Source organism: Mixta hanseatica (assembly GCF_023517775.1).
Taxonomy (GTDB): domain Bacteria; phylum Pseudomonadota; class Gammaproteobacteria; order Enterobacterales; family Enterobacteriaceae; genus Mixta; species Mixta hanseatica.
The window spans coordinates 1,993,764-2,050,780 of the sequence record NZ_CP082904.1; the positions used below are offsets into that span (position 1 = coordinate 1,993,764).

The window sequence follows — 57,017 nt, forward strand, 5'->3', positions numbered from 1 at the left end:
TTTTTACTGTAGCTTTCCAGTCCCAGCAGACCGTAGCAAAGCTGATGCTCATCGGCGATGGTTTTGAGCGTTTCCTGTGCCGCGCGGCGGCTGGAGTAAAGCCCGAACAGGTTAGGCGAGGCGGAGAAATCGAGATCGCGCGCATAAACGATATTGGGCTGCGTCACGCCGTCCCACTGTAGCGAGCAGAGCTGCCGATTTCGCCGCAACCGTTTATTGAACAACGGCTGCTGATTTTTAATCATCTGCGCTTCCAGCAGCAGCGCGCCCAGCTCGCCGGCGGTGGTAATCCAGCTGAGACGCCGCGTCAGACGCAGCATTTTTGCCTCATCCGGCGTGCGGAAGTGCGACATTACCCGCGTACGCAGGTTAATGCTTTTGCCAATATAGAGCGGCATAACGTCGCTGTCGCCGTGAAACGTATACACGCCCGGCAGCTTGGGGATCTCGTTAAGAAATGAACGCAAATGATCGGGATATTCATAAATGGCCGCCGCTTCAAACTCAAGGCGGTGGCTGGCAGCACGTCTTACCACAGGTGACTCCGTTTACTGGTTGCATATCCAGTCTATCAGCCGCAACGGAACTTGAACAGGGCAAAAAAACGGCACGTTGTCGGTTTTATCATCGTCCTGAGAAAGCGGCCAGAAAGGGTTATCTGTGCATCATGCGAAAAACAGTGATTTTTAACGGCGGGGTGCGGTTGAGAAAAAGCTGAGGCGGGAGGGCGGGCGCAAGCTGAAAGCAGGGGGAAGTAAGCAGGCCGCATGCGGCGGCCCGCTTATTAAGCGGTTACTTTTTCCAGTAATCGTCAAAAACGGTAACCGGCAGGCGACGTTTGTGCTCAGTTTTTTGATACCAGCCTTCAATGGTTTTCGCTGCAGACTCGTCAATCTGCTGGCCTTCAAGATAGGCATCAATCTGACCGTAGCTGACGCCCAGCGCCACTTCATCCTGCAGGCCCGGACGATCGTCTTCCAGATCCGCCGTCGGGTGTTTCAGATAGAGGTGCTGTGGGCAGCCCAGCGCTTTCAGCAGCATTTTTCCCTGGCCTTTGGTCAGGCGGTGCAGCGGGTTAATATCGGTGCCGCCGTCGCCATATTTGGTGAAGAAGCCAGTCACCGCCTCAGCGGCATGATCGGTACCCACTACCAGGCCTTTGGTCATCCCGGCGATACTGTACTGCGCCTTCATGCGTTCGCGCGCTTTTTCATTGCCGCGTACAAAGTCGCTCAGCTCGATGCCCGCTTCTCTCAGCGCGCGCTCGCTGGCCTGCACCGCTTCTTTGATGTTAACCACCAACGTGCGATCGGGCTGAATAAAATCGAGCGCATCCTGACAATCTTTTTCATCCGCCTGCACGCCATACGGCAAACGTACGGCAATAAACTGATAGTCGCTGTTGCCGGTTTCTTCGCGTAGTTCGCTTATCGCCAGCTGGCTTAATTTACCGCAGAGGGTAGAATCCTGACCGCCGCTGATGCCCAGCACCAGGGTTTTTAAAAAGGGATGGGCTTTCAGATAGGATTTCAGAAACTCAACGCTGGTACGGATTTCCTGTTTGGCATCGATCGTCGGCTTGACGTCCAGCGCCTTAATTATTTCCTGCTGCAGTGACATAAACCACTCCTTAAATCAGTAGCCTGATGGCTCGTTGCGAATGCGTATCTGTTAAAGCTAACGTGCATCAGGCAAAACGACAAGCGCGTTTGCGCCTGAGAAAGCCTCAGGCGCGGTTAATTCAGACAGTTTGCGGTTTTTTCGCCAGCAGGATAAAGGTCGCGATCGCCAACAGGTAACAGCCAAAGATGGTGAAGGTCATGGTTAACACGGAAGTACCGCCCAGGCCGGTCACCGGCACGCTGATCGCGCCGAGGGTAAACATGGTTACGCCGATCACCGCCGAGGCGCTGCCCGCCCGTTTGCCCTGGCTCTGCATCGCCAGCGACGCGGCGGTAACCGAGATCACCCCGTTGCTGGCCACGGTAAAGAACAGCGCTACCAGCACCAGCGGCAGCGCCGCGCCTGAGAGGCCGGTTAACACCAGACTGCCGGAGGCGATAAACGCCAGCGTCAGACCGCCTTTCAACACGCGATATTCTCCCCACAGCGGACAGAGGCGGGCGCTGGTTTGCGAAGCGATGATCAGCCCCAGTCCGTTAAGAGCAAAGCAGAAGCTGAACGCCTGCGGCGACAGACCATACAGCTGCTGCAGGACAAAAGGCGACGCGCCGATATAGGCGAACATCCCGGACATCATAAATCCCTGTGTCAGGCAGAAGCCCATAAAGGGACGGTGGGTGACTACTTTACCCAGCGCCCCCCAGGCGGAGAGCAGGGAACCCTGGCTGCGATTTTCAGGCGGCAGCGATTCATGCAGTTTCACGCGTGCCATCATCAGCAGCAGCAGGGCAATCAGCGCCAACACCATAAACAGCCCGCGCCAGTCGAGGAAAGCCATCAGCGCGCCGCCCATCACCGGCGCGGCAATCGGCGCCAGGCCGTTAACCAGCATCAACATGGCGAAAAAACGGGTTAAATCGTGGCCGCTATACATATCGCGGGCAATGGCGCGTGACAGTACCGCGCCGCCCGCGCCCGCCAGCCCTTCCAACAGGCGCGCCAGCAGTAACTGATCGATATTTTGTGCCAGCGCGCAGCCCACCGAAGCGATAATCAACAGGATCAGCGACAGAGATAGCGGTCGCAGACGGCCCATTTTATCGCTGAGCGGGCCAAACAGCAGCTGGCCAAAACCCAACCCAAGCAGACCGGCGGTCAGGCTGAGCTGCGCGGTGGCCGTGGGCGTGTTGAGATCCTGCGCCAGGTCGGGCAGGGCCGGTAGATATAGATCGATGCAAAGCGGCCCCAGAGCCGCCAGTAAGCCAAGGCTTATCGCATAGCCGATAGGGTTGCGATGGGCTGATGTCATGTTTTTGGTCTCTCCCTGTCAGGAATCATTGTGGCCCGTTGGGCATTCATTGCGCAGCCTCTGTGGGCTGCATCATTGCTACAGAGTGCAGGCGGCGCGATTATACGAGTTTGCGCCCGCTTTCCCCACGGTTTCGCTTAGCGACAGTTACCCCAGGCAATGACCATTGCATAGCCTGACCGGGGCGTCGGCTGAAAAGCGACAAATCTGCGCCATAAATTTGATAAATCAGTAGTTATGTTCCAGGATTACTTCACATGGACAATCAATGAGGAACATAAAGATGAAAAAACTCACAGGATTTATCGGTGCTGCAGTGGCTTTGGCGGTGTTGTCTGGCTGTACCGCTTACGATCGTGCTGAAAGTTTCGTTACTCAGCCGGTGGTGAAGGATGTGAAAAAAGGAATGACGCGTGACCAGGTTCGTCAGGTTGCTGGCCCGGCGTCCACCGAAATCACCATGGTTCACGCACGCGGCACCTGCCAGACCTATGTGCTGGGCGAGCGTGACGGCAAACCGCAGACCTATTTCGTTAGCTATAACGATACCGGTCGCGTGATGAACTACGGCTTCCAGAGCTGTAAAGAGTACGATACCGATCCGCAGGCCAATCAGTAAGGTCTGAGCAAAATTAACGGAGGCGGCTGTTATCGGCCGCCTCCGCTGTTTCTCTACGCCGTCCATGCCGATTTTTCCCTGCCGCACTCATTGCACGTCACGCTGTTCCGCTTTTCACCCACCGATCCTATAGCCCCGGCGGCCGCGGCACCTCAAGATATTCCCCGTTGATATTGCGCTCGTAGTAGTGCTCGTCCTGTACATAATAGCGTTGCCCGTTGTAATCGAGCGCGTGCATGCGGCTGTCCAGCGTAACGCGCTCTGCTGGTGGTTCTACTACCACGTAAGTGTCTCCCTGATGTTGATAATAGTTGCCGTTCAGCAAGTAGTAGGTGAGGCCGCCAATCAGTACGGCGGTAGCCGCCTCCGGCAGGAAGCGAAAGGGAGCTGGACCTCCCCAGCCGGGACCGCCGCCGTGATGCCAGCCTGGACCCGGCCCGCCACCGGGATGGGCCACCGCGATAACCGGCGCGGTTAGCGTCAGGACGAGTAGCGATGCGATAACCTTTTTCATGGTAATTCTCCTGCATTAACTCACAGCAGGATTGACCTGGACGCGGGAAAAAACAAGCGGGAAAAGGGCGATTTAGCGCATGGTTACCAGGCTTAATGCTTTCTTAACACGGCGGGAAAATAATGGAGTAAAAAGACAGGCAAAGTGGCCCTTTTACAGACTTACAGACGATACAGAAATCAAGGCGAAGAGAGCCCAGGCAGAAGAGTAAAGCGTCCCGCGCCACGGACGGCGCGGGCAGAGCTGTCAGGGATGACGCTTTTTGCGTCTTTGGGTTCCCTGAGCAGGTACTTAAGTAGCAGAGTGATGTGGCGGGCTAAACAACCCGCAGCGTTATCAGGCCGGTACGCTTAGCGCTTTTTGGCTACGAGACCAGATGCGATGCGCGCCGAGGAAGGCGATAAACTCGCTCATCAGCACGCCTTCCGCTTTCACATCCTCAACCAGACCCTCTTCAGGCTCTTCGTCGCCAAGGCCGAACTGCGCTTTAAAACGCCGCGCATCGCCGCTCAGGCCGATCACCTTCAGATGCTTATAGGCTTCCAGTAGATAATAACGCGCATCGCCGCTTAGCAGCAGCGCATCGATATTACCGTCCGGCACGATAACCGCATCTACCGTCACCGAAGGCAGGCCGCTAAAGGTGCCGTCAATTGGCAGGGTAGAGCCATCGTCGGCGCGAACCTGTCCCATATGCGACGCCAGCAGTTTAGCATGCACGCCATGGGCTTTTAGCTCCTGTAAAATTGCCAACACGTCGGCGGCTTTCACACCGTCGCTCAGCAACAGGGCAACCTGGCGGCCTTTAATATTGCCGTTCGGGATGGCGTACAGACTCAGGCTGGCATCTTTTCTCAGGCCGTTTACATCTTTCGGCGGCGCGGTATGCAGTTTCTCATCCGACAGCGCAATGCCCAGATTCTGCGCCACGCCGTGCGCCAGCGAGACATCAATATGCAGCAGATGATCAACCACGCGTTCGCGGATATAGGCGCGCGCCACCTTGCCCAATTCAAAAGAGAAGGCTTCGATAATATGCTGCTGCTCAATCGGCGTCTGGCTCAGCCAGAACAGACGCGGCTGAGAGTAATATTCGCCGAACGACGGGCTACGCTCGCGCACCTTATGTCCTTCAATGCGCTCCTGATAACTTTCAAAACCGCCGCGACGCGGCTGCGGCGGCGTTTCACGCGGCCAGTTATCGTTAATGGAGTTGGGCTCATAGTTCGCTGGATTGGTATCAATATCCATGCGATGCATACCCTGGCGCTGGAAGTTATGGTAAGGACAGACCGGACGGTTGATAGGAATTTCATGGAAGTTGGGCCCGCCCAGGCGGCTGATTTGCGTATCGGTATAGGAGAACAGACGGCCCTGCAGCAGCGGATCGTTAGTAAAATCCAGTCCCGGCACGATATGGCCCGGATGAAAGGCGACCTGCTCGGTTTCAGCAAAGAAGTTATCCGGGTTGCGGTTCAGCACCATCTTACCGATTAGCTCTACCGGTACCAGCTCTTCAGGGATCAGCTTGGTAGCATCCAGCAGATCGAAATCAAACTTAAACTCATCCGCTTCCGGGATCAGCTGCACCCCCAGCTCATATTCCGGGTAATCGCCTGCCTCAATCGCTTCCCACAGATCGCGGCGATGGAAATCGGGATCGCGCCCGGTCAGCTTCTGCGCCTCGTCCCACAGCAGCGACGCCTTGCCCGCGACCGGTTTCCAGTGGAAGCGGACAAAAGTCGCTTTCCCTTCAGCATTAATCATACGGAAGGTATGAATACCAAAGCCTTCCATGGTGCGATAGCTGCGCGGGATGCCGCGATCGGACATCGCCCACATCACGTTATGCAGCGTTTCCGGCTGCAGCGATACATAATCCCAGAAGGTATCATGCGCGCTTTGTCCCTGCGGGATTTCATTGTGAGGTTCGGGTTTCACCGCATGGACAAAGTCAGGAAATTTATGCGCGTCCTGAATAAAGAAAACCGGCGTATTGTTGCCGACCAGATCGAAAACCCCTTCCTGGGTATAAAATTTGGTGGCGAAGCCGCGGATATCACGCACGGTATCGGCGGAACCGGCGCTGCCCTGAACCGTAGAGAAGCGTACGAAGACCGGCGTAACCTGATCGGGATCGCGCAGGAAATCCGCTTTGGTGACGTCGCTCATGGCGCGATAGGGCTGGAAATAGCCGTGCGCCGCCGAGCCGCGCGCATGCACGATACGTTCAGGAATGCGCTCATGGTCAAAATGCGTGATTTTTTCACGCATGATGAAATCTTCCAGCAGCGTTGGACCGCGCGTACCCGCCTTCAGTGAGTTTTGATCGTTGGCGATACGCGTGCCCTGATTGGTAGTCAGCGGGAAGTTTTCACCGCCCTTACGGTGCGCGTCCAGCTGATCGAGTTTGGCGTTACGCGTGGCAGGCGACTTCAGACTGCCCGGCGCGGTGGGCTGTTTACCCGGCGGCGTGGGTTCGGGTGAAGGCTGGTGCGATCCATCTGCGGGGGCTAAAGAGTCCAGACCTGGCTTGGCGGATTCGGGACCTGTAGCCGGTGCGCTGTGGCTCAGTTCCTTATTATCGGTTTCTTTCGACATTAGCATTGCTCCTGTTGATGTCGTTTAAGGCTCCATTAACTATAGAACAGCACGTTAGGTACGCCTGGATTTTCCCGGGTTTTGTGTTATAGCGCGTTGAAAAAGTTGAACAGAAAGAGGCATTAAGCCTGGCGGGACGGGAAAAGATAAAGGCCGGATTATCCGGCCTTTATGCTGTTGAACGGTCTGTAGCGCTGCTGGCACAGACCGATGATCAGAACTCAACGCGGTTAGCGATGCGCCAGTTCGCTATGCTCGTCGCTGTTCAACAGCGCTTTGTCGGTCTGCTTCAGCCAGTGGCTGGTCAGGGAGCCGGCGGTCATCGCGCCATTCACGTTAAGCGCGGTACGGCCCATATCAATCAGCGGCTCGATAGAGATCAGCAGGGCGACCAGCGTTACCGGCAGGCCCATCGCCGGCAGCACCATCAGCGCGGCAAAGGTCGCGCCGCCACCTACGCCCGCCACACCGGCGGAGCTGAGGGTAACGATGCCCACCAGCGTGGCTATCCATACCGGATCCAGTGGGTTAATGCCCATCGTCGGCGCAACCATTACCGCCAGCATAGTCGGATAAAGACCGGCGCAGCCGTTCTGGCCGATAGTGGCACCAAACGAAGCGGAGAAGCTGGCGATAGACTCCGGTACACCAAGGCGCTGAGTCTGTGCTTCCACATTCAGCGGAATGCTGGCGGCGCTGGAGCGGCTGGTAAAAGCAAAGGTAATGACCGGCCATACCTTACGGAAAAAGCGCAGCGGATTAATCCCGTTAACCGACAGCAGCAGGGCATGGACGCCAAACATAATCGCCAGGCCCAGATAAGAAGCCACCACAAAGCCGCCGAGCTTGATAATATCCTGCAGGTTAGAGCCGGCGACCACTTTGGTCATCAGCGCCAGCACGCCATACGGTGTCAGCTTCATAATCAGGCGCACCAGCTTCATTACCCACAGCTGTAGAACCTCGATTGCTTTCAGTACGCGCTCGCCTTTTTCCTGGTCATCCTTCAACAGCTGCAGGGCGGCCACGCCAAGGAAAGCGGCAAAAATTACCACGCTGATAATGGAGGTGGGGTTAGCACCGGCCAGATCGGCAAACGGATTTTTCGGGATAAAAGAGAGCAGCATCTGCGGCGCGCTAAGGTCGGCCACTTTGCCCGCATAGTTAGACTGAATCGCCGACAGACGGGCCGTTTCCTGCACGCCCTGCACCAGCCCTTCGGCGGTCAGGCCAAACAGGGTAGTGACAAACACCCCGACCAGCGCGGCGATAGCGGTGGTAAACAGCAAAACGCCAATGGTCAGCAAGCTGATTTTCCCCAGCGAGGAGGCATTATGCAGGCGCGCCACGGCGCTAAGAATAGAAACGAATACCAGCGGCATAACAATCATTTGCAGCAGCTGAACGTAACCATTGCCCACTACGTTAAACCAGCTTATTGACTCTTTCAGCACCGCGGCGTTTTCGCCATAGATTAACTGCAGCGCCAGACCAAACAGAACGCCAATCACCAGGCCTACCAGGACCTTTTTAGACAGGCTCCAGCCCTGGCGGCCAAGCCGGGATAACACCACCAGCAGGACGATAAACGTCAAAATATTCAAAATAAGGGGAACGTTCATTTTTTTTCTCCATGAGATTACCCCACCGCCGCGTAATCATGCAGCCTGTGGGGCAGGAAGAAGTGTTTTTATCGGCGCAGCGTGTTGCGCAATAGGCGGAATGGTATCAGGTCATAACCGGACGTTATTAGAACCGAATGGAATGGGTTATAACTTTTTGCCCGAATTTGTATGCAAAATCAGCGGGAAATCAGTTAAGCAGACGATCAATGCCCATCTGTACATTATTCATAATGCGCGCCGGCCAGCCGTCAGCGCCAAAATGGGGCATGCCGGGCGGGAACCAGAGCGCCCCAGCGACCAGCGCCAGACAGAACAACCGCTCCAGCTGATTGCCCGATTTGGTATTTAATATCGGCAGTCGAAAACGCCAGCGGCACGGCCACAACAGCGGCACCCCGGCCGGCGTGAGCATATCCGCTGCAATATGGCTGAGATAGCCTAATACCATGCCGTGCATGGCATCGCTGGGTAATGGGGAGCCGTGCGGCAGATTAAACTGCAGCAGCGTTACGCCGCCCAGCACCGCCAGCAAACTGTGGGTAAAGCCGCGATGGCCGAATGCCCGAGCGATAGGCTGCGAAATCCAGCGAAAGCGCTGGCCAAGCGTAGAGCGCGGATGATCGATATCGGGCAGCAGGCAGGTCAACAGCACCGCCGGAATAATGTGCCACCAGTCGCCGTTTGCCAGCTCTGGCGTTAGCTCAGCGCGCTTGGCAAAAATAGCGCTGGCAATGGCGAAAATAACGTGGCCTTCGGCCGTCATGGAGATAACCTGGATACATAACTGTCAATGTATCCAGTATAGGGGATTTATACAGTGGAATGGAAGTTGTGACGCTGTAACCAAAAGTGAATAACGGACGGAGCCAGACTCCATCCGTTATGGTTAGCGCGCCAGCCAGCCGCCGTCAACGGCCAGGGTGTAGCCATTAACGTAGTCAGATGCGGCTGAGGCTAAAAACACCACCGGACCCATCATATCGTCGGGCTTGCCCCAGCGTCCGGCCGGAATACGGCCAAGGATTTCCTGGCTGCGATCTTCATCGTTACGCAGCTGCTCGGTATTGTTGGTCGCCATATAGCCTGGAGCGATAGCGTTAACATTAATGTTATGCGCCGCCCATTCGTTGGCCATCAGGCGCGTCAGGCCCATCACCGCGCTTTTGGAGGCGGTATAGGAAGGCACGCGAATGCCGCCCTGGAAAGAGAGCATCGAGGCGATATTAATGATTTTGCCGCCGTTGCCCTGACTGATAAACTGGCGCGCCACCGCCTGCGACAGAAAGAATACCGTTTTGCTGTTGATATTCATTACGTCGTCCCAGTTCTGCTCGCTGAACTCAATCGCATCCTGACGGCGAATAATACCGGCGTTGTTTACCAGGATATCGATGCGTCCATAGGCGGCAACTGCCTGTTCCATCACCTGCGGAATGCAGCTGCTGTCCATCAGATCGGCATTAATATTGGTAAAGCGGCGGCCGGTCGCTTCGACCAGCACGGGAGTATCATCGGCGCCGGCGTGGTTAACGCCAACGATATCGCAGCCTGCCTGCGCCAGGCCGACCGCCATTCCCTGACCCAGCCCGGTATTACAGCCGGTGATCAGCGCCACTTTTCCTTCAAGGTTAAATGCATTCAGTATCATTTTTTGCTTCCTGTAATCGTCGTTAACGCAGTTCACTGACTTTGACGTGATCCATATCGTCAAAGACCTGATTTTCACCCACCATGCCCCAGATAAAGGTATAGCGTTTGGTGCCGACGCCGGCATGAATCGACCAGCTTGGCGAAATCACCGCCTGTTCGTTATGCACCAGCAGATGACGGGTCTCCTGCGGCTGGCCCATCATATGAAACACGGCGGTTTCCTCATCCATATCGAAGTAAAAATAGACTTCCATACGGCGTTCATGAGTATGGCAGGGCATGGTATTCCACAGGCTGCCTTCTTCCAGTTTGGTCAGGCCCATCGTCAGCTGACAGGTGGGCAGTACATCCGGCACGATAAATTTATTAATGGTGCGGCGGTTGCTGGTGGACGGATCGCCCAACGTGGTGGGCGAGGCTTCTTCAAGGGTAATTTTTTTATCGGGGTAACGCGTATGGGCCGGGGCGCTGTTGTAATAAAATTTAGCGGGCCGGCTGGCGTCCACGCTTTTAAACACCACCGACTGCGCGCCCATGCCGACATACAGCGCCTGCTCGTTGCCGATTTCCCAGGCTTTGCCATCAACTTCGATCAGGCCCGGACCGCCAATATTGATAACGCCTAGTTCGCGGCGCTCAAGGAAATAACTGACGCCCAGCTGTTTCCCCACTTCGCTGCCGATAGTGACGCTTTCGCGCACCGGCATCACGCCACCGACAATGATGCGGTCGATATGGCTGTAGGTCATGGTGTAGTTGTCAGCTGTGAAAATGTTCTCAATGAGAAATTCACGCCGTAAGCCAGCGGTATCAAGCTGACGGGCGTGGTCGCTGTGGATGCTTTGACGGACTTGCATGTCGATGCCTCTCTGAGGTTGAAACCCATAAAACCAGGTATACGCGTGTCGTTATCAGAATCATAGGCAGGTCGGCATGCGAATTCAATAAAAATGAAATGCTGTTTTATTTATTTTGCACGCCGGATCATGTTTGCGGAAAAAACATCACCGGCGACAGGAAAGGATGGCTGCCTTATAAAGAAGTAAAGCACAGAGAGAAAAGAGGCGTGGCGCCCTTAGACCAAAGCACAGGAGGGAAGCGCATTGGCTGACCAGGGAGCGCTAACGCGCGGGTAAAAAGGCGGGGCGAGAGGCGACCCTGCCTGCAACGCGCAGGCAGGGGGTAACGTTAGTAGCCCTTTAGCTGCTGCGCGGTGAGCTGTAACAGCGAATCGAGTTTAACGTCCGCCATCGACCAGCGGGCATCGGCGCGATATTCCGCGGCGGGAACCACCACCGAACGCATCCGCGCCGCTTTGGTGGCGATCATGCCGTTAAAGGAGTCTTCCAGCGTAATGCAGTTTAAAGGATCGATACCCAGGCGAGCTGCCGCATCCAGATAAACCTGCGGATGCGGTTTGCTATAGGGCAGCGCCTCGGCGGAAACCAGCACCTCGAAATAGTCGCGCAGGTTAAACAGCGCCAGCACTTTCTCCAGCATATGCAGCGGCGAGGCGGAGGCCAGACCGATTTTTAGCCCCTGCGCCTGGCAGAGCTGCAGCGCCTGCTCAACGCCCGGCAGCAGCGGTTTCTTCTCTTCTACCAGATTAATTGCGCGAGTAATAATGCGCTCGGTAACCTCCTGTTGGCTGGGACCATTCCACGGCAGCGTTTCGTACCACATGCGCACTACCTGGTCGATACGCAGGCCCAGCGTATCCGGCAGTTCGCTACGGCGCGACAGATCGACATCGAGCGTGGCAAAAACGTCCAGTTCAGCCTGATCCCATAAGGGTTCAGAATCTATCAGCAGACCGTCCATATCAAATATCGCGGCCAGTACAGGTCGGGTATAGCTCATACAAGGCTCCGTTTTTACATTTTGCTTTACCATAGCATGAAGCTTTGCAGCAGGCATGGTCGCACTAACAGGATAAAATAGTTGGCAGCGCTTTTTTCCAGGCGCTTTTCTCTGACAGCAGGTAGACTTACTGCCAGACAACAGGTGCAAGGAGAAACCATGACTTATCAACAGGCTGGCCGTGTTGCCATTATCAAACGCGTGGCTGGCTGGATTATTTTTATACCCGCGCTGATTTCCACCCTGGTATCGCTGTTGAATTTTATGTTCAAACACAGCGAAAAGCGGCCCGGCATTGATGCGGTCCTGCTCGATTTTATTCACGTGATGATCGATATGATCCGGTTTAATACCCCGTTTCTCGGTTATTTCTGGCGTAATTCGCCGGTACCTGATTTTAACGCGGGCGGCAACATCGGTTTCTGGCTGATCTATATCCTGATTTTTGTCGGCCTGGCGCTGCAGGCATCCGGCGCGCGCATGTGGCGTCAGTCACGTCATATAAAAGAAGGGATCGAGGATATGCTGATCCTTGAGCAGGCCAGGGGCGAAGAAGGGCGCAGCCGCCAACAGCTGGAAGATAAAATTGTGGTGCCGCGCCATACTATCTTTCTGCAGATTTTCCCGCTCTATATTTTGCCAATCGTGATCGCCGTAGCGGGCTATTTTGTCCTGTCGTTAACCGGTTTTATCTGATCCGCTTATCGGTCCTGAAAAGCAACGCCATCAGGCCCGCGTTTTTTCCTGCTCATCCCGCTCCAGCAGCAAACCCACGGCGCGTTGTGCCTCACTCAGCCAGCTGCCGCCAAATACATTGGCGCGATTAAGCAAATAATAAAGCTGATACACCGGCTGACGCTGTACGAAATCTTGCGGCAGCGGCCACACCGACTGGTAACCGGCTAAAATTTTCTCCGGGAAAGCGGGGTAGTGCCTGAGCATCGCCAGATCGCACTCACGATCGCCCCAGTAGCAGGCGGGATCATAGATCCACGGCCCGCTCTCGCTGCCCGCACAGTTGGTAGGCCAGAGATCGCCGTGCAGCAGAGAAGGCTGTGGATGATGTGCGGCCAGCGCGCGCTGTACGCAGTCGATAATCAGATCGGTATTGCCGTACAGAATGCCTTTTTCCTCTGCCAGCTGCAGCTGCCAGCCGATACGTTGTTCGGAAAAGAAGCGTGACCAGCGCCGTATCCAGCCGTTGGGCTGCGGCATAGCGGTAAGGTTGTTATCGAAATCGAGACCGAAATGGGGCTGTTCGCTCCACTGATGCAGCCGGGCCAGCTGCTGCCCCAGCTGAAAGGCGCTGGCCTCATTCAGCGGATGCGGCTGAATATATTCCAGCAGTAAAAAGCTGTAATCACGATCGCTGCCGATGCCATACACTTTCGGCACCCGTACCGTCTGGCTGTGCGCCAGCAATGCCAGCTGATCCGCCTCTGCGGTAAAAATGCCCAGCATCTCCTGGGTATTGCACTTCATAAACACCTGATGCTCGCCATAGCGTATTTGCCAGGCGGCATGCACTTCGCCGACGGGCAGCTCGGTGCGCTGGGTAATTTCCGCATTTCCTAACTGTTCACTCAACAGACGACTTATGGCTGACCACATGGGGCTATCCTCATTTTCGCTGTGTAATGATAGAGCGTAAAAATTAGCGCAAGCGCACAGGCCGGACATTATCCCTCAGGCCGATTTTGTTGGATAAAATCCGCAAAGGTTTGCACATCAACCTGTGGTTCACTCTCCAGTGCTACCGCGCCGATGCTGGCGGCCTGCTGATGAACCTCTTCAGCGCTCTTCGCGCTGACAATGCCGTAACTGTTGCTACCCAGCTCATGCGTATGGCCGTCATCGTCCTGCAGGGTAGTGGTGAAGCCGCTATGGGTCATCGCGCTGTTCAGTTCCAGACCGGCAGCCAGCCCCTTATCCTGGTAACGAAAGGTAACAACATAACGGGTTATGCCTGATGGACTCATAGTCACCTCATTGTTCCCGAAAGAATTTTCAGCTTAGACCATCACCGCCAAAGCAGCGAATCGGTAACAAAACAGGTTTGATAATGCAATTAATTATCATTACTATTATGGCGCTAACCCTATGAATAATAATTGAACAGGCGCTGTCTGTAACAAGGAGAATGATGTGCACTGCGCGATAAAATTTTCTGCCGCGGTTTTGATGCTGGCTGCGTCCGCCTCGGCCGTAGCAACCACTTATCCGGTAACCCTGAGCGATTTCGATGGGCAGAAAATCACCCTGAATAAAGAGCCGCAGCGGATCGTGGTCCAGGATGGACGCGATATCCTGGCGCTGGCGCTGCTCGATCGCGCCAATCCTTTTCAGCGCGTGGTGGCCTGGAATAACCTGTTAAAGAAAAGCGACGGACAAACCTGGCGGCTGATGCTGGGCAAATGGCCACAGGCCGGACAGATTACCGATATGGGCTTCAGCGATAAGGGGGAAGTGAACCTGGAAAGCGTGATTGCCCAGCGCCCCGATTTGATGATCGCCCAGTTGCGCTCCAAACCTTCGCTAACCCAGACCGGCGTACTGGCTAAACTTGCCCAGCTCGGCATTCCGGTGATGTTTATCGATACTTTTAACGATCCGGTGAAGGATGCGCCGGCCAGCGTGACGCTGCTGGGCGAGGCGCTTAACCGCGAAGCGGAAGCGCAGCAGTACACGCGTTTCTATCAGCAGCACTATCAGGCGATTCAGGATCAGGTGCGGACGGTTTCACCTAAACCGCGCGTGTTTATTGAAGCCAAGGCCGGTCTGTCCGGTCTGGAATCTTGCTGTTTTACCCACGGCCACGTGGGTTGGGGCTCGATGGTGGAAGCGGTCGGCGCGACCAATATCGGTTCTGAACTGCTGCCAGGCGCCACTGGCGATGTATCACTGGAAAAGGTTATCGCCACGAAGCCGGATGCCTATATCGTGTCGGGTTCTCAGTGGGCGAGCAAAAATAATGCAGCCGTGCCGTTCGGCTATGGCGTAACCCAGCAGCAGGTAGACACGGCGTTTAATAACATGAAACAGCGTCCGGGCTTTGCCCAGCTGCAGCCGGTAAAAGCAGGGCGCTTTTATGGCATTTACCACAACTTTTATAATCATCCGTGGAATATCGTGGGGATTGAATATCTGGCGAAGTTTATTTATCCGCAGCAGTTTAGCCAGCTTGATCCCGCCAACAGCTGGCATGAAATCGTCACGCGCTTTACCACTATCCCGGAAGGCAAAGGGGTACTGGGTTCGGCGGCGCCCCGCGGTTAATTAAAATTTTAAGCACGTCGCCTGGCGTGCTTTTTCTTTGATTTTAAAGCGAAATAAATATTTATTTCGCCGTGCTGCGTTTCGCTTAAATACCCTTTATAATGCGCGCCGTTAATAAGAAAAATCCAATTCGTAGCATCTTTTCCTCTGAATGCTTAGGTATTCTTGCTGTTTAATGCCTGTTTACAAAATTTATGGTAAATGGCGTTGATCGCAGCGTAAAACCCTTCAGACTCTCTCTTTTTTAAACTGTCGTACGGATCACAATAAATGAATTTGCTTAATAAGTTTTCTGCTGCGCTATTACTTTCTGCCGGCGCGTTTTGTCATCAGGCCATGGCTGATAACACCGTATTTACCGTTATGGACGATCCTTCTACCGCGAAAAAAACCTTTGAAGGCAACGCGGCCGCAGGTTACCTGGCGCAAACCGGAAATACCAAAAGTTCTTCCTTAACGGCTCAAACCAATATGACCTGGTATCAGCCGAATACCGCGTACAGCCTGTGGGGCAACGCGGCGAATACCTCATCTAACGATGAGCGCTCCTCCGAGACCTATCAGGTAGGCGGACGTACCCGCTATAACATGACCGATCACGACTATCTGTTCGGTCAGGCCAGTTGGCTGAGCGATCGTTTTAATGGTTATGACTCTCGTGACGTGCTGGCAGCCGGTTATGGTCGTCAGATCCTGAACGGGCCGGTGCATTCGCTGCGCGTGGAATTTGGTCCGGGCGTACGTTATGACGATTTCCACGATGGCGGTCATGAGACGCAGGGCCTGGGCTACGGCGCGCTGAGCTATCAGTGGCAGATGACCGATACCACCAAATTTATTCAGGGCGCCTCAGTGCTGAGCAGCTTTAACGACAACACCACGGTTAACTCTGAGACCGGCCTGCAGGTGGCGATTAACGCACACTTTGCCCTGAAGCTGACCTATAACGTGACCTGGAATAATAACCCGCCAGAGTCCGCGCCGGATCATACCGATACCAAAACGCAAATTCTGCTCTCCTACGCGATGTAACAATCAGGGCTGCCACAGGGCAGCCCTTAGCTTTTCTACATCCATTAACGCGCAGCCGTTCAGGCGTGACTGTTAACGCACCCTGGCGCGAAACACCCAGAATGCCCAGCTGTTATAGGCCAGCGTCAGTGGCAAGATTAATCCATAGCCGCTTAATAAAAACAGCTGTGTGGCGGGGGCGGCAGCGGCCTGCTGGATGGTGAGTTTGCCAGGCAGCAGCCACGGATAAAGGCCGACAATCAGTAACGCCCAGCACAGCGTAATCAACGTCAATACCAGCGACAGCGATATCACTGGCCGTTCCCGGTAGAGCGCCAACAGCAGCGCAACCAGCGTCAGCGCCAGCAGCAGCAGGATAATTTTACCCGGCAACCGCTGCCATGCCTGTAACAGCGCGCTGCTCTCCAGCAGGTTAATCGCGACCATCAGCGCCAGGCTCAGGACTAAAAACAGCCAGGCCAGCTGGTGGGCCAGTCCAGGCTCCGGTCCGGCGATGCGCCACTGTATCCAGCAACAGCCGCACAGCAGATAAGCGGCAATCAGGCCGAGGCCGCACAGCACTGGATATAGCGTCAGCCAGCTGAACGGCCCTGCCTGGGTCTGACCGGCAATCACTACGCCCACCAGCGCGCCCTGAATAAAACTGGCGATCAGCGAGCTGATTATATGGGCTACATCGAGATAGCGGTGCCAGCGGCGGTTAACGTGGCCGCGATACTCCAGCGCCACCGCCCGACCAACCAGCGCCAGCAGCATAATAAAGAGCGGCAGATAGATGGCGCTGAATAGCGTGCTGTAAAGCAGCGGGAACAGCGCCAGCATGCCGCCCGCCAGCAGCACCAGCCAGGTTTCGTTGGCGTCCCAGATGGGCAGGATGCTCATCGACAGCTTGCGGCGCGATTCGTCGTCGCGAAAGAAAAACAGCAGCATTCCCACGCCGAGGTCGGTGCCATCCAGCAGCAGATACATCAACAAGGAAACCGCGAGCGTGGCGGCGGAAATATCATCCAGCGTCAGCGGGATCATCACTCTCCTCCGTGGTCAGGACGCATCTCCTGCGCCGGCCCTGGCTCATCTGCCTGCGGCGCCTTACGGGCGTAGCGCAGCAGGTAGCGCAGGCCGATAGTGAATACCAGACCGTAAACCAACAAAATAGCGCAGCCGGAAGCGATCGCCAGATGCGACGAGATCGGGGAAACGCTGTCCGCGGTGCGCACCAGACCGTAAACGGTCCACGGCTGTCGCCCCATCTCGGTCACTATCCAGCCTGAGAGCATGGCGATAAAGCCCGCCGGCCCCATAAATACCAGCAGTTTTAGTAGCCGGCGAGAGCGCCACAGACGGCCGCGCAACCGTTGGATCAGCGCGGTCAGGCTTACCGTCAGCATCATAATTCCCAGGCCGACCATCAGGCGAAAAGCGAAAAAGACCGGCGCGACCGGGGGAATATCCTCCGGCGGGAATTCGCGCAGGCTTTTAATCTGGCCGCTCAGGTTGTGGCGCAGATAAAGCGACCCTATCTGCGGGATCGCTACCTCCCAGTGATTGCGCTGCTGCTGTTGGTCGGGCAGGGCAAACAGCCGCAGCGGCTCGCCTTCGCCCGGCGGCGGACGCTGCCAGTCGCCTTCCATCGCCGCCATCTTCGCCGGCTGGTGCGCCAGAGTATTTTCACCGTGCAGATCGCCGACCACCGCCTGGGTGACTGTCAGCAACGGCAGCAGCCACAGGCTGATCGTCAGCATCAGGCGCGCCCGCTCATTGTCGCTGTGATGTAGCAATTGCCATGCGCCGGTGGCGGCCACCATAAATGCGGTGCCGATCAGCATCGCCAACAGCATATGGGTGGCGCGCCAGGGGAAAGAAGGGCTAAAGATAATGGCCAGCCAGTTTTGCGGCTGAAAACGCTGTTGCTCATCAAGAAAAAAGCCGGTGGGCGTTTGCATCCATGAATTAGCTGCCAGGATCCAGAACACACTGATTAAGGCGCCAACGGCCACCAGCACCGTCACCATAAAATGCAGGCGTGGGCCGATACGCTCCATGCCAAACATCATCACGCCCACCATGCCCGCCTCCAGGAAGAAGGCCACCAGCACTTCGTAAAACATCAGCGGGCCAATCAGGCCGCCAACGCGCTCAATAAAGGGCGCCCAGTTGGTGCCGAACTGAAACTCCATCACCACGCCGGAGACCACGCCGACCGCCACGTTCAGGGCAAAAATCTTTAGCCAGAAATTATAGAGATCCAGATAGCGCTGCTGCCTGCGCCACAGCCATGCGCCCTCCAGCGCCACCAGCCATAGCGACAGGCCAAAGCTGAATCCGGCAAGGATAATATGCAGGCCGATGGTCACCGCAAACTGGGCGCGGGAGAGCAGCAGCGTCAGTTCCGCATCAGGCATGACTGTCTTTGCCGGTAAAGGCGCTGATCGGTTTGTCCGGAGCCGGCTGTTCCATCGCGGCGGCGAACGCTTTTAAGCCGGCAACCAGCGGCATCACCGCGTGCCATAAGCTCTCATCGTGCAGCAGTTTCCAGGTGCCGCTCACGCCAGGCGCCACCTCATGGTGCTGTTGGGTTTCTGCATGCATATTCACCGCGTTTAAGGCGGATTTCACCGCGTACACCGTTTTATGAAACTGCCCTGGCGGAATATCAGACAACGCCATCAGCAGCACCGAAAGGTTCTGCATCGCATTCTGTGAGCCCGGTTTGTTTAACCCTTCCACCAGAACTTTGGCAATTTGCGTATTGGCTGAAACCATATCGTTGGCCAGACGCAGGAAACCGTGATGGTGCAGGCTGTGCAACAGCTCGTGCAGCGCATCATGGGCATCAGGTTCGGTTTTGGTTGGCGGGACATCATAATTTATCGGTTCAGCCATTAAAATTTCTCCGGATGTTGAGTATGTTCAGGGGGAAGGGTGTAACCCTCCTGTTGCCATTTGATTTCAATAGGTAACCCCGCCAGCGGAGTGCGGCTGCCGTGACGGAAGTTTTGACGCGGCAGCGGTTCTGCCAGCGGCGGATGCGCCAGCTTAACCATTTTCACCGCAATCTCTTTGTAGGCCGGAGTATCAACGTCCGGATCGTGATGCTCGCCGGTCAGGCCGTTAACGCCAGGCTTGCCGTGGTGAATTGGCATAAACAGCACATTGCCTGCCACGCGTTCGGTGATCACCACCGGCACCTCCATCGCGCCTCGCCGTGACTCAATGCTGACCCAGTCGCCCTGACGGATCTGCCGCTCCCTGGCCAGCTGCGGGCTGATTTCTATGAAGCCGTTTGGCGAAAGCGAATACATACGGCCGCCGCGCCCGGTTTGGTTGGTGGATTGAAAATGCTCCAGCATCCTGCCGTTGTCTAACCACAGATCGTATTCCTCATCCGGGGCTTCCTGCGGCGGCTGACAGCGGATGGGATAGAGCACCGCTTTGCCGTCGGGAAACTTAAAGCCGTCGGTATAGAGTAGAGGTGTGTCGCTGCCGTCCGGCTTCACCGGCCACAGCTGCGATTGCCAGCCGCTGAGATGTTGATAATCGACCCCGGTGAAGATTTCAGCGATCTGCGCGGCTTCCGCCATAATTTCGCCCGGATGGGTATAGTTCCACGGATGGCCGAGGCGGGCAGCGAGATCGGTGAGAATGCGCCAGTCGGGCATACTGTCGCCCAGCGGCGGCATCACTTCGTAAAAGCGCTGAATACGACGCTCGGTATTGACGTACGTACCCTCTTTTTCCACGCTCGGGCAGCCCGGCAGCACCACATCGGCAAAGGCGGCGGTGCGGCTCATAAAAATATCCTGCACCACCATAAATTCCAGACTACTGAACGCCTCATGCACTTTTGTGGAGTCGGCGTCAGAGAAAGCGGTCTCCTCGCCGATGATATACATCGCTTTCAGAGAGCCTTCGTGCGCATGCTGGATCATCATGTAGTTATCCGATCCCACCCGATCGGAGAGCTTCTCTGGCGCAACGCCCCACGCATGGGCCCACTTTTCCCGAACCGCTGCGTCGGTAACTTTTTCATAGCCGGGGTAGATGTTGCTCAGACAGCCGAAGTCGCTGGCGCCCTGTACGTTATTGTGGCCACGCATTGGATAGCCGCCGGTGCCCGGGCGACCATAGTTGCCGGTGACCAGCAGCAGATTCGAGAGGGCGGTGCTGGTGTCTGCGCCGTGGCTGTGTTGGGTAATGCCCATCGCCCACAGAATACAGACCCGTTCAGCCTGGCCGATCATCTCCGCCGCGTTAGTCATCTCTTCAACGCTCAGCCCGGTCTGCTTGCTGACGGCACGCAGGGTATACTCCGCCAGCGAGGCGCGGAACTCCTCTACCTGATTAACTTTCTCAGCCAGGAACGCATCATCCGCATAGCCATGCTCGAACATATAACGGGACATAGCCGAAGCCCACAGACTATCGCTGCCGGGCTCGATGCGCAGATAAAGATCGGCGCGCTCGGCCATCTCATGCTTACGCGGGTCGACCACCAGCAATTTCTGCCCGCTATGCTTTTGCGCGGCCTTGATGCGCGAGGCGATAACCGGGTGATTTTCGGCCAGATTGCTGCCGACAATCACGATTAAATCCGCCTTTTGCAGATCCTCGATGGTGCCAGCGTCGCCGCCGTAGCCGACGGTGCGGAACAGGCCTTCGGTCGCCGGGTTCTGACAGTAACGTGAGGAGTTGTCGACATTGTTGGTGCCAAAAATCAGGCGGGCGATTTTTTGCGTCAGATAGGCTTCTTCATTACTTCCCTTGCTGGAGCCGATAAAGCCGATGCTATCGCCGCCGTGCTGCGCCGCTATCGTTGTCAGCCGCTGGGCGATCAAATCCAGCGCTTCATCCCAGCTGGCCGGACGGAAATGTCCATTTTCCCGGATTAGCGGCGTGGTCAGGCGCCGATCGCTGTTAACGAAATCCCAGCCGAACTTGCCTTTCAGGCAGGTAGAAATACCGTTCGCCGGCGCATCCGCCACCGGCTGGACCTTCAGGATATGACGATCGCGCGTCCACATCTCGAAACTGCAGCCGACGCCGCAGTAGGTACAGACGGTTTTGGTTTTTTTGATCTCTTTTTGCCGCATCGCCATATCCATCAGCGACACGCCGGTAATAGGCGGCGCGCCAATGGTATTTTCCAGCGATTTGACTAAATCGATCATCGGGCGTTTGAGATCTTCCGGCATCGCGGTAAACGGACCGGCATTAGGCTGCATGGTTTTTTCCATCAGCGCGTTGCAGGGGCAGACGGTGACGCAGTGGCCGCAGCTGACACAGCTGGAACCGGCGATTTCGGTCCCGCCATCCCACAGTACGCGCGGGTGTTCCGCGCTGTAATCAATAGAAAGCGTTTCATTGACCTCTACGTTCTGACACGCTTCCACACAGCGTCCACAGAGGATGCACTGATCGGGATCGTAGGTGTAGAACGGATTGCTTTCATCTTTTTGATAAGGCTTGCGCTGATAGGGATAGTACTGAATTGGGATATGCATATCGGCGACGGTATTATGTAGCGTACAGTCGCCGGTGTTGTGTTCGCACAGCGTACAGTAAAGCTCATGGCGCGCCAGCAGGCGATCCATGCCTTCTTCCTGCGCCGCTTTCGCCTCAGGCTGATGGCTGGAGATATCCATGCCGTCATAAGTACGCAGCGTACAGCCGCGCACCAGCTCGCCCTGATGCTCTACCCAACAGACATCGCAGGATTGCAGCGGCGCAAGGGAAGGATGATAGCAAACGTGCGGCAGGATTTTACCCTGAGCCTGCAGGAAATCGATCAGCGGCTGGTCGGCTTCACCACTCAGGTGGTCGCCGTTGTAAATAACGGTGCAACTTGTTTGGCTCATCAGGTGCTCTCATAAGACATTGCATTATGACCACTTCCTGTGTCAGTTCCCTGTTTTCGTAAAGTTATGTCATTGAAGGTAGACCGTGACGGCGCTTCCGGCAAAACGAAGCGCTAAAAAACGCGTTACAGAGGGTAAAAATTATTTCAATGGGTTGCGCGCCTGCGCTTGCTGCCTACGCTTTAAAGTAAGGCTGGCTAAAGCGGAGGGCCTTATCATGAGTGAAGTAATGTCATTACTGTCCGGGGGCTGGAGTTGGATATTAGGAGGTCTGGCAGTGGTTGTCGGGCTGGCTGGATCCTACTTCGGTGGAAAAAAAATCGGCAAGACGCAAGAGAAGGCTCGCGGGGAGGTAGCGGCGGCACAGCTGCAAACCCAACAGGCGGAGGCGATTGCTAAAAAACAGGCGGATAATATTAAGGTGGCTAAACATGTGGAAACGTCTAACGCTACTCTCAGTGACGCTGCTGCTCGTGACAAGCTGCGCCGGTCGAAATACAACGTCGATGATTGATCGCGCCAGCGTCGATTCATCCTGCACGCTATTTCAGCCTATTTATACCCATGGCAACGATGCGGAGGTGATGGACGTACGTACTATCCGCGCGATTAATACGCATAATGAGCTGTGGGACCGGCTCTGCAGCGATAAAAGCAGTAAGGAATAGCCTTCCTGAATGTTCTGGCGGCCCGCAACAGCGGGCCGCTTTCTTATTTGTGGCAGCAAAATTTGCTTGCGGGCTGAGTAATTCCGGTTAAAGTGCCAATCAGTTTCAAATATAGCGTGATAACCATGTCTGCATTCTTCCATGCTTATAAAAAAGCGTTTAACCGAGATGATAAGCTGAGCCTGGGCGAGTGGATGAATTTCACGCTCAAAAGTCTTATTATCTTTATGCTGCTTTTTTTGGCATTTACCGTCCTGCAATATTTTATTTTGATAAAAAGCCCGCTTATTGATGCGTTAACTGTTTCAGCGGTCAGGCTTACCAGCCTGTGCGGCTTCACCCTTTTGCTGGTGGGCTGCTTTACCCCGAGCATTTTGTATGCAATTAAAGCGATAGTTAAGTAAACACCATCGATAAAGCGCCATATCCCTCCGCCAGGGCATCCGCAGCTATAAAAATCCTGGCGTCATTCGTGCCGCCAGGGCAAACATCTGTTTAACATCATCTCTTTAGCGTGTAAGATGTTCGCTCTTCAGCCATTACCCGGTCCGGCCACGTGTGCGCCAGGCTGCGTTCCAAATTAACAACTGTGGGTTAGTTTTGGCCGGTAATCCGTTGAAAATTAACTTCTAACCAATGTTTGCATGTAATCTTTCGTGTGGGTTACCACTGCAATTAAGGATATGAAATGCCTGTAATTACTCTTCCTGACGGCAGTCAGCGCAGCTTCGACCGTCCGGTTAGCGTGATGGATATCGCGCAAGATATCGGACCGGGTCTGGCAAAAGCCTGTATCGCTGGTCGCGTTAACGGCGAACTGGTGGATGCGATCGATCCGATTACCGAAGACGCCAGCGTAGCCATTATTACCGCCAAAGATGAAGCTGGCCTGGAGATCATTCGTCACTCCTGCGCGCATCTGCTGGGACACGCAATGAAACAGCTGTGGCCTAACGCGAAAATGGCTATCGGTCCGGTGATTGATAACGGCTTCTATTATGATGTCGACCTTGACCATACTCTGACGCAGGAAGATCTCGATCGGCTGGAAAAGCGCATGCATGAGCTGGCCGAAACGAACTATAACGTCGTTAAGAAAAAAGTCAGCTGGCAGGAAGCGCGTGACGTCTTTGCCGCGCGCGGCGAAAACTACAAAACCACCATTCTTGATGAAAATATCAGCCATGACGATCGTCCCGGTCTGTATCATCATGAAGAATATGTTGATATGTGCCGTGGGCCGCACGTACCGAATATGCGTTTCTGCCATCACTTTAAACTGCAGAAGATCGCGGGCGCCTACTGGCGTGGCGACAGCAGCAACAAGATGCTGCAGCGCATTTACGGCACCGCATGGGCCGATAAAAAGCAGCTGAACGCTTATTTGCAGCGTCTGGAAGAGGCGGCCAAGCGCGACCATCGTAAGATCGGCAAGCAGCTTGATCTCTACCATATGCAGGAAGAAGCGCCGGGCATGGTGTTCTGGCACAATGACGGCTGGACTATCTTCCGTGAGCTGGAAACTTTTGTTCGCAGTAAGCTGAAAGAATACCAGTACCAGGAAGTGAAAGGTCCGTTCATGATGGACCGCGTACTGTGGGAAAAAACCGGCCACTGGGACAACTATAAAGAAGCGATGTTTACCACCGCTTCTGAAAACCGTGAATACTGCATTAAGCCGATGAATTGCCCCGGACACGTGCAGATTTTCAATCAGGGTCTAAAATCATACCGCGACCTGCCGTTACGTATGGCAGAGTTCGGTAGCTGCCACCGTAACGAGCCTTCAGGTGCGTTGCACGGTTTGATGCGCGTGCGCGGCTTTACTCAGGACGATGCCCATATCTTCTGTACGGAAGAACAAGTGCGCGCTGAGGTAAACAGCTGCATTAAGATGGTGTATGACATGTACAGCACCTTCGGTTTTGAAAAAATCGTGGTGAAACTCTCTACCCGTCCGGAAAAACGCATCGGCAGCGATGAATTATGGGATCGCGCAGAGGCGGATCTGGCTGCGGCACTGGAAGAGAATGCGATTGCGTTCGAATACCAGCCGGGCGAGGGCGCATTCTACGGTCCTAAGATTGAATTCACCCTGCATGATTGCCTGGATCGTCCATGGCAGTGCGGTACCGTTCAGCTCGACTTCTCATTGCCGAGCCGTCTGAGTGCTTCATATGTAGGTGAAAATAACGAACGACAGGTGCCGGTGATGATTCACCGTGCTATTCTGGGTTCAATGGAACGCTTTATCGGTATTCTGACTGAAGAGTACGCCGGTTTTTATCCAACCTGGCTGGCGCCGGTACAAGCGGTGGTGATGAATATCACCGACGGGCAGTCTGATTATGTCAACGAATTAACGCGAAAATTACAGAATGCGGGCATTCGTGTAAAAGCAGACTTGAGAAACGAGAAGATTGGCTTTAAAATCCGCGAGCACACATTACGTCGCGTCCCTTATATGCTGGTTTGCGGTGACAAAGAGGTAGAGGCTGGTAAAGTAGCCGTTCGTACCCGCCGCGGTAAAGACCTTGGGTCCATGGACGTGGATGTGCTGATCGAGAAGCTGCAGCAAGAAATACGCAGCCGCAATCTTCATCAATTGGAGGAATAAGGTATTAAAGGCGGAAAACGAGTTCAACCGACGCGTCCCAATCGTATTAACGGTGAAATCCGTGCTACCGAGGTGCGTCTGACTGGCGTCGAAGGCGAGCAGCTTGGTATTGTTAGTTTACGCGAAGCTATTGAAAAAGCTGAAGAAGCAGGTGTTGATTTAGTTGAAATCAGCCCTAACGCCGAACCGCCGGTTTGTCGTATAATGGATTACGGCAAGTTCCTCTATGAAAAGAGTAAGTCTTCTAAGGAACAGAAGAAAAAGCAGAAAGTTATCCAGGTGAAGGAAATTAAATTCCGCCCTGGTACCGATGAAGGCGACTATCAGGTCAAACTACGCAACCTGATTCGTTTTCTGGAAGAAGGCGATAAAGCCAAGATCACCCTGCGTTTTCGCGGTCGTGAGATGGCGCACCAACAGATCGGTATGGAAGTGCTTAACCGCGTGAAAGAAGATCTGAGTGAACTGGCAGTAGTTGAATCTTTCCCTTCGAAGATTGAAGGCCGCCAGATGATCATGGTGCTCGCACCCAAGAAGAAACAGTAGGCTTTCAAGTAATAATGCCGCGCAGCGTTCGCGCTGTGCGGCTGTTATTCGCCTGTCTGGGTCATTTTATTAACAATGCGAAGTGGATATTTTATAAATGCCTAAGATTAAAACTGTCCGTGGCGCGGCTAAACGCTTTAAAAAAACCGGTAAAGGTGGATTTAAGCACAAGCACGCGAACCTGCGTCATATCCTGACCAAAAAATCAACCAAGCGTAAACGTCACCTGCGCCCGAAAGCCATGGTGTCTAAAGGCGATCTGGGTCTGGTTATTGCCTGCCTGCCGTACGCATAAGTTAATTTTTTCAATCAGAATATAGAACAGGAGAGCTCAAATGGCTCGTGTAAAACGTGGTGTAATTGCTCGCGCACGTCACAAAAAAATCTTAAAACAAGCTAAAGGCTACTACGGTGCACGTTCACGTGTTTACCGCGTTGCCTTCCAGGCTGTTATCAAAGCTGGTCAGTATGCTTACCGCGACCGTCGTCAGCGTAAGCGTCAGTTCCGTCAGCTGTGGATTGCGCGTATCAACGCAGCAGCGCGTCAGAACGGTATCTCTTACAGCCGTTTCATCAATGGCCTGAAAAAAGCGTCCATTGAAATTGACCGTAAAATCCTGGCTGACATCGCCGTATTCGACAAAGTGGCATTCACTGCACTGGTTGAAAAAGCGAAATCAGCTCTGGCGTAAGTCAGATGGAAGAGGGAGCTTGCTCCCTCTTTTATTTTCTGTAACCGCAGCAAAAGATTGACTTTTCCGCCTGCTGGCATTTCAATAGAGCCGTTTAACGCAAGCGACAAGGTAAACCAAGCATGCACGCTATTTTTCGTTTCTTTTTTTACTTTAGCACCTGAATCCCGGGGGCAAGTGCGCGAAAAAAGAAACGAAAAATCGCACTGAAAGCCTCCCTCGTGGAGGCTTTTTTGTTTTTTGCGAACTGATATGGACTTCTGGTCCCCACCTGAAACAGCCCGGCCTTAGGCTGGAAGAAGAGGAAACAATGTCCCATCTCGCAGAGCTGGTTGCCAACGCCAGGGCAGCCATTGAACATGCGCAGGATGTTGCGGCGTTAGATAACGTCCGCGTCGAATATCTGGGCAAAAAAGGGCATCTGACCCTGCAAATGACCACCCTGCGCGAACTGCCGGCCGAAGAGCGTCCGGCGGCAGGCGCGGTGATTAACGAAGCCAAACAGCAGGTTCAGGAAGCGCTTAACGCGCGTAAAGAGGCGCTGGAGTCCGCCGCGCTTAATGCTCGTCTGGCGGCGGAAACCATCGATGTCTCTCTGCCGGGACGCCGTGTCGAGAATGGCGGCCTGCATCCGGTTACCCGTACCATCGATCGTATTGAAGACTTTTTCGGCGAGCTGGGTTTTGCCGTGGTTACCGGACCGGAAATTGAAGATGACTATCATAACTTCGATGCGCTGAACATTCCGGGCCATCATCCGGCGCGCGCCGATCACGATACCTTCTGGTTTGACGCTACGCGCCTGCTGCGTACCCAGACGTCCGGCGTGCAGATCCGCACCATGAAAAATCAGCAGCCGCCGATTCGTATTATCGCGCCGGGCCGCGTTTACCGTAACGATTACGACCAAACGCATACCCCGATGTTCCATCAGATGGAAGGCCTGATTGTTGATAAAGATATCAGCTTCACCAACCTGAAGGGCACGCTGCATGATTTCCTGCGTAACTTCTTCGAAGAAGATCTCCAGATCCGCTTCCGTCCTTCCTATTTCCCGTTCACCGAGCCTTCCGCGGAAGTGGATGTGATGGGCAAAAACGGCAAATGGCTGGAAGTGCTGGGCTGCGGCATGGTGCATCCGAACGTACTGCGTAATGTCGGCATCGACCCGGAGATTTACTCTGGCTTCGCCTTCGGCATGGGCATGGAACGTTTGACCATGTTGCGTTACGGCGTGACCGATCTGCGCGCTTTCTTCGAAAACGATCTTCGTTTCCTCAAACAGTTTAAATAAGGGCAGGTTATCCAATGAAATTCAGTGAACTCTGGTTACGCGAATGGGTAAACCCGGCTCTGGACAGTGCGGTCCTGGCGGAACAAATCACCATGGCCGGTCTGGAAGTAGACGGCATTGAGCCGGTCGCAGGCGCTTTCCACGGCGTGGTCGTAGGTGAAGTGGTCGAGTGCGGTCAGCACCCGAACGCCGATAAGCTGCGCGTCACGAAGGTTAACGTCGGCGGCGATCGTCTGCTGGATATCGTCTGCGGCGCGCCAAACTGCCGTCAGGGGTTGAAAGTGGCCGTGGCTACCGTTGGTGCCGTGCTGCCGGGCGATTTTAAAATCAAAGCGGCGAAGCTGCGCGGCGAGCCGTCAGAAGGCATGCTCTGCTCCTTCTCCGAGCTGGGCATCAGCGATGACCACAACGGCATTATTGAACTGCCTGCGGATGCGCCGATTGGCAGCGACATCCGTGAGTACCTGCAGTTAGACGATAACAGCATTGAAATCAGCATTACGCCGAACCGTGCCGACTGCTTCGGCATTATCGGTATCGCACGCGACGTAGCGGTGCTGAATAGCCTGCCGCTTAACGCGCCGGAAATGGCCGCGGTGCCGGCGACCATCAGCGATACGCTGCCGGTCCGCGTTGACGCCACCGATGCCTGCCCGCGCTATCTGAGCCGGGTAGTGAAAAATATCAATGTGCAAGCGGCTACGCCGTTATGGATGAAAGAGAAGCTGCGTCGCTGCGGCATTCGCTCAATCGATCCGGTGGTAGATGTCACCAACTATGTGCTGTTGGAGCTGGGCCAGCCGATGCATGCCTTCGATCTGGATCGCATTGATGGCGGCATCGTGGTGCGTATGGCACAGCAGGATGAAGCGCTGACGCTGCTTGACGGCAATGAAGTGAAGCTGAACAGCGATACGCTGGTGATCGCCGATCATCATAAGCCGCTGGCGATGGGCGGCATCTTCGGCGGCGAGCATTCAGGCGTGAATCAAGAGACTACCAGCGTGCTGCTGGAATGCGCCTGGTTTGCGCCGCTGGCCATCACCGGCCGCGCCCGTCGCCACGGCCTGCATACCGATGCTTCTCATCGCTATGAGCGCGGCGTCGATCCGGCGCTGCAGCAGCAGGCAATGGAGCGCGCTACGCGCCTGCTGCTGGATATTTGCGGCGGCGAGGCGGGTCCGGTTGTGGATACCAGCGCGCAAGATAAGTTACCGGTACGCGCCACTATTACGCTACGCCGTGAAAAGCTGGATCGTTTGATTGGCCATCATATTGCCGATGAGCAGGTTACCGACATTCTGCAACGTCTGGGTTGTGAAGTCAGCGTAAGCGCAGGCGAATGGCGCGCGATAGCGCCGGGCTGGCGTTTCGATATGGCGATTGAAGAAGACCTGATTGAAGAAGTCGCGCGCGTCTATGGCTATAACAATATCCCGGACGTGCCGGTTAAAGCGTCGCTGGTAATGACGCAGCATCGCGAAGCCGCGCTGTCGCTGAAGCGCGTGAAAAACCTGCTGGTGGATAAAGGCTATCAGGAAGCAATTACCTATAGCTTTGTCGATCCTAAAGTGCAGGCGCTGCTGCATCCTGGCCAGGAAGCGCTGATTCTGCCTAGCCCGATCTCCAGCGATATGTCTGCGATGCGTCTCTCGCTGTGGACCGGTCTGCTCTCTGCGGTGGTATACAACCAGAACCGTCAGCAGGGCCGCGTGCGCCTGTTTGAAAGCGGTTTGCGCTTTGTGCCGGATACACAAGCAGATTTAGGCATCCGTCAGGATGTTATGCTGGCTGGCGTACTGAGCGGCAACCGCTTCGAAGAGCATTGGGACCTGGCGCGCCAGACCGTCGACTTCTATGATTTAAAAGGTGATTTGGAATCGGTACTGGAACTGACTGGCAAACTGGATGCCATTGAGTTTCGCGCCGAAGCCAATCCGGCCCTGCATCCGGGTCAAAGCGCAGCGATCTATTTACAGGGCGAGCGCATCGGATTTATCGGTGTGGTTCATCCGGAGCTGGAACGCAAGCTGGACCTCAATGGCCGCACCTTAGTGTTTGAACTGCTTTGGAATAAGGTTGCAGACCGCGTCCTGCCTGATGCGCGCGAGATTTCTCGCTTCCCGGCAAACCGTCGCGATATCGCCGTTGTGGTGGCTGAAACGGTTCCGGCAGCAGATATCATTGCGGAGTGTAAGAAAGTTGGCGCAAATCAGATAGTTGGCGTAAACTTGTTTGACGTGTACCGTGGTAAGGGTGTAAACGAAGGGTTTAAGAGCCTTGCGATAAGCCTGATTTTGCAAGATACCAGCCGGACACTCGAAGAAGACGAGATTGCCGCAACCGTCGCCAACTGTGTTGCGGCATTAAAAGAGCGATTCCAGGCAACCTTGAGGGATTGAACCTATGGCGCTTACAAAAGCTGATATGTCGGAATACCTGTTTGAAAAGCTGGGGCTGAGTAAACGGGATGCCAAAGAGCTGGTTGAACTGTTTTTTGAAGAGGTAAGAAGAGCTTTAGAAAACGGCGAACAGGTCAAACTGTCTGGATTTGGCAACTTTGATCTTCGCGACAAAAATCAACGGCCGGGACGTAACCCGAAAACCGGTGAAGATATTCCTATCACCGCGCGTCGCGTCGTGACGTTCCGCCCTGGACAAAAGCTGAAAAGCCGCGTCGAGAACGCTTCCCCGAAAAACAGCTGATCTGTCAGCACCATAAAAGGCCGCTCCGTGCGGCCTTTTTTATGGGTGTCGCCTGGCGGCGTGCGCCGGGCCGCCGCGCGCTATTTCATAAAGAAATCATAATGTAAGGAAAGCGTAAGTTACAGGAAAATAAGCCGAAAATCGGCACAGGACGATAGTGACAGCCGCAGTAGTAAAGGTATAAACAGGGGATGAAACCAGAGAGGTTCCCCTGATGAACATAAAAACATTATTTCTAGCCATCGCGCTGAGCATCCTGACGGCGCTGCCTGTTGCCGCCAGCGCCGCGGTTTCTTTTGATCTGACGCCGGCCGGCGTGACGATCCATATTGGCGATCGCGATCATCGAGGTTACTACTGGGATGGTTATGACTGGCGCGCCCCGAAATGGTGGCAGGAGCATCATGGCCGCCATATCGGCGAGAAAGGGCCGCGCGGCTACTGGAACGGCAGCGGCTGGCAGACCCATCGCCCTGAGGCGCATCACGCGCACTCCGATCGTAAAAAGCCGGTGCATCATCAGGAGCTGCCCCATGAACGCCCGGTAGCGCACCGTGACGGACACAGTAACGATCGTGTCACGGCAGAGCATCACGGCCATGGCGCAGCAGGCCATCGTCCCGATTTCCAGCCGCACGGCTAAGCGTATTGCGCCGGGCCGCCGCGCCCGGCTGCTCTTATTCCTTTCTTTTTTTCCTCCAGCCACTACAATCAAATCTCTGTTTTCCTTATAAAACTACGGCTATGTCGCTGTTAACTGAACTCTCTCGCCAGGCGGATCGCCGCGCTTATCATTGGCTGGCCTGGCTGAGCGCCACCCTGCTGGTTATTACGCTGATCAGCCTGTGCGCGGGAGAGGAGTGGATTCTGCCTGACCGCTGGCTAAGTGAGGAAGGCAAGCTGTTTGTCTGGCAGCTGCGCCTGCCACGGACGTTAAGTGTCTTGCTGGTCGGCGCTTCGCTGGCGACGGCGGGCTGTGTGATGCAGGCGCTGTTTGAAAATCCGCTGGCGGAGCCCGGCCTGCTTGGCGTCTCAAATGGCGCAGGCATCGGGCTGGTGCTTTGCGTCCTGCTGGGCAACGGCGATTTTTGGGCATTCAGCCTGGCGGCCATTGCCGGGGCGCTGCTGGTCACGCTGATTCTGCTGCGTTTTGCCCGGCGCCATCTTTCCAATAGCCGTCTGCTGTTAGCAGGCGTTGCGCTGGGGATTATCTGTAGCGCGGCGATGACCTGGGTGGTTTATTTCAGCAGCAACCTCGATTTGCGTCAGCTGATGTACTGGATGATGGGCGGTTTTAGCGGTATTGACTGGCGCTATCGCTGGTTGATGCTGGCTTTGTTGCCGGTGCTTGGCTGGCTAAGCGCGCAGGCGAAAATTCTGAATTTACTGGCGCTGGGCGAAGTCAGCGCCGGTCAGCTTGGCCTGTCGCTTTTCCTGTGGCGTAACCTGTTGGTGGTGTCGATTGGCTGGCTGGTGGGCGTCAGCGTCGCGCTGGCCGGCGCGATAGGTTTTATCGGCCTGGTAGTGCCGCATTTGCTGCGCCTGAACGGGCTTACCGATCACCGCATGCTGCTACCGGCCAGCGCTCTGGCGGGGGCCGCCGTATTGCTTGCTGCCGATATCATTGCCAGACTGGTACTGACCGCAGCGGAATTGCCCATTGGCGTCGTCACCGCTACGCTGGGGGCGCCGCTGTTTATTTGGCTGTTACTCACTCAGCGCCGCTAAGGGGCTGAACCACACACCGAAACAGGAAATACCTATGAGCATTTACGATACTGAACTGGTTATGCTGGATGGTAAACGCACCACGCTGGGACAATGGCAAGGCGATGTGCTGCTGATTGTTAACGTGGCTTCCCAGTGTGGCCTGACGCCGCAGTATAAAGAGCTGGAGAACCTGCAGCGTGCCTGGAATAAGTCCGGTTTTAACGTGCTGGGCTTTCCGTGCAACGCTTTTCTCGGTCAGGAACCAGGCAGTAATGAAGAAATCAGAGATTTTTGCAGCACCAACTATGGCATCAGCTTTCCGATGTTCAGCAAAATCGAAGTGAATGGTCCGGAACGTCATCCCCTTTATCAACAGCTGATCGCCGCCTGTCCTGAAGCGGTGGAGCCAGAAAATAGCGGCTTCTATGAACGTATGGCGAGTAAAGGCCGGGCGCCAAAAGAGAAGGGCGATATTTTATGGAATTTCGAGAAATTTCTGGTCGGGCGCAACGGGGAAGTCGTGCAGCGCTTTGCCCCCGATATGACTCCGGAAGATCCCATCGTGATGGAAAGCATTAAACTCGCATTGGCAAAATAATGCTGTTATCGATTGAGCAGGCGACCGTACCGGGACGCCTGCAGGCTTTCAGCGCTCAGGTTAATAGCGGGGATCTTATCCATCTGCTGGGTCCGAATGGCGCCGGTAAAAGTTCTTTGCTGGCACGCCTGGCCGGGCTATTACCGGGCCAGGGCGTGGTGCGCCTTGTTGGCAAGCCGCTGGAGGCATGGCCGCGAACATTGCTGGCGCGCCGGCGCGCCTGGCTGCCGCAGCAGCAGCAGCAGCCGGGGCAGATGGCGGTGTTTCACTATTTACAGCTGCATCTGGCGGAAGAAAAGCCCGGTCAGGATACGCTGTTAGCTCATCTGATCGCCGCTTTTCAGCTACGTGATAAACTCACGCGGCCGTTAACCCAGCTTTCCGGCGGCGAATGGCAGCGGGTAAGGTTGATGGCGGTACTACTGCAGGTTTGGCCCTGCGCCGCGCAGCCAGCAACGCTGCTATTGCTGGACGAGCCTTACGCCGGGCTGGATGTGGCGCAGCAGCAGGCGCTGGATGGTGAATTAACGGCTTTTTGCCGTGCGGGCGGCGCGGTGATCACCAGCGGTCACGATCTTAACCATAGCCTGCGTCACGCACGTAACGTTTGGCTGATGCAGCAGGGAAAAGTCGTACAACAGGGGCGTGCCGAGGCCGTTTTGCAGCCAGATACGCTACGGGCGCTCTATGGCCTGGCTTTTCGTAAGCTGCAGTCGGAAGGAGAGAGCTGGTTAGTCGCTGAAGAGATGCGCTGAGAGGATTGCCAGCGTAAAGGCTTACCGCTACAGTTAGCCCGGCTCCGCTTATACAGGAAGGACTCAGGTTATGCGAATCGGCGTGTTAATTTTACTTAGTGTATTGCTTATCGGCTGTAGTCATCACGCGCCACCGCCTAATGGGCGTCTTGCTGATTCCATTACCGTTATTGCCGAACTCAACGACCAGCTAAACCGCTGGTACGGTACCCCTTATCGCTACGGCGGCCTGAGTCGCAGCGGCGTTGACTGCTCCGGATTCGTTTATCTTACTTTTCGCGACCGCTTTAATTTACAGCTGCCGCGCAGCACCCGCGCCCAAACCGATATTGGAACGCGCATCGATAAAGATCAATTGCTGCCAGGCGATTTAGTCTTCTTTAAAACCGGCCGTGGGGAGAATGGTCTGCACGTGGGCATTTACGACAGTGATAAACAATTTATTCATGCCTCTACCAGCAAAGGGGTGATCCGTTCTTCACTGGATAATAGTTATTGGCAAAAAGTATTTTGGCAGGCACGAAGAATTTAAGATTAACCTGTTGAAAAATCACCAGTCGATTCAGAAAATGCTCATTTAACCAGCGTTTAAAATATGAAATGATAAGCAGGAAATGTCGCGCTGAAATGAATGAAAATTCAGCTTTACATAAGCGGTGTTTTTATTTGTTTTCTAAGTAAGATATTCCCAAAATCAACAAGAATTATCATTAAATCTTATTTATTGATGTGATTAGATGCACAAAAACATAAGCGCCCATAACGATAAATTTGAGTTATACGTTGCAGTATCAGTAGGTTACTGCGCATGAAAGAGCGAAAAGGGCTGCCATCTATCATTAAGGATGCTATTGATTGTAATTTTTCCTTAGTATAGGATGCCCAAATTGCCACTTTTTTATGGCTAAAAAAAATGACAACTCCTGTTTTTGCTGATTATTTTATTCATACAGCCTTCAACCCTGTTTATGCTTTAAATGGCCGGTTACTTGCCGTAGATTTGCTATCCAGCTTTACTCACACATCTCTTAACGTTGTTGTACCACAGGATATACTGTTATCTCAGTTCGACAGTGAACAACGTTTACAAACCTTACAAAAGCAGATTGGCATTATTGAGCATTACCATGATTTTTTTCTGCAGAATAATGTTGCGGTAATTTTGAACGTGGATGAAGAGATGGCTGAGACCATTTTATCCAGTGAATTTCTGCTGCGTAAACTGCGTCCGTTTCAGGCGCTGGAATTAGCTATCGGTGAGAATTTTCCGAACTTCAGGGCCGGTAAAGAAGATCCATTATTAAGCGCGCTGAGCGATAATTTTAACCTGACGCTGAATAATTTTGGCTCAGGTAAAGCGCCCGCCAAAGCGGTTTACGATAATCTGTTTGCCCGCATCAGGCTGGATAAACATTTTTTGCAGCAGACGCTCAAGCGCGTCACCTATGCTTCGATGTTAAAGGCTATTGTTCATCAGCTCAGCGATCACTGTCAGCAGTTTATTGTGACGGGCGTGGACGATCCCGCCACGCTGAACCACATCGCGCCGTTTGGCTTTGCCGGTATGCAGGGCGCGCTGTTCCCGCCCGTTCCGGAAAACGAACTGGCTACCCTGACGGAGCAGCCTGACGGCTTTTCTGACGGCCAGTGCCGATAAACCCGCGCGGTTTTCTGTTTACCTCTCCACATCAGGGTTACACTTAAACTCTACTGCGGCAAACGGAGGCAGCATGGAGTTTAATAACACCTGGCATAATGAATTAAGCGGATTTTATACCGCGCTGAAGCCGACACCGCTTAAACAGGCTCGTCTGCTTTACCACAGCGAGTCGCTGGCGCGTGAGCTGGAGCTGGACGAAAGCTGGTTTCGCGAGGATAAAACCGATATCTGGAGCGGCGCTACGCTGCTGCCTGGCATGCAGCCGCTGGCGCAGGTTTATAGCGGCCATCAATTTGGCGTCTGGGCCGGTCAGTTGGGCGATGGACGCGGCATTTTGCTCGGAGAGCAGCAGCTCGCCGACGGCAGGAAGTTTGACTGGCATTTAAAGGGCGCGGGCTTAACCCCGTATTCGCGGATGGGCGACGGACGCGCCGTGCTGCGCTCGACGGTGCGAGAGTTTCTCGCCTCTGAGGCGCTGCATCACTTAGGCATTCCCACCAGCCGTGCATTGACCATCGTAACCAGCGATGAGCCGGTGTACCGTGAAACCAAAGAGCGAGGGGCGATGCTGCTGCGCGTAGCGGAAAGTCATGCGCGCTTCGGCCATTTTGAACATTTCTTTTATAACGGCGAGCCGGAAAAAGTGCGGCAGCTGGCAGATTATCTTATCCATCATCACTGGCCGTCGCTGGAGTCGCAGCCGGATCGCTATCTGCTGTGGTTTAGCGATGTCGTGGAGCGTACCGCGCGCCTGATCGCCGCCTGGCAGAGCGTGGGTTTCGCGCATGGAGTGATGAATACCGATAATATGTCGGTGCTGGGCCTGACGCTGGACTACGGTCCTTACGGCTTTCTGGATGATTATCAGCCGGGCTTTATCTGTAATCATTCTGATTATCAGGGCCGTTACGCCTTTGATAATCAGCCGATGATCGGCCTGTGGAATCTTAACCGGCTGGCGCATGCGCTGTCGGATCTGATGACTACCGATCAGCTGAAACAGGCGCTGAGCCGTTACGAACCGGCGTTGATGGCGGCGTGGGGCGAAAAGATGCGCGCTAAGCTGGGCTTCCTGACGCCGCAGGCGGAGGACAACGAACTGTTGACCGGGCTGTTGTCGTTGATGAGCCAGGAGGGCAGCGACTATACGCGTACCTTCCGTATACTAAGCGAGACGCAGCAGCAGGAGAGCCGTTCGCCGCTGCGTGACGAATTTATCGATCGGGCGGCGTTCGACCAGTGGTATCTGCGTTATCAGCAACGGCTATTAAAGGATGAGAGCAGCGATGCCGATCGCCAACAGCGAATGAAAGCGGCAAACCCCGCCGTAGTGTTACGTAATTATCTGGCCCAGCAGGCGATTGAGGGCGCAGAGCGGGATGACATCAGCATATTGCGGCATCTGCATCAGGCGCTGTGTAATCCGTTTAGCGATGCGCCGGAATATGCCGATTTCACCCGACGTCCGCCGGATGAAGGCAAGAGAATCGAGGTCAGCTGTTCAAGCTAAGCGGTTAATAAACGAGCTGATGGCGCATCGACATTAGATAAAAATAAGGTGCCTGCACGGGAAGTGCAGGCACCGTGTGAAGCTAAAAGCGGCTGTCAATCGCGTCAGCCAGCCGCGCCAGCACCGCTTCGCTATCTTCCCAGCCGAGGCAGGGATCGGTAATGGATTGACCGTAGGTCAACGGTTTGCCGCTCACCACCGGCTGATTGCCTTCCTGCAAAAAGCTCTCAATCATCACGCCGGCTATAGCGCGCGATCCGTCGCGGATCTGCTGCGCAACCGATTCGGCCACGTCACGCTGACGCCGGTGCTGCTTCAGACAGTTGCCGTGACTAAAATCCACCACCAGATGTTCCGGCAGATCAAACTCGCGCAGGCTGGCTACCGCATCCGCTATATCCTGCGGATGATAGTTCGGCACTTTACCGCCGCGCATAATGATATGGCCGGATGGGTTACCGCTGGTCTGATAAATGGTCATCTGACCATGCTTATCGGGCGACAGAAACATATGGCTGACCCGAGCCGCACGAATGGCATCCACTGCAATGCGCGTATTGCCGTCGGTGCCATTTTTAAAACCGACCGGACAGGAGAGGGCCGACGCCATTTCACGATGGATCTGACTTTCTGTGGTGCGGGCACCGATCGCGCCCCAGCTCACCAAATCGGCAATAAACTGGCCGATCACCATATCTAAAAATTCCGTCGCCGTTGGCAGGCCCAGCGTATTAATATCCAGCAGCAGCTTACGCGCGATGCCCAGCCCCTCGTTAACCCGAAACGAGCCGTCAAGATCGGGATCGGAAATCAGTCCCTTCCAGCCGACCACGGTACGGGGTTTCTCAAAATAGGTGCGCATCACGATTTCAAGGCGAGAGTGATACTTATCATGCAGCGCTTTAAGCTTAGCGGCATACTCCAGGGCGGCGCGAGGATCGTGCAGCGAGCAGGGGCCGATAATCACCAGCAGACGCGGATCGTCACCGGCAAGGATGCGCGCGATGCGCTGGCGCGCCGCGGTAACATTCGCCGCGATGGCCTCGCTTATCGGGTACTGCTCCGCCAGCGCAGCGGGCGTCACCAACGTATCGATGCGGGCAGTTCGTAATTCATCAGTTTTGTTCATTGAGATCTCAAAATTATGTCTTCGCAGCGGCAGAAGTGCCGGGAAGTGATGGCGATCACAATAAACCAACCAGCAGTAAATTCAACCGCCTGAAAGGGGTAAAAGCGTGGAGTTGCGCACACCAGCTGTCAGATCCCCGCTTAATACATCCGGCGATTCAGTCCCATAATATCGAGAATTTTGGTGGCGATCTCTTCAACCGAGTAGTTAGTGCTGTTGAGATAGCGGATTTGATGCGAGCGAAACAGCGCTTCCACTTCGCCCACCTCCAGCCGACATTGACGCATTGAGGCATAGCGTGTGTTCTCGGCCCGCTCCTGACGAATCGCCGCCAGCCGCTCAGGATCGATGGTTAAGCCAAACAGCTTATGTTGAAAAGGCTTCAGCGCCGGCGGCAGCTTCAGGTTATCCATATCATCGGCGATAAATGGATAGTTGGCGGCGCGCACGCCAAACTGCATTGCCAGATAGAGGCTGGTGGGTGTCTTACCGCAGCGGGAAACGCCCAGCAGGATAACCTGCGCCTCGTCGAGGCCGCGCAGTGAAATACCATCGTCATGCGCCAGGGTATAGTCGATGGCGGCGATGCGCGCGTCATATTTTCCGAGGTTGCTGGCGGTTAAGCCGTGGGTGCGGTGCGCCACCGGCGCAGGCGCAATACCTAACTCCTGCTGCAACGGCGCCACCAGCGCCTGCACAATATCCTGACAAAAGCCGTCGCTTTGCAAAATAATGTCGCGCACCTCTGGCAGAACAATGGAAAAAAACACCAGCGGGCGCAGGCCGCTTTGCTGATAAATGGCGTTAATCTGCGCCTTTACCGCCTGCGCACGCTGCACATTCTCTACAAAGGGCAGGGTAAAGCTGTTGGCCAGCACCGGGAACTGCGACATAACCGCATGTCCCAGCACCTCAGCGGTGATCGCGGTGCCGTCAGAGATATAAAAAACGCTGCGTTCTGCCGTCATACTTATTTTCTCTTAAACAGGGATAACTGAGCCTGGCAGATAATCAGCAATAAAATCAATCAGCAATTTCGCATACTGGCTGAAACCTAATTTTCAAAAATAATTAATTTGAATGTTTTATTTTTTAGGGTTTTGGTGTGCGCTTAATCTATAAAAAAATGAAATGGCGTTCCTGTTTTCATTTATCAAATACGCTATCTGTGCTGAATAAAGCTTGAAAAAACAGTGTCTCAGCGTTGCGCAACGAAATAAAGCAGGTAAAGCGGTTACATTAATTTATCTGCTTGAATAGATTGATGTAATTCAAAGGTAATTTTGTTGCGCAAACGCGTGTTTATAGGCGGAGTTTTCTTAAAAAGCTTTTTTTAGCCTGCTTTAACGATTCAACATTTTCGCTTTTACAGGGCCTTATGCCATGCTGAATAAGCGTTATACCCGCCATACTTCAGGTTGCAGGTAGCCTGGCTTTCCTTGCTCACTCCGGTTCCTTACTGGCGTAAGCATCCGGGAATTAATGAGAGACAGTCTTGTCTCTCACCAGGGCTGGCTGCGGCTGTTTAAATTCGTTCCTGACGAGTTTTTCACGGCGCCGCCGTCGGCTTGCAACGCGAATTATTCAGGGTAAGAAGCGCAATTTTTTCTGTGTGCCCCTCAAATTTATCATAAAAGGATTGTCCTAATGTCCAATCAAGGTGAAATGCCGCTAGTGCTCTGGTATAGCCAGTTAGGCATGAACGATGTTGATCGCGTGGGAGGAAAGAATGCCTCTCTCGGTGAAATGATTACTAACCTGTCGTCGCTTGGCGTATCCGTTCCTGACGGTTTTGCGACCACCTCGGAAGCATTCAATCAATTCCTCGATCAGAGCGGCGTTAACCAGCGTATCTATGCCTTGCTGGATGAAACCGATATTGATGATGTGGATGAGCTGGCCAAAGCGGGTAAACAGATCCGTCAGTGGATTGTTGAAACCCCTTTCCAGCCAGCGCTGGAAGAGGCAATACGCGAGGCCTATCAGCAGCTGTCGGCTGATGATGATGAAGCCTCTTTTGCCGTGCGCTCTTCGGCCACCGCCGAAGATATGCCGGATGCCTCGTTCGCCGGCCAGCAGGAAACCTTCCTTAACGTGCAGGGTATCGATGCGGTAATGGTGGCGGTAAAACATGTTTACGCTTCGCTGTTTAACGACCGCGCCATCTCTTACCGCGTGCATCAGGGCTACGATCATCGTGGCGTGGCGCTCTCCGCGGGCGTGCAGCGCATGGTGCGTTCCGATGAGGCCGCATCCGGCGTAATGTTTACCATCGATACCGAATCGGGCTTTGATCAGGTGGTGTTTATTACCGCAGCCTGGGGCTTAGGCGAAATGGTGGTGCAGGGCGCGGTTAACCCAGATGAGTTTTACGTGCATAAACCGACGCTGCAGGCCAACCGTCCCGCTATCGTGCGTCGTAATATGGGTTCGAAAAAAATCCGCATGGTGTATGCCGATTCGCAGGCGCATGGCGAGCAGGTAAAAATTGAAGACGTGCCGCAGCAGGATCGTGACCGTTTCTGCCTCAGCGATGATGAAGTGCAGGCGCTGGCACATCAGGCAATGCAAATTGAAAAACATTACCAGCGCCCAATGGATATCGAATGGGCGAAAGATGGCCACACCGGCAAGCTCTATATCGTTCAGGCGCGTCCGGAGACCGTACGTTCTAACGGACAGGTCATGGAGCGCTACACGCTGCAGGGCAAAGGCCAGGTGGTGGTTGAGGGACGTGCCATCGGTCATCGCATCGGCGCAGGCGAAGTGAAGGTTATTCACGATATCAGCGAAATGAACCGTATCCAGAAGGGTGATGTACTGGTCACCGATATGACCGACCCGGACTGGGAACCGATCATGAAAAAAGCGGCGGCGATCGTGACTAATCGCGGCGGGCGTACCTGTCATGCGGCGATTATCGCCCGCGAGCTGGGGATCCCGGCGGTGGTCGGCTGCGGCGATGCTACCGATCGGCTGAAAGATGGGCATAAGGTGACCGTCTCCTGCGCCGAAGGGGATACCGGCTACGTCTACGATGACCTGCTCGACTTTGAAGTGAAAAGTTCACAGGTCGATAAAATGCCGGAGTTACCGTTAAAAATCATGATGAACGTCGGCAACCCGGACCGGGCGTTTGATTTTGCCTGTTTGCCTAACGAAGGCGTAGGCCTTGCGCGTCTGGAATTTATCATCAACCGCATGATTGGCGTGCATCCGAAAGCGTTGCTGGAGTTCGATCAGCAGACGCCAGAGCTGCAGCAGCAAATCCGCGAATTGATGAAAGGCTTTGACGATCCGGTTGAGTTTTATGTGGGACGTCTGACGGAAGGGATCGCCACACTGGGCGCCGCTTTTGCGCCGAAGCGCGTGATTGTGCGTCTGTCGGACTTTAAGTCTAACGAATACGCCAATCTGGTCGGCGGCGAGCGTTATGAACCGGAAGAGGAAAACCCGATGCTGGGCTTCCGCGGTGCCGGACGCTACGTCGCGGATCGCTTCCGTGACTGCTTTGCGCTGGAGTGCGAAGCCGTGAAGCGCGTGCGTAATGAGATGGGGCTGACCAACGTCGAAATTATGATTCCTTTCGTACGTACCGTGGCGCAGGCCGAAGCGGTTATCGAAGAGCTGGCGCGTCAGGGACTGAAGCGCGGCGAAAATGGTCTCAAGATCATTATGATGTGCGAAATCCCCTCAAATGCGCTATTGGCGGAGCAGTTCCTTGAGCACTTCGACGGTTTCTCTATCGGCTCGAACGATATGACGCAGCTGGCGTTGGGGCTGGATCGCGATTCCGGCGTAGTTTCCGAACTCTTTGACGAGCGTAACGAGGCGGTGAAGGCGCTGCTGTCGATGGCGATTCGCGCCGCTAAAAAGCAGGGCAAGTATGTCGGCATCTGTGGTCAGGGGCCGTCCGATCATCAGGACTTCGCCGCCTGGCTGATGGAAGAGGGCATTGACAGCCTGTCGCTTAACCCTGATACGGTGGTGCAGACCTGGCTTAGCCTGGCTGAGATAAAGTAAAAGATCCCTTAATAATGTTACTTATCTATAAAGGCCGGAATTTCCGGCCTTTTTACTGGGAAAAAAGGGCAAAAAAAAGCCCATCACATGGGATGGGCAAAGACTACACACAGCAATTCTTCACTTTACTCAGGGGAAAAAGGTTGTTTAAAAATCATAGGTTTGATCCTAAACATGGCACTCATAGTATTCAGCTACGGCTTGCCAGTCATTAAGAATCCTCTTATTAGTTAATCGTTCGTTATATTTTATCCCGGCCTTCAGGCCGATCGGGCCCGAAAACTGTGCCACCGGTAATCAGTTTCACGTTGGCACTACCTCAAAAGGCGTAACAACGAATAAAATATAAGAGAGCTTAATGGAATTTTTTAGGGCAAATAGGGGGAATGTGCCGGACAGCGCTTCCTGTCCGGCAAAACGGGTTAATGTGAGGCGCTATTTTGCTTTACTTCTTCTTCATGTTCCGCCAGTTCCTCAACAACATCTTCAGGATCCTCTTGCGGCATCGGCGCTTCATGCATCCAGACTGAGACCAAACGATAAGAGACCGCCAGCACAACCGGTCCAATAAACAGGCCAATCATACCAAAAGCCACCAGGCCGCCGATAACCCCCGAGAGGATCAATATCATCGGTAAATCGGCGCCCATACGTATCAACACCGGACGCAGCACATTATCCAGCGTACCGACGACGCAGCTCCATACCAGCAGCACGGTGCCCCAGGTTGTATCGCCGCTCCAGTAAAGCCAGATAACCGCCGGAATCAATACCGGTAACGGACCCGCCTGCACCAGACAGAACAGAATCATCAGCACTGTCAACAGCGTAGCGTAAGGGATGCCGGCCACGGCGAGGCCAATTCCGCCCAGCACGCCCTGCACCAGCGCGGTAACCACTACGCCCAGCGCGACCGCGCGAATCGCCTGCCCGGCCAGCAGCACCGAGGCATCGCCCCGACGTCCCGCCAGACGGAAAGCGAAGTGACGTATCCCATCGCCAACCTGCTCACCGCGCCAGTAAAGCAGCACGCTGAACAGCAGCATCAGCCCCAGGTGCAGTAGAAAACGACCGAAATGGCCCGCCTGAGCGACAAAAAAGCCGGTGGTGCGCCCGACGTAGGGCTGCACTTTCGCCATCACGGCGCTGCCGCCGCCATCCAGCAGCAGGTGATAACTGTTGTACAGCTTGTTGCCGACCATCGGTACCTCATTCAGCCAGGTCAGCTGTGGCGGATGCAGGTTGCCGGACGTCGCCCAGGCGATAACCGGTCCGGTATTGTCGATCAGGCTATTGACCAGCAGTGCGACGGGAATAATAAACAGCAGCAGCAGGATCAGCGTCATGACGATAATCGCCAGCGTACGTCGTCCCCAAAGCAGGCCCTGCAGCTTAATCATCAGCGGCCAGGTGGCAATCACCACCATTGCTGCCCAGGCAAATCCTAAAATAAATGGCTGCACTACCCAGAAGCAGGCAACAATCATCAGCAGGATGAACATCAAAGAGAAGAGGATTTGCGTTAAATCCATATCCTGTTGCAGTTTTCTCATACGAAAAAAAGATCCTTAATATGCGCCTTGCGATTATGAACAGCCCATTGCCGCTCATCACATAATAATGCGTGATTTCTTTACGTTGCGACAGGGTTAAGCGCCGGAAGTTTTTACCTTTCCTGAAAAAACAGCGGGCCATAAAAAAATGTGATACAACGAGATTTCACTGATAAAACAGCAAGCGCAAACGATACACAACATTTGGTCACCCGATAATGATCCCACAGATTTCTCAGGCGCCAGGCCTTGTGCAACTGGTGCTGTCATTTTTGGACACGCTTAAACAACAAGGTTTCACCGGCGATACGGCCACCAGCTATGCCGATCGTCTTACCATGTCGACCGATAACAGCATTTATCAGCTGTTGCCGGATGCGGTGCTTTTTCCCCGCTCAACGGCGGATGTCGCGCTGCTGGCCCGGGTGGCGGCAATGCCGCAGTTTTCCCGTCTGATCTTTACCCCGCGCGGCGGCGGCACCGGCACTAACGGGCAGTCGCTTAATCAGGGCATCGTGGTCGATATGTCGCGCTATATGAACCGTATCCTGGACATCAACCCGGAGCAGGGCTGGGTGCGGGTGGAAGCGGGCGTAGTAAAAGATCAGCTCAATGCCTTTCTTAAGCCTTACGGCTACTTTTTCTCGCCGGAGTTATCAACCAGCAACCGCGCCACGCTGGGCGGCATGATCAACACCGATGCTTCCGGGCAGGGCTCGCTGGTTTACGGCAAAACCTCCGACCATGTACTGGGTCTGCGGGCGGTGGTGCTGGGCGGCGATATTATCGACACCCGCGCCATGCCGGTAGCGCTGGCAGAGCAGCTGGCCGCCGGGCAGACGCCGGAAGGGCGCATTTATCACACCGTGCTGTCACGCTGCCGCGAGCAGCGCGCGCTGATTAACGAAAAATTCCCGCCGCTGAACCGCTTCCTGACCGGCTACGATTTACGTCATGTGTTCAGCGACGATCTGCAGACGTTCGATTTAACCCGCATTCTGTGCGGAGCGGAAGGCACGCTGGCTTTTATCAGCGAAGCGCGGCTGAATATTACGCCGCTGCCGGCGGTGCGCCGTTTGGTGAACATCAAATATGACTCGTTTGATTCAGCGCTGCGTAACGCGCCGCTGATGGTAGAAGCCAACGCGCTGTCGGTAGAGACCGTCGATTCAAAAGTGTTGAATCTGGCGCGTGAAGATATCGTCTGGCATTCGGTGCGCGAGCTGATTACCGATGTGCCAGGCAAAGAGATGCTGGGCATTAACATTGTGGAGTTCGCCGGTGACGATGCGCCGCTGATCGACAGCCAGGTGACGGCCCTGTGCCAGCGTCTCGATGCGTTGATGGCGCAGCAGCAGGGCGGGATCATCGGCTATCAGCTATGTAACGATATCGACGCTATCGAGCGCATCTACAATATGCGTAAAAAGGCGGTCGGCCTGCTGGGCAATGCTAAAGGACGCGCCAAGCCGATTCCCTTTGTCGAGGATACCGCAGTGCCGCCGGAGCGGCTGGCGGACTACATTACCGAGTTTCGCGCGCTACTGGATAACCATGGCCTGAACTACGGTATGTTCGGCCATGTAGATGCCGGCGTGCTGCACGTGCGCCCGGCGCTGGATATGTGTGATCCGCAGCAGGAGATGCTGATGAAGCAGATCTCCGATGAAGTGGTAGCGCTGACGGCGCGCTACGGCGGGCTGCTGTGGGGCGAACATGGCAAAGGGTTCCGGGCGCAATACAGCCCCGCCTTTTTTGGCGACACGCTGTATGAGGAGCTGCGCCGGATCAAAGCGGCGTTCGATCCCGCCAATCGCCTGAACCCCGGCAAAATCTGTACGCCGTACGGCGTGGATGAGCCGATGATGCAGGTTGATGGCGTTAAGCGCGGCTATTATGACCGCCAGATCCCGCTGGTGGTGCGCAATGAGTGGCGCGGCGCAATGGAGTGCAATGGCAATGGCCTGTGCTTTAATTTCGACGTGCGTAGTCCGATGTGCCCCTCGATGAAAATTACCCGCGATCGTATCCACTCCCCGAAAGGGCGCGCCACGCTGACGCGCGAATGGCTGCGTCTGCTGGCGGAAAAAGGGGTTGATCCGTTGACGCTGGAGCGGCAGATCCCGGAATCCGCCATTAGCCTGCGCGGCTTAATCACCCGCACCCGCAACAGCTGGTATGCACGCAAAGGCGAATATGACTTTTCGCATGAAGTGAAAGAGGCGATGTCGGGCTGTCTCGCTTGCAAAGCCTGCTCGACGCAGTGTCCGATTAAAATTGATGTTCCGGCGTTCCGCTCGCGCTTTTTGCAGCTCTATCACACACGTTATCTACGACCGCTCAGCGACCATCTGGTGGCGGCGGTAGAGAGCTATGCGCCAATGATGGCGCGCGCGCCGCGCGCTTTTAACTTCTTCCTGCGTCAGCCCTGGTTGCGTAACCTGAGCCAGCGTCATATCGGCATGGTCGACCTGCCGCTGCTCTCTTCGCCCACGCTTAAACAGCAGCTGGCGGGCCATACCGCAGCTACCACCACGCTGGAGCAGCTGGAGCGACTGGACGCCGCGCAACGTGAAAAAACGGTGCTGGTGGTGCAGGATCCCTTTACCAGCTATTACGAAGCGCAGGTGGTGGCGGACTTTGTGCGCCTGGTTGAAAAGCTGGGATATCAGCCGGTGCTGCTGCCGTTTTCGCCCAATGGCAAAGCGCAGCATATTAAAGGCTTCCTGAAACGCTTTGCCCGTACCGCGCAAAAAACCGCCGATTTCCTCAACCGGCTGGCGCAGCTGGGGATGCCGATGGTGGGCGTCGATCCGGCACTGGTGCTCTGCTATCGCGATGAGTATCAGCAGACGCTGGGCGATAAACGCGGCGACTTCCATGTTCAGCTGGTGCATGAATGGCTGCATCAGGCGCTGTCGTCACGCGCGATTCAGCCGCTGGCCGGGGAAGCCTGGTATCTGTTCGCCCACTGTACGGAAGTGACCACGCTGCCCGCCACGCCGCATCAGTGGGCCGCTATTTTCGCGCGTTTCGGCGCCCGGCTGGAAAACATCAATGTCGGCTGCTGCGGCATGGCGGGAACCTACGGCCATGAGGCGAAAAACCTGAATAATTCGCTGGGGATTTATGAGCTCTCCTGGCATCCGCAGTTGCAAAAACTGCCGCGGCAACGCTGCCTGGCCACCGGCTACTCCTGCCGTAGCCAGGTGAAGCGTATCGAAGGCAACGGGATGCGACATCCGCTGCAGGCGATACTGGAGCTTATTTGATGGCGATCTGGAAACGACAGGCAACTCTGGCGCAGCTGAACGCGCGCGGCGAAGGCTGTTTGGTTGGACATTTAGGCATCCGCTTTACGGCGATGTATGATGACGGATTGGAAGCCACCATGCCGGTTGATGCCCGCACGCGCCAGCCGTTTGGTCTGCTGCACGGCGGCGCGTCCGCAGTGCTGGCGGAAACCTTAGGCTCGATGGCCGGATATCTCTGCACCGAGGAAGATCAGAGGCTGGTTGGCCTGGAGATTAACGCCAACCATCTGCGGGCAGTTCGTGCAGGCGAGGTGCGGGGCCGCTGCCGGCCGCTACATCTTGGGCGTGCGCATCAGGTGTGGCAGATAGAGATTTATGATCAGCAAGACCGTCTTTGCTGCAGTTCACGGTTGACCACGGCGGTGAGGTCCGGCGTGGACGGCGGCTGAGCCTTACCAGATCCAGCCGGCATGCTTCACGAAATCGCTCTGTAATACGGTCGCCTTTTCCCAGTCGCCGCTCATTGTCAGCTGGTGGCAAAGTTTAGTCAGCGTATGGCGTGCCAGCTGGCACGCCTGCAGGCGAAACAGCCGCTCCCGCTCGGTATTGTTCACTTCCTGCAGCAGCCGGTGGTGAAGTTTTCCCAGCGCATGCAGATAACTTTGCTCGTCGCCATTGAGCTGGCAAAGTTCGGCCATATCTAAGCAGGTGTCATTAAAATTGCGAAGTTGATCGAGTGAGCAGTCAGGACGGTTCAGTTTGGCCTGCGCCAGATAAAAATCCACCGTAATGTCGCGTACGGCAAACTTATACTCATCGATTTTATATTGCAGCCAGGCATTGACAGAGACGTTCATGCTTCACCTGAGGTATGTTAATGATAATCATTATCATAATAAAATTGCTTCAGGTTGCAATGCCAGGGTGCAATAATTTATCGATTAATGCGGCCTGTTGATAAAATCGGCAATAGCAATCCCAACCTCCTTCATCAGGCGTAAAATAACTGATAGGGCAGGTTAACTCAGGTAGCCCTTTTTAAATGAATGATTTTAAAATATTATTCTCGCCGCAAATGCGCATCAGAACGGCCAGCGCAATCTGTTGCGGCAGGGACTATCCTTAGTTAACAGGCTTTAAAAAAGGCATTTTGCGCTTATCCCTGCAAAACAAGAGGTTGAAGCAAATATCATTATCACTAACATAGTGGGATAAGCCTGTTAGGCATCGCACCGCGAGGTAATACACAATGCAATCTGCAAATCCGGCCTCTTTCTCTCCAGATGAGTTTATCTGGAAGGGTTTGACCCTTACTGACAGCGCAGCGCAGCAAATTAAAGCGCTTGCCGCTAACGATCCGCATGTTTTAGGACTGCGGCTGGGCGTAAAACAGTCCGGCTGCGCGGGTTTCGGCTATACCATGGACCTGGTGAAAGAGCCAGCAGCTGACGATCTGCTGTTTACTCATCAGGGCGCAACGCTGTACGTGCCGCTTCAGGCGATGCCCTTTATTGATGGTACGCAGGTAGATTTCGTTCGCGAAGGTCTGAATCAGGTATTTAAATTTAATAATCCTAAAGCTCAACACGCCTGCGGTTGTGGTGAGAGCTTTGGCGTTGAGTAATAGTGCTATGTCCCGAAACAGTGAAGCATCAGATGACGTACAAATCTGGGAAGGCGGCCGCAAAAATTATAAAGAAGGCTTCTTTACCCAACTGCAAACCGATGAGCTGGCGCACGGCATCAGCGAAGAGGTAGTGCGCGCGATTTCCGCCAAGCGTAACGAGCCAGAGTGGATGCTGGAGTTCCGTCTGAAAGCCTATGAAGCCTGGCTGCAGATGGAAGAGCCGCACTGGCTGAAAGCCCATTACGATAAGCTCGATTATCAGGATTACAGCTACTATTCGGCTCCTTCCTGCGGCAACTGCGATGACAGCTGCGCCTCAGAGCCGGGCGCGCTGCAATCTTCCGGCGGCCAGGCCAGCAGTAGCTACCTGACGCAGGAAGTGGAAAACGCCTTTGAGCAGCTTGGCGTACCGGTACGTGAAGGGAAAGAGGTGGCGGTGGACGCCATTTTCGATTCGGTATCGGTAGCCACCACCTATCGCCATAAACTGGCGGAGCAGGGCATTATTTTCTGCTCATTTGGCGAAGCTATTCAGGAACATCCGGAGCTGGTGAAGAAATATCTCGGTACCGTGGTGCCACACAACGATAACTTCTTTGCCGCGCTGAACTCGGCGGTCGCGTCCGACGGCACCTTCGTCTATATCCCGAAAGGGGTGCGCTGTCCAATGGAGCTTTCTACCTATTTCCGCATCAACGCGGCGAAAACCGGCCAGTTTGAGCGCACTATCCTGGTGGCCGATGAGGAGAGCTACGTCAGCTATATCGAAGGCTGCTCCGCGCCGGTCCGTGACAGCTATCAGCTGCATGCCGCCGTGGTAGAAGTGATCATCCATAAAAACGCCGAAGTGAAATACTCCACGGTGCAGAACTGGTTCCCGGGCGGCGAAGGCGAAGGCGGTATTCTGAACTTCGTGACCAAGCGCGCGCTGTGTGAAGGCGAGGGCAGTAAAATGTCCTGGACACAATCGGAAACCGGCTCGGCGATTACCTGGAAATATCCCAGCGTAATCCTGCGCGGCGATAACTCGATTGGCGAGTTTTATTCCGTCGCCCTGACCAGCGGCCGCCAGCAGGCGGATACCGGCACTAAGATGATCCATATTGGTAAAAACACCAAATCGACCATCATCTCGAAAGGGATTTCCGCCGGGAAAAGCCAGAACACCTATCGCGGCCTGGTGAAGATTATGCCGACGGCCACTAACGCGCGTAACTTTACCCAGTGCGATTCGATGTTGATCGGACCGGACTGCGGCGCGCATACCTTCCCGTATGTTGAAACACGCAACAATACCGCGCAGCTGGAGCATGAGGCGACCACTTCGCGCATCGGCGAAGATCAGCTGTTCTACTGCCTGCAACGCGGCATCAGCGAGGAAGATGCGATCTCAATGATCGTTAACGGCTTCTGTAAAGATGTCTTCTCTGAGCTGCCGCTGGAATTTGCCGTTGAGGCACAAAAGCTGTTGGCCATTAGTCTGGAACACAGCGTTGGTTAAGGCCAGCGCGATGCATCGTTGCCTGTGGGCAAGCGAAGGATAAAACATGTTAAGCATTAAAGATTTACAGGTAAGCATTGAAGATAAGGCCATCCTGCGCGGACTGGATCTGGAAATAAAGCCGGGCGAAGTCCATGCAATCATGGGGCCGAACGGCTCCGGTAAAAGTACGCTTTCCGCCACGCTGGCGGGCCGCGAAGAGTATGAAGTGGTGGGCGGTTCCGCCACCTTTAAAGGCAAAGACCTGCTGGAACTGTCGCCGGAAGATCGCGCCGGCGAAGGCATCTTCATGGCTTTCCAGTACCCGGTAGAAATCCCCGGCGTCAGCAACCAGTTTTTCCTGCAAACCGCCGTTAACGCGGTACGTAAATACCGTCAGCAGGAAGAGCTGGATCGCTTCGATTTCCAGGACTTTATCGAAGAAAAAATCGACCTGCTGAAAATGCCGGAAGATCTGCTGACCCGCTCAGTGAATGTCGGCTTTTCCGGCGGCGAGAAGAAACGTAACGATATTCTGCAGATGGCGGCGCTGGAGCCGGATCTCTGCATCCTTGATGAAACCGACTCCGGTCTGGATATCGATGCGCTGAAAATTGTCTCCAACGGCGTGAACTCGCTGCGCGACGGCAAGCGCGCCTTTATCATCGTGACGCACTATCAGCGCATTCTGGACTACATCAAGCCGGACTTCGTGCATGTGCTGTATCAGGGTAAAATTGTGAAATCTGGCGACTTTACGCTGGTGAAACAGCTGGAGGAGCAAGGCTATGGCTGGCTTACCGACCAGGAGTGACAACGCGCTGCAGCAGTGGCATCACCTGTTTGAATCGCGCGGCGACGTGCGTTCCCTGCAGGCGCAGCAACACTGGCAGCAGTTGATGCGGCTCGGCTTGCCGACCCGCAAACATGAAAACTGGAAATATACGCCGCTGGACGAGCTGCTCAGCCAGCAATTTGTGCTGCCTGACGCGCCGGCCCTGACGCCTGAAGACGTAGCGCGTCTGGCGCTGCCGCTTGACGCGGTGCGCCTGGTATTTGTTGACGGCCAATTTAACGCCGGGCTGAGCGATACCCAGTTCGATCGCTTTGAAGTGCAGGTAGCCAGCGCGGCAGAAAGACGCAACCTTGACGCGCCTGTGCAGCCGGAAGTGTTTTTGCATCTGACGGAAAGCCTCGCCGAGCAGGCGACTACCCTGCGTTTGCCGCGCGGCAAAGCCGCTGAGCGTCCGCTTTATTTGCTGCATATCAGCAGCGGACGGGCGGAACAGCAGCTGAATACGGTGCACTATCGTCATCATCTGCAAATTGAAGCAGGTGCTGAAGCGCAGGTTATTGAGCATTACGTTAGCCTGAACGCGCAGCCGCACTTTACCGGCGCTCGTCTGACCATGATGGTCGGCGACAATGCGCAGCTGACCCATACCAAACTTTCGTTTGAGAATGCCGGCAGCTATCACTTCGCGCATAACGATATTATTACCGGTCGCGACGCGCGCGTTAGCAGCCACAGCTTCCTGCTGGGCGCGGGTCTGAGCCGTCACAATACCAGCGCTCAGCTGAACGGTGAAAACAGCGATCTGTCGATCAACAGCCTGGTGCTGCCGGTAGATAAAGAAGTGTGCGACACCCGCACTTATCTGGAGCACAATAAAGGCTACTGCCAGAGCCGTCAGCTGCACAAGACTATCGTGCGCGATCGCGCTCGTGCGGTATTTAACGGCATGATCAAAGTGGCGCAGCACGCGCTGAAAACCGATGGTCAGATGACCAACAACAATCTGTTGTTGGGACGCCTGGCCGAAGTGGACACTAAACCACAGCTGGAAATCTATGCTGATGACGTGAAGTGCAGCCACGGCGCCACGGTTGGACGTATCGATGAAGAGCAGATGTTCTATCTGCGTGCGCGTGGTATCAGCGAAGAGGCCGCGCAGCGCATGATCGTCTACGCCTTTGCCGCAGAGCTGACAGAAGCGATTGATGATGAAACGCTGAAAGCCTGCGTGCTGGAGCGTATCGCACAACGTTTTCCCGGAGGCATTCAATGAGTTTTGATCTCGCACGCGTCAGGGCCGATTTCCCGATTCTGGCGCGCGAGGTCAACGGACAGCCGTTGGCCTACCTTGACAGCGCGGCCAGCGCGCAAAAACCGCTGGCGGTAATAAATGCGGAAAGTCATTTTTACCAGCACGGTTATGCGGCGGTGCACCGGGGGATCCATACCCTCAGCGCCGCAGCCACCACGGATATGGAAAACGTGCGCGCCCAGGCGGCGCGTTTTCTAAATGCCGCTTCGCCGGAAGAGATTGTTTTTGTTAAAGGCACCACCGAAGGCATCAATCTGGTGGCTAACAGCTGGGGCGGCAGCCAGCTTCAGCCAGGCGATAATATTATTATCACCGCTATGGAGCATCACGCCAATATCGTGCCGTGGCAGATGGTCGCGGCCCGTACCGGCGCCTCTATCCGCGTGCTGCCGCTGACCACGGACGGCGAGTTGGATATTGCGCAGCTCGCCTCGCTGATTGATAGCAAGACACGCTTGCTGGCAGTGACGCACGTCTCCAATGTGCTGGGCACCGTGAACCCGGTAAAAGCGCTGGTGGCGCAGGCGAAAGCGGCCGGGCTGGTCACGCTGGTGGATGGCGCGCAGGCGGTGATGCATCAGCGGGTGGATGTGCAGGATATCGACTGCGACTTCTATATTTTCTCCGGTCATAAGATTTATGGCCCGACCGGCATCGGTATTCTTTATGGCCGCCATGCGCTCCTGTCAGCGATGCCGCCGTGGGAAGGCGGTGGTTCGATGATTGAGCATGTGGTGCTGCCGGAAGGCACCACCTATGCGAAAGCGCCGTGGAGCCTGGAGGCGGGTACGCCTAATACCGGTGGGATTATCGGTCTGGGCGCCGCGCTGGCGTATGTCGAAGCGCTGGGGCTGGATAACATTCAGGCCCGCGAGCAGTCGCTGATGCGTTACGCGCTGGATAAGCTCGCTTCGGTGCCCGAACTGAAAATTTACGGCCCGCAGGCGCGCGCCGGGGTTATCGCCTTTAATCTGGGCAATCACCACGCCTATGATGTGGGCAGCTTCCTCGATCAATACGGCATCGCTATTCGTACCGGTCACCACTGTGCGATGCCGCTGATGCAGCATTACGGCGTTCCCGCTATGTGTCGCGCATCGTTCGCCATGTATAATAGCGAGGAAGAGGCCGATCGGCTTGCCGCTGGCCTGACACGTATTCACCGCCTGCTGGGGGGCTAAGCCGTCCGGCTGGCAAGGGAGGAAGGAATGGCGATACTGCCAGAAAAAGAGAAGCTGGTGCGCAATTTTAACCGCTGCGCCAACTGGGAAGAGAAATATCTGTATGTGATTGAGCTGGGAGGGAAACTGCCAGAATTGTCTGATTCCTTCCACCAGCCCGAGTACAGCGTTTCCGGCTGTCAGAGCCAGGTCTGGATTGTGATGCAACAGGCGGCAAACGATACCGTTGAGCTGCAGGGCGACAGTGATGCCGCCATCGTTAAAGGCTTGATTGCGATTGTATTTAGTCTTTATCAGGGCATGACGCCACAGCAGATTGTAGAGTTTGATGTGCGTCCCTGGTTTGAACAGCTGGCCTTAACGCAGCACCTCACGCCGTCCCGTTCTCAGGGGCTGGAAGCGATGATCCGTACTATCCGCACCCGCGCGCAGGCGCTTTGCTAAGCTACACTTCTCTCACACCCCGTTACGGTTAACGGGGTGCGTTTTATTCACCACGAGAGAAGCTTACATGAACCTTTACCTTCCTTTCGCCGGCTGGCTAATTTGCGCCGCGCTCTTTATACCGCGTCTGGTCAGCGCCACTGAATACCCTTTGCCTGCTGAAAACAGTCGCCTTATCGGCGAAAACAGCACGGCTTTGGTACCCAATGATAAGCGTCCGCTGGAGTCGATTGCCGCTCGCTATCAGGTAGGCCTGTTAAATATGCTGGAAGCCAATCCCGGCACCGATCCCTGGTTGCCTGCCGCAGGCAGCGAGCTGACTATCCCTCATCAGATGCTGCTGCCGGATACTAAACGCGAGGGCATCGTGGTTAACCTGGCGGAGCTGCGCCTCTATTACTATCCGAAAGGGGAGAACAAGGGGATTGTCTATCCGATCGGCATCGGCCAGCAGGGGATAATGACGCCCTCGACGGTTACCCGTATCAGTCAAAAAATCCCTAATCCTACCTGGACGCCAACGCCGAATATCCGCAAGCGCTACGCACAGGAAGGCGTTAAGCTGCCGACAGTCTTTCCCGCTGGCCCTGATAATCCGATGGGGCTGTTTGCGCTGCGTCTGGCCTACGGCAGCGGCCACTATCTGATTCATGGCACTAACGCTGACTTCGGCATCGGCATGCGCGTCAGCTCCGGCTGTATTCGCCTGCGCCCTGATGATATTGAGGCGCTGTTTAACAGCGTGTCGGAAGATACGCGGGTACAAATCGTCAACCAGCCGGTGAAGTACGCTATTGAGCCGGACGGTAAACGCTATATTGAAGTGCACCAGCCGCTGTCGCGTAATGAGCATGACGATCCGCAAACGATGGCCCTGCCGCTGAGCAAAGCGCTCAAGCGCTTTATCAACAACCCGCAGAGCGATAAAGCGCTAATTGAAGCGGTACTAAAACGCCGGTCCGGCATGCCGGTTCTGGTTAACCTGGGCGAAGCGGTAGATCATAACGAAATAGCGCCGCAGCAAGCGCTGGAAAGCGCGCAGGAGCAGAAGGCAGAGAAGGGTGGCGCTACGCTGGGAAAAAGCTGAGAAAGGCGCGCAGCGAGGACAAAAAAAATGGTGCCCATTGGGCACCATTTTTATTACACCAGTACTCTTACTTACGGTAAGAATGAGCCTGGTTGTCCAGACGCTGGTTAGCACGTGCTGCGTCGTCTTTAGCAGCCTGTACGTCAGAACGCATTGCGTTCACGTCGTTGCTCAGCTGGTCAACTTTTGCGTTCAGAGTCTGAACGTCGCTTGACAGCTGGTCGATTTTAGCGTTGCTGGAGCAACCAGCCAGCAGAGTTGAACCCAGAATTACCGCGCCCAGTACCAGTTTAGTACGATTCATTATTTATACCCTCTAGATTGAGTTAATCTCCATGTAGCGTTACAAGTATTACACAAAGTTTTTTGGTATGAGAATAAATTTTTGATGAGAACATGCTTAATTTTGCTCGTTCGCTCAAAGAAACATCTGTTATGCCAATAATGCCAAAAAATAAATCAAAACAGTCAGATTTAATTGATTTTATCTTGCCTGAAAGGCAGATTTTATTGTTATTTTCAATTGGAATTTTTAGAAATAACGGTTACGGCAAAATAAAAAAAAAGCGCCGGTTAGGCGCTTTTATCAACAAAACTGTAATTATTTACAGTACGTGAACAGATGCGGTATTTGTCGTTCCGCTTGGCACCAGGGCACCTGATACCATTACCACCACATCGCCTTTCTGACCGTAACCGCTTTCCAGCGCAATTTCTTTACCAATACGGTAGAAATCATCGGTAGAAGCAATCTCTTTCACTACGCGCGCTTCAATGCCTTTGCTCAACAGTAGCTGACGCGCGGTGATTTCGTTTGTGGTTAACGCCAGAATGGTCGCGTCCGGGAAATATTTACGCACGGACTTGGCTGATTTACCGCCTTCGGTGGCTACGACAATCAGCGGCGCTTCCAGCTTTTCTGCGGTCTCAACGGCGCCACGGCATACGGCTTCGGTGATACGCAGTTTACGGCTGTCATTCAGGGTATCGATACGCGATTTCATCACGCGATCGGTACGTTCGCAGATGGTCGCCATGATGCGCACCGATTCCAGCGGATATTTACCCTTGGCGCTTTCACCAGAAAGCATCACTGCATCCGTACCGTCAAGGATGGCGTTCGCCACGTCGCCGGCTTCCGCACGGGTAGGGCGCGGATTTTTGATCATGGAATCCAGCATCTGGGTAGCGGTAATTACCACTTTGCGGGCTTTATTACATTTCTTGATCATCATTTTCTGCGCGAAAATCACTTCTTCAACCGGGATTTCCACGCCGAGGTCGCCACGGGCAACCATGATGCCGTCAGAGGCATCGAGGATCTCATCAAAATTATTGAGACCTTCCTGGTTTTCGATTTTAGAGATGATCTGGATATGCTCGCCGCCGTGCTTTTTCAGGTGCTCACGGATTTCCAGCACGTCTGAACGCTTACGAATAAAGGAGGCCGCAACGAAGTCCACGCCCTGCTCGCAACCGAAAATCAGGTCACGCTTATCTTTTTCCGCCAGTGCCGGCAGCTGAATGGAAACGCCCGGCAGGTTAACGCCTTTGTTTTCGCCCAGGTCGCCATTATTCAGTACGGTACAAATCACGCTGTTTTCAGTGACTTCAGTCACTTCCATACCGATCAAGCCATCGTCAACCAGTACGGTGTTGCCGATTTTCAGGTCGGCAGCGAAGCCGGCGTAGGTCACCGCAACGCGTTCGCTGTTGCCAATCACTGACTGATCGGTGGTAAAGGTAAAGGTCTGACCCGCTTTCAGCGAAACATCGTTACCGCCTTCCAGTTTCATGGTGCGGATTTCCGGGCCTTTGGTATCCAGCAGAATCGCCGCCTGACGACCGGTTTTTTCCATAACCGCGCGGATATTGGCGATACGGCGACCGTGCTCTTCATAGTCACCGTGAGAGAAATTCAGACGCATAACGTTCATGCCCGCTTCCAGCAGGTTGGTTAGCATCTCTTCGGATTCAGTTTTCGGGCCGATGGTACAAACGATCTTGGTCTTTTTCATGACAAGTTATCTGTAAGTTGTGATGGATGATTAAGGTTTGAGGTCGATGCCTGGTGCATCGGGGAAATATTCATGCTCAGTGAGCGGACTGCGATACAAACTAAGAATAGGTGACAGATATAAAGCGTGCAGAGGAAGTTGAGCGATGATGTTCCATGGCCCCGATGGGCGAGTTGCGCAACTGGTTGTGAATGTAGGTAAGGGCACGTCAATTGGCTGAAACCATTCAAGTGAAACACCGGAAGATAGTATAGACGCTAAGTATACGAAAACCAATCAAAAAGCATGAAGGCAGCGGGTGTCAGATCAAGGAAAGTCACGTTGCGGCAACGCTTTTTATCCCCAACGCGTTGTGTCGCGCGCAATGATATTCGCCCTGTTAAACCAGACAGA

At 54.6% G+C, this 57,017-nt stretch carries 54 protein-coding genes, 1 other RNA gene, 1 pseudogene and 1 other annotated feature (1 of these 57 only partly in view); of the genes and pseudogenes, 33 read left to right on the plus strand and 23 right to left on the minus strand.

Annotated features, from left to right (window positions below):
* The 3 genes from cho to K6958_RS09695 form a co-directional block, all read right to left on the minus strand.
* A protein-coding gene (cho, locus tag K6958_RS09685; RefSeq protein WP_249894435.1) for an excinuclease Cho crosses the window boundary here: on the minus strand, window positions 1–536 show its 5' portion. The gene continues 328 nt to the left of window position 1, outside the view; the window shows 536 of its 864 coding nt (coding positions 1–536); the start codon lies at window positions 534–536; the stop codon falls past the left edge of the window.
* A 256-nt stretch (window positions 537–792) separates the two neighbouring features.
* Complete coding sequence (gene nadE, locus K6958_RS09690; RefSeq protein ID WP_249894436.1) at window positions 793–1,620, minus strand: NAD(+) synthase; 828 nt, start codon at window positions 1,618–1,620, stop codon at window positions 793–795.
* Window positions 1,621–1,741: 121 nt separating this feature from the next.
* Complete coding sequence (locus K6958_RS09695) at window positions 1,742–2,932, minus strand: Bcr/CflA family efflux MFS transporter (RefSeq protein ID WP_249894437.1); 1,191 nt, start codon at window positions 2,930–2,932, stop codon at window positions 1,742–1,744.
* Window positions 2,933–3,215: 283 nt separating this feature from the next.
* On the opposite strand from K6958_RS09695, the gene osmE reads away from it, so the two are divergent.
* Window positions 3,216–3,551 (plus strand): osmotically-inducible lipoprotein OsmE, encoded by a 336-nt coding sequence (gene osmE, locus K6958_RS09700; protein WP_249894438.1) that lies wholly within the window; start codon window positions 3,216–3,218, stop codon window positions 3,549–3,551.
* A 127-nt stretch (window positions 3,552–3,678) separates the two neighbouring features.
* On the opposite strand, the gene K6958_RS09705 is transcribed toward osmE, so the two are convergent.
* The 7 genes from K6958_RS09705 to hxpB form a co-directional block, all read right to left on the minus strand.
* Window positions 3,679–4,065 carry a DUF6515 family protein gene (locus tag K6958_RS09705; protein ID WP_249894439.1) on the minus strand — a complete coding sequence of 129 codons (387 nt, stop codon included), beginning with the start codon at window positions 4,063–4,065 and terminating at the stop codon, window positions 3,679–3,681.
* A gap of 336 nt (window positions 4,066–4,401) precedes the next feature.
* Window positions 4,402–6,666, minus strand: coding sequence for a catalase HPII (gene katE / locus K6958_RS09710; RefSeq protein WP_249894440.1), 2,265 nt, complete (start codon window positions 6,664–6,666; stop codon window positions 4,402–4,404).
* Between the two features lie 230 nt (window positions 6,667–6,896).
* On the minus strand, window positions 6,897–8,288 hold the full coding sequence (locus K6958_RS09715; RefSeq protein ID WP_249894441.1) for an L-cystine transporter: 1,392 nt from the start codon (window positions 8,286–8,288) through the stop codon (window positions 6,897–6,899).
* A 190-nt stretch (window positions 8,289–8,478) separates the two neighbouring features.
* Window positions 8,479–9,054 carry a metal-dependent hydrolase gene (locus K6958_RS09720; RefSeq protein ID WP_249894442.1) on the minus strand — a complete coding sequence of 192 codons (576 nt, stop codon included), beginning with the start codon at window positions 9,052–9,054 and terminating at the stop codon, window positions 8,479–8,481.
* Between the two features lie 123 nt (window positions 9,055–9,177).
* Window positions 9,178–9,939, minus strand: coding sequence for a 2-dehydro-3-deoxy-D-gluconate 5-dehydrogenase KduD (gene kduD / locus K6958_RS09725; protein ID WP_249894443.1), 762 nt, complete (start codon window positions 9,937–9,939; stop codon window positions 9,178–9,180).
* Window positions 9,940–9,961: 22 nt separating this feature from the next.
* A complete protein-coding gene (gene kduI / locus K6958_RS09730; RefSeq protein ID WP_249894444.1) occupies window positions 9,962–10,798 on the minus strand; it encodes a 5-dehydro-4-deoxy-D-glucuronate isomerase in 837 nt (278 codons plus the stop codon).
* A 331-nt stretch (window positions 10,799–11,129) separates the two neighbouring features.
* Window positions 11,130–11,801 (minus strand): hexitol phosphatase HxpB, encoded by a 672-nt coding sequence (hxpB, locus tag K6958_RS09735; protein ID WP_249894445.1) that lies wholly within the window; start codon window positions 11,799–11,801, stop codon window positions 11,130–11,132.
* A gap of 159 nt (window positions 11,802–11,960) precedes the next feature.
* On the opposite strand from hxpB, the gene K6958_RS09740 reads away from it, so the two are divergent.
* Window positions 11,961–12,497 (plus strand): YniB family protein, encoded by a 537-nt coding sequence (locus tag K6958_RS09740; protein ID WP_249894446.1) that lies wholly within the window; start codon window positions 11,961–11,963, stop codon window positions 12,495–12,497.
* A 30-nt stretch (window positions 12,498–12,527) separates the two neighbouring features.
* Here the strand turns inward: K6958_RS09740 and K6958_RS09745 are convergent, their stop codons facing one another.
* The gene (locus K6958_RS09745) at window positions 12,528–13,412 is read right to left on the minus strand and encodes a fructosamine kinase family protein (RefSeq protein ID WP_249894447.1); all 885 of its coding nucleotides are present in this window, start codon (window positions 13,410–13,412) and stop codon (window positions 12,528–12,530) included.
* A gap of 68 nt (window positions 13,413–13,480) precedes the next feature.
* The gene (ghoS, locus tag K6958_RS09750; RefSeq protein WP_249894448.1) at window positions 13,481–13,780 is read right to left on the minus strand and encodes a type V toxin-antitoxin system endoribonuclease antitoxin GhoS; all 300 of its coding nucleotides are present in this window, start codon (window positions 13,778–13,780) and stop codon (window positions 13,481–13,483) included.
* A 202-nt stretch (window positions 13,781–13,982) separates the two neighbouring features.
* Between ghoS and K6958_RS09755 the strand changes: the two genes are divergently transcribed.
* The gene (locus K6958_RS09755) at window positions 13,983–15,077 is read left to right on the plus strand and encodes an ABC transporter substrate-binding protein (protein WP_249894449.1); all 1,095 of its coding nucleotides are present in this window, start codon (window positions 13,983–13,985) and stop codon (window positions 15,075–15,077) included.
* Between the two features lie 270 nt (window positions 15,078–15,347).
* Window positions 15,348–16,109: a DUF481 domain-containing protein gene (locus K6958_RS09760; RefSeq protein ID WP_249894450.1), complete on the plus strand. Its 762-nt coding sequence runs from the start codon at window positions 15,348–15,350 to the stop codon at window positions 16,107–16,109.
* A gap of 72 nt (window positions 16,110–16,181) precedes the next feature.
* Here K6958_RS09760 and K6958_RS09765 read toward each other — a convergent pair whose 3' ends face one another.
* From K6958_RS09765 to fdhF, 4 genes are read right to left on the minus strand one after another with little or no spacing between them, the layout of a single operon-like run.
* The gene (locus tag K6958_RS09765) at window positions 16,182–17,135 is read right to left on the minus strand and encodes a cytochrome d ubiquinol oxidase subunit II (protein ID WP_249894657.1); all 954 of its coding nucleotides are present in this window, start codon (window positions 17,133–17,135) and stop codon (window positions 16,182–16,184) included.
* Window positions 17,135–18,511, minus strand: coding sequence for a cytochrome ubiquinol oxidase subunit I (locus K6958_RS09770; RefSeq protein WP_249894451.1), 1,377 nt, complete (start codon window positions 18,509–18,511; stop codon window positions 17,135–17,137). The genes K6958_RS09765 and K6958_RS09770 overlap by 1 nt, the downstream gene beginning before the upstream one ends.
* Complete coding sequence (locus K6958_RS09775; RefSeq protein ID WP_249894452.1) at window positions 18,504–18,992, minus strand: DUF1641 domain-containing protein; 489 nt, start codon at window positions 18,990–18,992, stop codon at window positions 18,504–18,506. Before K6958_RS09775 ends, K6958_RS09770 begins: the two co-directional genes overlap by 8 nt.
* Window positions 18,992–21,964: a formate dehydrogenase subunit alpha gene (gene fdhF, locus K6958_RS09780; protein WP_249894453.1), complete on the minus strand. Its 2,973-nt coding sequence runs from the start codon at window positions 21,962–21,964 to the stop codon at window positions 18,992–18,994. The genes K6958_RS09775 and fdhF overlap by 1 nt, the downstream gene beginning before the upstream one ends.
* A 217-nt stretch (window positions 21,965–22,181) precedes the next feature.
* Here fdhF and K6958_RS09785 point away from each other — a divergent pair, with 217 nt between their 5' ends.
* From K6958_RS09785 to K6958_RS09865, 18 genes and pseudogenes are all read left to right on the plus strand, one after another.
* Window positions 22,182–22,478: a hypothetical protein gene (locus tag K6958_RS09785; RefSeq protein WP_249894454.1), complete on the plus strand. Its 297-nt coding sequence runs from the start codon at window positions 22,182–22,184 to the stop codon at window positions 22,476–22,478.
* The gene (locus tag K6958_RS09790) at window positions 22,471–22,632 is read left to right on the plus strand and encodes a hypothetical protein (protein ID WP_249894455.1); all 162 of its coding nucleotides are present in this window, start codon (window positions 22,471–22,473) and stop codon (window positions 22,630–22,632) included. The genes K6958_RS09785 and K6958_RS09790 overlap by 8 nt, the downstream gene beginning before the upstream one ends.
* Before the next feature lie 125 nt (window positions 22,633–22,757).
* A complete protein-coding gene (locus tag K6958_RS09795; protein ID WP_249894456.1) occupies window positions 22,758–23,036 on the plus strand; it encodes a hypothetical protein in 279 nt (92 codons plus the stop codon).
* A gap of 284 nt (window positions 23,037–23,320) precedes the next feature.
* Entirely contained in the window at window positions 23,321–25,249 is a 1,929-nt protein-coding gene (gene thrS, locus K6958_RS09800) for a threonine--tRNA ligase (RefSeq protein ID WP_249894457.1), read from the plus strand.
* A gap of 3 nt (window positions 25,250–25,252) precedes the next feature.
* The gene (gene infC / locus K6958_RS09805; RefSeq protein ID WP_038626364.1) at window positions 25,253–25,795 is read left to right on the plus strand and encodes a translation initiation factor IF-3; all 543 of its coding nucleotides are present in this window, start codon (window positions 25,253–25,255) and stop codon (window positions 25,793–25,795) included.
* Window positions 25,796–25,892: 97 nt separating this feature from the next.
* The gene (gene rpmI / locus K6958_RS09810) at window positions 25,893–26,090 is read left to right on the plus strand and encodes a 50S ribosomal protein L35 (protein WP_038626362.1); all 198 of its coding nucleotides are present in this window, start codon (window positions 25,893–25,895) and stop codon (window positions 26,088–26,090) included.
* Window positions 26,091–26,130: 40 nt separating this feature from the next.
* Window positions 26,131–26,487, plus strand: a complete 357-nt coding sequence (gene rplT / locus K6958_RS09815; protein WP_010616241.1) for a 50S ribosomal protein L20 — start codon at window positions 26,131–26,133, stop codon at window positions 26,485–26,487.
* 113 nt (window positions 26,488–26,600) lie between these two features.
* Window positions 26,601–26,725: a sequence feature (Phe leader region), on the plus strand.
* A pseudogene (pheM, locus tag K6958_RS21320) lies at window positions 26,610–26,651 on the plus strand (pheST operon leader peptide PheM). (Overlaps the previous feature by 42 nt.)
* A 72-nt stretch (window positions 26,726–26,797) precedes the next feature.
* Window positions 26,798–27,781: a phenylalanine--tRNA ligase subunit alpha gene (gene pheS, locus K6958_RS09820; RefSeq protein WP_249894458.1), complete on the plus strand. Its 984-nt coding sequence runs from the start codon at window positions 26,798–26,800 to the stop codon at window positions 27,779–27,781.
* Window positions 27,782–27,795: 14 nt separating this feature from the next.
* Window positions 27,796–30,183 (plus strand): phenylalanine--tRNA ligase subunit beta, encoded by a 2,388-nt coding sequence (pheT, locus tag K6958_RS09825; protein ID WP_249894459.1) that lies wholly within the window; start codon window positions 27,796–27,798, stop codon window positions 30,181–30,183.
* A 4-nt stretch (window positions 30,184–30,187) separates the two neighbouring features.
* Complete coding sequence (ihfA, locus tag K6958_RS09830) at window positions 30,188–30,487, plus strand: integration host factor subunit alpha (RefSeq protein WP_038626354.1); 300 nt, start codon at window positions 30,188–30,190, stop codon at window positions 30,485–30,487.
* Window positions 30,488–30,701: 214 nt separating this feature from the next.
* Entirely contained in the window at window positions 30,702–31,130 is a 429-nt protein-coding gene (locus K6958_RS09835; RefSeq protein ID WP_249894460.1) for a DUF2502 domain-containing protein, read from the plus strand.
* A gap of 101 nt (window positions 31,131–31,231) precedes the next feature.
* Window positions 31,232–32,215 (plus strand): vitamin B12 ABC transporter permease BtuC, encoded by a 984-nt coding sequence (gene btuC, locus K6958_RS09840; RefSeq protein ID WP_249894461.1) that lies wholly within the window; start codon window positions 31,232–31,234, stop codon window positions 32,213–32,215.
* Between the two features lie 34 nt (window positions 32,216–32,249).
* The gene (locus K6958_RS09845) at window positions 32,250–32,795 is read left to right on the plus strand and encodes a glutathione peroxidase (protein ID WP_249894462.1); all 546 of its coding nucleotides are present in this window, start codon (window positions 32,250–32,252) and stop codon (window positions 32,793–32,795) included.
* Window positions 32,795–33,550, plus strand: coding sequence for a vitamin B12 ABC transporter ATP-binding protein BtuD (btuD, locus tag K6958_RS09850; RefSeq protein ID WP_249894463.1), 756 nt, complete (start codon window positions 32,795–32,797; stop codon window positions 33,548–33,550). Before K6958_RS09845 ends, btuD begins: the two co-directional genes overlap by 1 nt.
* Before the next feature lie 70 nt (window positions 33,551–33,620).
* Complete coding sequence (locus K6958_RS09855; protein ID WP_249894464.1) at window positions 33,621–34,082, plus strand: C40 family peptidase; 462 nt, start codon at window positions 33,621–33,623, stop codon at window positions 34,080–34,082.
* A 381-nt stretch (window positions 34,083–34,463) separates the two neighbouring features.
* Window positions 34,464–35,207, plus strand: coding sequence for an EAL domain-containing protein (locus K6958_RS09860; RefSeq protein ID WP_249894465.1), 744 nt, complete (start codon window positions 34,464–34,466; stop codon window positions 35,205–35,207).
* A gap of 73 nt (window positions 35,208–35,280) precedes the next feature.
* Window positions 35,281–36,720: a protein adenylyltransferase SelO gene (locus K6958_RS09865; protein WP_249894466.1), complete on the plus strand. Its 1,440-nt coding sequence runs from the start codon at window positions 35,281–35,283 to the stop codon at window positions 36,718–36,720.
* Between the two features lie 82 nt (window positions 36,721–36,802).
* On the opposite strand, the gene K6958_RS09870 is transcribed toward K6958_RS09865, so the two are convergent.
* A complete protein-coding gene (locus tag K6958_RS09870; RefSeq protein ID WP_249894467.1) occupies window positions 36,803–37,849 on the minus strand; it encodes a 3-deoxy-7-phosphoheptulonate synthase in 1,047 nt (348 codons plus the stop codon).
* A 140-nt stretch (window positions 37,850–37,989) separates the two neighbouring features.
* Entirely contained in the window at window positions 37,990–38,817 is an 828-nt protein-coding gene (gene ppsR / locus K6958_RS09875) for a posphoenolpyruvate synthetase regulatory kinase/phosphorylase PpsR (protein WP_434085207.1), read from the minus strand.
* A gap of 679 nt (window positions 38,818–39,496) precedes the next feature.
* Here ppsR and ppsA point away from each other — a divergent pair.
* Complete coding sequence (gene ppsA / locus K6958_RS09880; RefSeq protein WP_249894468.1) at window positions 39,497–41,872, plus strand: phosphoenolpyruvate synthase; 2,376 nt, start codon at window positions 39,497–39,499, stop codon at window positions 41,870–41,872.
* 68 nt (window positions 41,873–41,940) lie between these two features.
* Here the strand turns inward: ppsA and rprA are convergent.
* An RNA gene (gene rprA, locus K6958_RS09885) (antisense sRNA RprA) lies at window positions 41,941–42,050 on the minus strand.
* Window positions 42,051–42,294: 244 nt separating this feature from the next.
* Window positions 42,295–43,425 carry an AI-2E family transporter YdiK gene (gene ydiK, locus K6958_RS09890; protein ID WP_249894469.1) on the minus strand — a complete coding sequence of 377 codons (1,131 nt, stop codon included), beginning with the start codon at window positions 43,423–43,425 and terminating at the stop codon, window positions 42,295–42,297.
* 218 nt (window positions 43,426–43,643) lie between these two features.
* Here ydiK and ydiJ point away from each other — a divergent pair, with 218 nt between their 5' ends.
* Both ydiJ and K6958_RS09900 read left to right on the plus strand, forming a co-directional pair.
* A complete protein-coding gene (gene ydiJ / locus K6958_RS09895) occupies window positions 43,644–46,697 on the plus strand; it encodes a D-2-hydroxyglutarate dehydrogenase YdiJ (protein WP_249894470.1) in 3,054 nt (1,017 codons plus the stop codon).
* Window positions 46,697–47,128 carry a hotdog fold thioesterase gene (locus K6958_RS09900; protein WP_249894471.1) on the plus strand — a complete coding sequence of 144 codons (432 nt, stop codon included), beginning with the start codon at window positions 46,697–46,699 and terminating at the stop codon, window positions 47,126–47,128. Before ydiJ ends, K6958_RS09900 begins: the two co-directional genes overlap by 1 nt.
* A 3-nt stretch (window positions 47,129–47,131) precedes the next feature.
* Here the strand turns inward: K6958_RS09900 and K6958_RS09905 are convergent, their stop codons facing one another.
* A complete protein-coding gene (locus tag K6958_RS09905; RefSeq protein WP_249894472.1) occupies window positions 47,132–47,536 on the minus strand; it encodes a hypothetical protein in 405 nt (134 codons plus the stop codon).
* Between the two features lie 392 nt (window positions 47,537–47,928).
* Between K6958_RS09905 and sufA the strand changes: the two genes are divergently transcribed.
* The 7 genes from sufA (at window position 47,929) to K6958_RS09940 (ending at window position 54,606) form a co-directional block, all read left to right on the plus strand.
* On the plus strand, window positions 47,929–48,303 hold the full coding sequence (sufA, locus tag K6958_RS09910; RefSeq protein ID WP_249894473.1) for a Fe-S cluster assembly scaffold SufA: 375 nt from the start codon (window positions 47,929–47,931) through the stop codon (window positions 48,301–48,303).
* Between the two features lie 7 nt (window positions 48,304–48,310).
* Window positions 48,311–49,807, plus strand: a complete 1,497-nt coding sequence (gene sufB / locus K6958_RS09915) for a Fe-S cluster assembly protein SufB (RefSeq protein ID WP_249894474.1) — start codon at window positions 48,311–48,313, stop codon at window positions 49,805–49,807.
* Between the two features lie 46 nt (window positions 49,808–49,853).
* Window positions 49,854–50,600: a Fe-S cluster assembly ATPase SufC gene (sufC, locus tag K6958_RS09920; RefSeq protein WP_249894475.1), complete on the plus strand. Its 747-nt coding sequence runs from the start codon at window positions 49,854–49,856 to the stop codon at window positions 50,598–50,600.
* A complete protein-coding gene (sufD, locus tag K6958_RS09925; RefSeq protein WP_249894476.1) occupies window positions 50,575–51,855 on the plus strand; it encodes a Fe-S cluster assembly protein SufD in 1,281 nt (426 codons plus the stop codon). The genes sufC and sufD overlap by 26 nt, the downstream gene beginning before the upstream one ends.
* Entirely contained in the window at window positions 51,852–53,075 is a 1,224-nt protein-coding gene (gene sufS / locus K6958_RS09930; protein ID WP_249894477.1) for a cysteine desulfurase SufS, read from the plus strand. Before sufD ends, sufS begins: the two co-directional genes overlap by 4 nt.
* Before the next feature lie 27 nt (window positions 53,076–53,102).
* The gene (gene sufE / locus K6958_RS09935; protein ID WP_249894478.1) at window positions 53,103–53,519 is read left to right on the plus strand and encodes a cysteine desulfuration protein SufE; all 417 of its coding nucleotides are present in this window, start codon (window positions 53,103–53,105) and stop codon (window positions 53,517–53,519) included.
* A 67-nt stretch (window positions 53,520–53,586) separates the two neighbouring features.
* On the plus strand, window positions 53,587–54,606 hold the full coding sequence (locus K6958_RS09940; protein ID WP_249894479.1) for a L,D-transpeptidase family protein: 1,020 nt from the start codon (window positions 53,587–53,589) through the stop codon (window positions 54,604–54,606).
* Between the two features lie 67 nt (window positions 54,607–54,673).
* Here the strand turns inward: K6958_RS09940 and K6958_RS09945 are convergent, their stop codons facing one another.
* Window positions 54,674–54,910, minus strand: coding sequence for a major outer membrane lipoprotein (locus K6958_RS09945; RefSeq protein ID WP_002908860.1), 237 nt, complete (start codon window positions 54,908–54,910; stop codon window positions 54,674–54,676).
* Between the two features lie 92 nt (window positions 54,911–55,002).
* On the opposite strand from K6958_RS09945, the gene K6958_RS09950 reads away from it, so the two are divergent.
* Complete coding sequence (locus K6958_RS09950) at window positions 55,003–55,224, plus strand: hypothetical protein (protein ID WP_249894480.1); 222 nt, start codon at window positions 55,003–55,005, stop codon at window positions 55,222–55,224.
* Here the strand turns inward: K6958_RS09950 and pykF are convergent.
* Entirely contained in the window at window positions 55,212–56,624 is a 1,413-nt protein-coding gene (gene pykF, locus K6958_RS09955) for a pyruvate kinase PykF (RefSeq protein ID WP_249894481.1), read from the minus strand. The genes K6958_RS09950 and pykF overlap by 13 nt on opposite strands.
* Between the last annotated feature and the right edge of the window lie 393 nt (window positions 56,625–57,017).

Bases quoted from the DNA above. Each gene is read 5' to 3' on its own strand.
- pykF (WP_249894481.1), bottom strand. From the start codon at position 56,624: ATGAAAAAGACCAAGATCGTTTGTACCATCGGCCCGAAAACTGAATCC.
- sufC (WP_249894475.1), top strand. From the start codon at position 49,854: ATGTTAAGCATTAAAGATTTACAGGTAAGCATTGAAGATAAGGCCATC.
- K6958_RS09845 (WP_249894462.1), top strand. From the start codon at position 32,250: ATGAGCATTTACGATACTGAACTGGTTATGCTGGATGGTAAACGCACC.
- K6958_RS09705 (WP_249894439.1), bottom strand. From the start codon at position 4,065: ATGAAAAAGGTTATCGCATCGCTACTCGTCCTGACGCTAACCGCGCCG.
- K6958_RS09855 (WP_249894464.1), top strand. From the start codon at position 33,621: ATGCGAATCGGCGTGTTAATTTTACTTAGTGTATTGCTTATCGGCTGT.
- sufS (WP_249894477.1), top strand. From the start codon at position 51,852: ATGAGTTTTGATCTCGCACGCGTCAGGGCCGATTTCCCGATTCTGGCG.
- K6958_RS09835 (WP_249894460.1), top strand. From the start codon at position 30,702: ATGAACATAAAAACATTATTTCTAGCCATCGCGCTGAGCATCCTGACG.
- K6958_RS09870 (WP_249894467.1), bottom strand. From the start codon at position 37,849: ATGAACAAAACTGATGAATTACGAACTGCCCGCATCGATACGTTGGTG.
- K6958_RS09865 (WP_249894466.1), top strand. From the start codon at position 35,281: ATGGAGTTTAATAACACCTGGCATAATGAATTAAGCGGATTTTATACC.
- K6958_RS09745 (WP_249894447.1), bottom strand. From the start codon at position 13,412: ATGTGGTCAGCCATAAGTCGTCTGTTGAGTGAACAGTTAGGAAATGCG.
- K6958_RS09755 (WP_249894449.1), top strand. From the start codon at position 13,983: ATGCTGGCTGCGTCCGCCTCGGCCGTAGCAACCACTTATCCGGTAACC.
- K6958_RS09795 (WP_249894456.1), top strand. From the start codon at position 22,758: ATGTCTGCATTCTTCCATGCTTATAAAAAAGCGTTTAACCGAGATGAT.
- K6958_RS09900 (WP_249894471.1), top strand. From the start codon at position 46,697: ATGGCGATCTGGAAACGACAGGCAACTCTGGCGCAGCTGAACGCGCGC.
- katE (WP_249894440.1), bottom strand. From the start codon at position 6,666: ATGTCGAAAGAAACCGATAATAAGGAACTGAGCCACAGCGCACCGGCT.
- K6958_RS09715 (WP_249894441.1), bottom strand. From the start codon at position 8,288: ATGAACGTTCCCCTTATTTTGAATATTTTGACGTTTATCGTCCTGCTG.
- sufA (WP_249894473.1), top strand. From the start codon at position 47,929: ATGCAATCTGCAAATCCGGCCTCTTTCTCTCCAGATGAGTTTATCTGG.
- ghoS (WP_249894448.1), bottom strand. From the start codon at position 13,780: ATGAGTCCATCAGGCATAACCCGTTATGTTGTTACCTTTCGTTACCAG.
- ydiJ (WP_249894470.1), top strand. From the start codon at position 43,644: ATGATCCCACAGATTTCTCAGGCGCCAGGCCTTGTGCAACTGGTGCTG.
- sufE (WP_249894478.1), top strand. From the start codon at position 53,103: ATGGCGATACTGCCAGAAAAAGAGAAGCTGGTGCGCAATTTTAACCGC.
- fdhF (WP_249894453.1), bottom strand. From the start codon at position 21,964: ATGAGCCAAACAAGTTGCACCGTTATTTACAACGGCGACCACCTGAGT.
- K6958_RS09860 (WP_249894465.1), top strand. From the start codon at position 34,464: ATGACAACTCCTGTTTTTGCTGATTATTTTATTCATACAGCCTTCAAC.
- sufD (WP_249894476.1), top strand. From the start codon at position 50,575: ATGGCTGGCTTACCGACCAGGAGTGACAACGCGCTGCAGCAGTGGCAT.
- sufB (WP_249894474.1), top strand. From the start codon at position 48,311: ATGTCCCGAAACAGTGAAGCATCAGATGACGTACAAATCTGGGAAGGC.
- K6958_RS09945 (WP_002908860.1), bottom strand. From the start codon at position 54,910: ATGAATCGTACTAAACTGGTACTGGGCGCGGTAATTCTGGGTTCAACT.
- K6958_RS09720 (WP_249894442.1), bottom strand. From the start codon at position 9,054: ATGACGGCCGAAGGCCACGTTATTTTCGCCATTGCCAGCGCTATTTTT.
- rplT (WP_010616241.1), top strand. From the start codon at position 26,131: ATGGCTCGTGTAAAACGTGGTGTAATTGCTCGCGCACGTCACAAAAAA.
- K6958_RS09775 (WP_249894452.1), bottom strand. From the start codon at position 18,992: ATGGCTGAACCGATAAATTATGATGTCCCGCCAACCAAAACCGAACCT.
- thrS (WP_249894457.1), top strand. From the start codon at position 23,321: ATGCCTGTAATTACTCTTCCTGACGGCAGTCAGCGCAGCTTCGACCGT.
- pheT (WP_249894459.1), top strand. From the start codon at position 27,796: ATGAAATTCAGTGAACTCTGGTTACGCGAATGGGTAAACCCGGCTCTG.
- pheS (WP_249894458.1), top strand. From the start codon at position 26,798: ATGTCCCATCTCGCAGAGCTGGTTGCCAACGCCAGGGCAGCCATTGAA.
- nadE (WP_249894436.1), bottom strand. From the start codon at position 1,620: ATGTCACTGCAGCAGGAAATAATTAAGGCGCTGGACGTCAAGCCGACG.
- osmE (WP_249894438.1), top strand. From the start codon at position 3,216: ATGAAAAAACTCACAGGATTTATCGGTGCTGCAGTGGCTTTGGCGGTG.
- ppsR (WP_434085207.1), bottom strand. From the start codon at position 38,817: ATGACGGCAGAACGCAGCGTTTTTTATATCTCTGACGGCACCGCGATC.
- kduI (WP_249894444.1), bottom strand. From the start codon at position 10,798: ATGCAAGTCCGTCAAAGCATCCACAGCGACCACGCCCGTCAGCTTGAT.
- K6958_RS09760 (WP_249894450.1), top strand. From the start codon at position 15,348: ATGAATTTGCTTAATAAGTTTTCTGCTGCGCTATTACTTTCTGCCGGC.
- ydiK (WP_249894469.1), bottom strand. From the start codon at position 43,425: ATGAGAAAACTGCAACAGGATATGGATTTAACGCAAATCCTCTTCTCT.
- btuD (WP_249894463.1), top strand. From the start codon at position 32,795: ATGCTGTTATCGATTGAGCAGGCGACCGTACCGGGACGCCTGCAGGCT.
- K6958_RS09695 (WP_249894437.1), bottom strand. From the start codon at position 2,932: ATGACATCAGCCCATCGCAACCCTATCGGCTATGCGATAAGCCTTGGC.
- K6958_RS09905 (WP_249894472.1), bottom strand. From the start codon at position 47,536: ATGAACGTCTCTGTCAATGCCTGGCTGCAATATAAAATCGATGAGTAT.
- ppsA (WP_249894468.1), top strand. From the start codon at position 39,497: ATGTCCAATCAAGGTGAAATGCCGCTAGTGCTCTGGTATAGCCAGTTA.
- kduD (WP_249894443.1), bottom strand. From the start codon at position 9,939: ATGATACTGAATGCATTTAACCTTGAAGGAAAAGTGGCGCTGATCACC.
- hxpB (WP_249894445.1), bottom strand. From the start codon at position 11,801: ATGAGCTATACCCGACCTGTACTGGCCGCGATATTTGATATGGACGGT.
- K6958_RS09765 (WP_249894657.1), bottom strand. From the start codon at position 17,135: ATGATCCCGCTGACGCTGGATGATATTTCCGCCGCCACGCTCGCGGTT.
- K6958_RS09940 (WP_249894479.1), top strand. From the start codon at position 53,587: ATGAACCTTTACCTTCCTTTCGCCGGCTGGCTAATTTGCGCCGCGCTC.
- K6958_RS09790 (WP_249894455.1), top strand. From the start codon at position 22,471: ATGATTGATCGCGCCAGCGTCGATTCATCCTGCACGCTATTTCAGCCT.
- rpmI (WP_038626362.1), top strand. From the start codon at position 25,893: ATGCCTAAGATTAAAACTGTCCGTGGCGCGGCTAAACGCTTTAAAAAA.
- btuC (WP_249894461.1), top strand. From the start codon at position 31,232: ATGTCGCTGTTAACTGAACTCTCTCGCCAGGCGGATCGCCGCGCTTAT.
- K6958_RS09740 (WP_249894446.1), top strand. From the start codon at position 11,961: ATGACTTATCAACAGGCTGGCCGTGTTGCCATTATCAAACGCGTGGCT.
- ihfA (WP_038626354.1), top strand. From the start codon at position 30,188: ATGGCGCTTACAAAAGCTGATATGTCGGAATACCTGTTTGAAAAGCTG.
- K6958_RS09770 (WP_249894451.1), bottom strand. From the start codon at position 18,511: ATGCCTGATGCGGAACTGACGCTGCTGCTCTCCCGCGCCCAGTTTGCG.
- K6958_RS09950 (WP_249894480.1), top strand. From the start codon at position 55,003: ATGCTTAATTTTGCTCGTTCGCTCAAAGAAACATCTGTTATGCCAATA.
- K6958_RS09785 (WP_249894454.1), top strand. From the start codon at position 22,182: ATGAGTGAAGTAATGTCATTACTGTCCGGGGGCTGGAGTTGGATATTA.